This window comes from Bacteroidota bacterium (assembly GCA_021300195.1).
In the GTDB taxonomy this organism is placed as follows: domain Bacteria; phylum Bacteroidota; class Bacteroidia; order J057; family JAJTIE01; genus JAJTIE01.
The window spans coordinates 1-42,940 of the sequence record JAJTIE010000014.1 but is presented as its reverse complement, the minus strand read 5'-3'; the positions used below and the strand labels follow the sequence as shown (position 1 = coordinate 42,940).

Below are 42,940 nucleotides of genomic sequence, written 5' to 3'. Positions count from 1 at the left end.
GTCTGTGGCATTGGGGCAGCCGCCTGTGCCCACCACGGTGTAGCGGAAGGTGTAGGTGCCGGGCAGCGTCAGGTTCCCGGCGGTGTTGCCGCTCAGGCTGGCGCTCGCTCCCATCGGCTGGCTTACCACACTCCAGCTACCCCCTGCGGGGGTGGGGGCCAGTGTGGCCGTGGTGCCGCATACGGCAGTAGCGCCGCTCTGGTCGGGGCCAGCATTGGCCGTGGGAACAGCCGTCGTGGTAATGCTCAGTACATTGCTGAAGGCCTCGGCTACGGGGGCAGCAGCATCGCGCACGCGGCGGCGGTAGTAGGTGGTGCCTGCGGCGGCTATCACCCCGGGGTCGTAGGTTTGGGCTGTTGCGCCTGTAATGTCTGTCCAGGGGCCGGTGCTGCTGGGCCCACTCTGCCACTGGTAGGCATAGGGGGCAGTGCCATTGCTGGCGGCAGCCGTGCTGGTAAAGGCAGCGGGGTCGCTGCCCGCGCAGATGGCCTGATTGGCGGCGATGGTACCGCCCTGTAGCGACAAGCGATCTACAATGTTGTTATCTGGACAATCCTGTGCAGTAGGAAAGAAGGTAGCCCCCCCCGCGTAGGTAGAAACCACCAGATTAAAACCGGGAAAGGACGGAGCGCTACCAGGTGAAAAGGTTATTGTAAAATCGAAAGAAGTTGGATTCTCGCAGAATAGAGCAGTGTTCCTGAAGAAATAAGCATCGTACTGGTTTACGGAAGCCGCAGAGCAGCCTGGTCCAAAAGGGGGGCCAGTGGTAAGGGCTGCCGTCAGGCTGCTGGCATCCGGAGGGAGCGTGGGCACACCGGGTATGGTGGTGGCTACATTCGTAACGCTCCAGTCGCTGGGCATATCCACACCCACATACGCAAGAAAATCGGCCACACCGCAATCGAAGCCCGATTCGTCTTCAAAATCCACGCGCACAACCACATTGAAGGGTGTTCCAGCCGTGTAGGAGGAGGGTTCGGAGATGATCCGCTGGTTCGAAAACTGCGCCCTCGCCGAAAAGGCCCCTAGGAAGCAGGCAAGAAATAAGAACAGGAACAAGCGCCGAAAACGGAATGAATAAGGCTGCATGGCAGAAGTTAAAATACGATTTAAAACCTTCAGGCTTTGGCAAATTTCAAAATACGAGGCATCGGGAGCAACAATCTGTACAGCTGTGTGCTGTATGCAGGCTGCACTCCCACGCTCCAACGCCCAAAAATAGGAATACTTGCAAGGATTTTCGCTACCAGATGGCTGAATGGGAAAAAACAGTGCCTGAATCGTTCGAAAAACAAAAAAAAACTGCTTCCTCCGCCGGATGTGTGGCAGCATGGCGGGGCCGCGCACGCCAAGACTCTGTACCTTTGCGGCTATGATGTTTCGGGGATACGAGGCCGTTATCGGCCTGGAGATACACGCACAGCTCAGCACCGCGAGCAAGATTTTTTCGTCCGACGCGGTGGGCTTTGCCGGCGCACCCAATACGCGCATTAGCCCGCTCAGCCTGGGGCTACCGGGGGTGCTGCCGGTGCTGAACCAAAGAGCCGTGGAGCTGGCCATCCTGATGGGGCTGGCCACCCACTGCCAGATAGCCGAACACTGCCATTTTGCACGCAAAAACTACTTCTACCCCGACCTGCCCAAGGGCTACCAGATCAGCCAGGACAACACCCCCATCTGCCGGGGCGGCTACCTGGCCATCCGCACCGGCGAGCGGGGCGAGAAGCAGCACGTGGGCATTACCCGCATACACCTGGAAGAGGATGCCGGGAAAAGCCTGCACGACCAGGACCCCTTTGAGAGCCTGATAGACCTGAACCGCGCAGGCGTAGGCCTGATAGAAATAGTGAGCGAACCGGACATGCGCACGCCCGAGCAGGCCGCCGCCTATGTGGGCGAGGTGCGAAAGCTGGTGCGCTACCTGGGCGTGTGCGACGGAAACATGGAGGAGGGCAACCTGCGGGTGGATGTGAATGTGAGTGTGCGCAAGCCCGGAACCCCCCTGGGCACCCGCACGGAGACGAAGAACGTAAACTCCATAAGCAACGTAAGCAAAGCCATAGCCTACGAGATAGACCGGCAGATAAACCTGCTGGAAGCAGGCGAGGCCGTACAGCAGCAAACGCGCACCTGGGATGCCGTGGCGGGCAAAACTACCCTGCTGCGCGATAAGGAAACGGCGGACGACTATCGCTACTTTGCCGAGCCCGACCTGCAGCCCCTGCACATTGGCCCAGACCTGCTGGAGCGGCTACGCGCCCAGCTGCCCAGCCTGCCCGAGGCCCTGTACACACGCTATACGCAGGAGCTGGGACTAAGCGACTTCGACGCGGGCCTGCTGACGGAGGGCAAGACCTACAGCGACTACTACGAGGCTGTGCTGCAGCACACCGAGAACCCCCGGGCAGCAGCCAACTGGATGAACGGGCCGATAAAAAGTTACCTGAATGAATATGCCATCGAGCTGGAGGCCTTCCCCCTCTCCCCCGAAACCCTGGGGCAGCTGATACACCTGATAGATGCCGGAAAAATAAGCCACAGTGCCGCCAAAGACCAGCTGTGGCCCGCCCTACTGCAGCAGCCCAGCGCCGCGCCCGATGCCCTGGCCACCGAGATGGACCTGCTGCTGGAAACCAACACGGCACAACTAACGGTTATGATAGCCGAAGTGCTGACACAGAACCCGGATAAGGTAGCTGCCTATCGCAGTGGCAAAACGGGCCTGCTCGGTTTCTTTGTAGGCCAGATCATGCGGGCAAGCGGCGGCAAGGCAGACCCCAAGGTAATTAATGAACTAATCCTACAGTCCCTGGCCGAAGACCAGCCCGTATAGCCAGGCTATCTTGCCCACCGTATCCCCGCCTGTTTTCGTTTATTATACCAACCCATCATCTACCTTCCATTTATGTTACCCCTCCACTCCCTTGTCCTTCTTGTACTTGCGTTTCTATCCGCCTGCAGCCAGGCAGCACACAGCGCACACGGGGCCAAGGCACACCGGCTGCAGCTACAGGGCCAGATAACGAACTATAGCCAAGACAGTATCTTCCTCTACCAGGCCATAGGCAGCTACTACGAGCCGCTGGGTGCAGCTGCCATGCAGGCCGATGGCCGGTTTAGCCTACAGGCTAGCGTACCGCATGCGGGTGGGTACTTTTTGGGCACCCTGGCAGACCAGAACCAGCTACAGGGTACCCTGCTGCTCATCGATACACAAGGCCAAATTGAGCTTACTGCCGATGCCCGCACCTGGGCCACCACGTACAAAGACGATGCGCTAAACACGGCGGCCCAAGACTTTGTACGCCAAACCCAACTGTGGCAGCAGCAGCAGCAGCAGCTGGCACAGCAGTACATGCAGCTGGCGCAGCAGGACCCAAGCCGGGCGCAGGGCGCAAAGGCAAAGCTAGACTCGCTGGCACAGGTGCAGGTGCGCTACCACCAGGGCTACCTTGAGCGGAAAGACCTGCTGGGCACCCTGGCAGTGCTGTACTACTTTGCCCCCTACCAGGCCAAGGCTGGAGAGGAGAACAACCCAGAGGCCCAAACCGCCTATTTCAAATCCGAATTTTTGCGGCGGGTGCCCTTTCAGGCCGAAGAGCTGGGGTACATGCCCATGTTCTACCAGCGTGTACGCAGCTATGTAAGCAGCCTGATGGGCAGCTACGGCCAGCCAATAGACGAGGTGGAAAAAGCCCTGCAACCCTATGCGGAAAGCCTGAAGCCGGGAAGCCGGGCGCATGAGGTGTTTATGCTGGCAGCACTGGACGGCGCGGCAGACCCAAATGTACAGGATCAGCGCCCCGACTTTACCGAGCTGTACTACCGCCTGGGCAAGCAGTACCTGCAGGCCTACCCAAACACACACTTCTCGGCCAATGTGCAGAAGAACCTGACCTACATAGCGGGTATGGTGCGCGTAGGTGGGCAGGCCCCGGAGATAGAAGAAGTGAACCCGAATGGCAAAACCTACCGGCTGAGCGACCTGAAGGGGAAAGTAGTACTCATAGACTTCTGGGCCAGCTGGTGCGGCCCCTGCCGCCGCGAAAACCCCAGCGTAGTGGCCATGTACAGTCGGCTGAAAGATCAGGGCTTCGAGATCTTCAGCGTAAGCCTGGACAAGGAAAAGGACAACTGGGTAAAGGCCATTGAGCAAGACAAGCTGACATGGCCCTACCATGTGAGCGACCTGGGCTTCTGGCAGAGCAAGCACGCCCGCGCCTACCAGGTAAACTCCATCCCCAACACCTTCCTGCTAGACCGGCAGGGCAGGGTAGCCGCCATAGGCCTGCGGGGCGAGCAGCTGGAGGCCCGGATCCAGGAACTGCTGGCAGAAAAATCCAAATAAACTATTCGCCCTACCACGAGGACCCGTAGGAGTGGGCTAAGCCCATGCGGGCCCGCCGTGAAGTGGAGATATGGGCCTGGGCACTACCCTGAGCAATGTGATGTATAGATCCCTTCTAAAGCCGTTTTTTTTCGGGCTGGACGCAGAGCGCGCCCACCTGCTGGCGCTGCGGCTGGCAGGCAGCCCACTGGGCCGCCTGGTACCCGGCCAGGATGCCAGCCAGTACCCGGCGCTGGCCACTCAGGCCTTCGGACTTTCGTTTCCCAACCCCCTGGGGCTGGCGGCGGGCCTGGACAAGGACGCCCGCCTGCTGCCATTCTGGCAGCGCCTGGGCTTTGGCTTTGTGGAGGTGGGTACCGTAACCCCCAGGCCACAGGTAGGCAACCCCAGGCCGCGTCTGTTCCGGCTACCGAAGGACCAGGCTCTGCTAAACCGCATGGGCTTTAACAATGAGGGCGTGGAGGCCATGGCCAAGCGCCTGGAGCAGCGGCCCCAGGGGCTGATAGTGGGGGCAAACATCGGCAAGAACAAGGATACCCCCAATGAGGAGGCCGTGCAGGACTATGTACGCTGTTTCAGCCGGCTGCAGGCCCTGGCCGATTATTTCGTGGTGAATGTGAGTAGCCCGAACACCCCGGGCCTGCGCCAGCTGCAGGGCAGGGAGGCCCTGGTGCAGATACTGGGCAGCCTGCAGGCACTCAATAAGCTGGGCAAACCCATTCTGCTAAAAATTGCGCCAGACCTGACCGAGGAGCAGCTACAAGAGATCGGCGAAGTAGTACGCGATACCGGCACTGCGGGCCTGATTGCCGGAAACACTACCCTATCCCGCGCGGGCCTGCACACCGCTGCCAGCCAGGTAGAGGCACTGGGGGCGGGCGGCCTGAGTGGGGCACCCCTGTGTGCACGTGCCCAGCAGATAGCCGAGCACCTGGCCCCGCAGCAAGTTCCATTTGTGGGCGTAGGGGGCATACTGGATGGCCCCACGGCCCATGCGCGGCTACAGGCCGGTGCCAGCCTGATACAGGTATATACGGGCTTCATATATGCAGGCCCGGGCCTTGTGCCGCAGATACTGGCCTACCTGAATGCACGGCTACACGGCCCCAAGAGCTAGCCCAGCAGCGGGGTGGCCCAGTGCTCGGGCAGGTGGATGCTGCCCGAGCAGACAGCCACACGGGCACCGGTAACAGCGGGCAGCACGGTGGGCTGGCGCAGCAGGGCCCGCAGGCCCAGGAAGCCGAAGATGTAGGCTTCCTTGAAGTCGATAATGCGCGGAGAAGGGAGCGATGGTGTGATGCGCAGGGCGGCTAGCCGCTGGGCCAGGCACTGCAGCAGGAAGCTGTGATGCGCCCCACCCCCGGTTAGCAGGATGCTACTGTCGTGTATGCCATAGCGGTCCAGCTCTGCCACCAGGCGGCTGGCCACATGCTGGCACCAGGTGTGCAGCACATCTGCCACCTGCGCGCGGTAGGGCTCCAGCAGGGGTAGCACCTCGGCTAGCATAAACTCCCGGCCCAGGCTACGGGGTGGCGGCAGGTAGTAGAAGGGGAGCCGCTCCAGCTGCTCATACAGCAGCGGTAGTAGCTGGCCCTGCGCTGCCAGCTGGCCCCCTTCATCAAAAGGGAGGTCGGGCCTGGCCCAGTGCAGCACCTCGTTCAGCACCATATTGCAGGGTGCCAGGTCGTAGGCCACATAGGGTTTAGGGCCTTTTTGGGTAAACAGCTGCCAGCCTGCCCCCTGGGGTGCAAAAGCGCTCAGGTTGGCTATCCCGCCCAGGTTCAGGAACAGGGCATGCTCAAATAGCAGCTGCTCGCCCAGGGGTACCAGGGGGGCTCCCTCGCCTCCCTGGGCCACATCACGCGCCCGCAGGTTGGTCACCAGGGGGCAGTCCAGGTACGTTACCAGGGTTTCGCCATCGCCTATCTGTAGGCTAAAGTGCTGCGCCTTGGGCTGGTGAAACACGGTGTGCCCATGGGCACACGCCCACTGGGGCTTCAGCCGGTGCCGCACCACAAACTGGCGGAGCAGTAGGCCCTGCAGGTGGCCATAGTCCGTGTGCAGCTTGGCCAGCGCCTCGCCACCCAGCTGGGGTGCCGTCATCAGCCGGTGGTGCCAGTCGTCGGTGTAGGGCAGGGTTTCAGCCTCCAGTATCTCGCCCTGCCAGGCATCGCCCTGCTGCCGGTAGCGTGCATAGCACACATCCAGCCCGTCTCCGCTGGTGCCACTCATCAGGCCCAGGCCCTCGTATTCTTTCATGCCGTGTATTGAAACTCTTAGGTAGCGTCTGTAAGCACAGGCAAGCCCTCCAACTTGTGGCCCAAAGCGCAAAGGAGCCGGGAGCCCTAATAGGCGCGGGCAAACACCACGCGCTGCCTGCTGGGCTGGCCACTGTAGATGCAGGTGCCTGCCTCTGCCGGCTCATCCAGCGGTATACAGCGGATGGTTGCCTTGGTTTCGTCCTTTATCTTCTGCTCCGTCTCGGTAGTGCCGTCCCAGTGGGCGCGGATAAAGCCCCCGGCTTCCAGCTTCTGCTTGAAGTCTGCGTAACTGTCGGCAGTATACGTCTGTGCCTGCATACGGCTACGGGCTCTGTCCAGCAGGCTCTGCTGGATCTCCTCCAGCAGAGCTGCCAGCCGCTGGGCCAGGCCCGGCAGGGGCAGGCTTTCCTTGGTTAGCGTATCGCGGCGGAAGACCTCTGCCACGCCATTCTCCAGGTCGCGCATGCCTACGGCCAGGCGCAGGGGCACCCCCTTCAGCTCCCATTCGGCATACTTCCAGCCGGGGCGCTTGGTGTCGTCATCGTCCAGCTTTACGGTATAGCCGGCGGCGCGCAGCTCGGCTATCAGCGGGGCCAGCTGCTGGCCTATGTGGGCCAGGTCTTCCAGGCTCTTGTACACCGGCACCACCACCACGTGGATGGGTGCCAGGCGGGGGGGTAGCACCAGCCCGTGGTCGTCGCTGTGGGTCATCACCAGGGCACCCATCAGGCGGGTGCTTACGCCCCAGCTGGTGGCCCACACGTACTCGGGCTGCTGCTCGCGTGTCAGGTAGGTTACATCAAACGCCTTGGCAAAGTTCTGACCCAGGAAGTGGCTAGTGCCAGCCTGCAGGGCCTTGCCGTCCTGCATCAGGGCCTCTATGCAGTAGGTCTCTTCGGCACCGGCAAAGCGCTCATTCGCGGTCTTGATGCCCTGCAGCACGGGCATAGCCATGTACTGCTCGGCAAAATGGGCATACACCTTCAGCATCTGCTCCGCCTCGGCTATGGCCTCGGCGCGTGTGGCGTGGGCGGTGTGTCCCTCTTGCCACAGGAACTCGGAGGTGCGGAGGAAGAGGCGGGTGCGCATCTCCCAGCGCAGCACGTTGGCCCATTGATTGATCAGCAGGGGCAGGTCTCGGTAGCTCTGTATCCAGTTTTTGAAGGTACTCCAGATCACCGTCTCGCTGGTGGGGCGTATAATGAGCTCTTCCTCCAGCTTAGCCTCGGGGTCCACCACCACACTTTTGCCGTCCGGGCTGGTCTTCAGCCGGTAGTGGGTTACCACGGCACATTCTTTGGCAAATCCCTCTACGTGCGCCGCCTCCTTGCTCAGGTAGCTTTTGGGGATCAGTAGCGGGAAGTAGGCATTCTGGTGTCCGGTTGCCTTGAAGGCATCGTCCAGTATACGCTGCATCTTCTCCCATATCGCATAGCCATAGGGCTTGATCACCATGCTGCCCTTTATGCCGCTATGCTCGGCCAGATCGGCCTGTACCACCAGCTGGTTGTACCACTCGGCATAGTCCTCGGCACGTGTACTCAGGTTTTTTGCCATATCTTTGGTGTGTTCTATTGGGCAAATTTGCAACGAAAAGCACTGGAAAGAAACTATGGTATGGTTATTGCACGTATTTCATAGAGATGCCTGTGCATACATACGGGAACGCAAAGAAAAATACACCAAGAGATGAGAACGTACCTGATCATAAAAATATGTGCCCTGGGCCTGCTGGCAGCACCCCTGCTAGCCCCCCTGGCTGTGCGGGCGCAGGACGACGTATACGCCGCGCCCAGCGACCGAAAGGAAAAAGACAAGGGCAAAAGCAAGCGAACACAGAAACAGGAGGCCGAGGACCGCAAAGCCAAGGCCTATGGCGACATGGATGAAGACCTGAATGAGCTGGACGATGAGCTGAACGGCCGCGACAAGCAGGCCGAGCCTGCACCCGCCGAGGATAACCCGAACGGGACCGGGTACAAGGATGATGTGCAGGGCCAGCCGGACAGCCGAAACCATAACTATGAGGCCGAACAGCGCTATGAGGCCAACCAGGCCGACAAGTATGAAGGAGATAATGGCAACGGCGAGCGCTACTACAACGAAGAGGCCGAAGAAGACCTATACTATACCAACCAGATACGCCGCTGGGATAACCCCACGGTGGTATACGTAATGCCGGGGCCGGACCCCGTCTTCAACCCCTACTGGCACCACCCCTACTGGAATGACCCCTGGTATGGCTGGCGCAGGCCCTACTATGGCTCAGGTGTGTCCGTATCCATTGGCTACGGCTGGGGCTGGGGGGGTGTAGGCTACGGCACCGGCTGGGGATACCGGCCGTGGGGCTGGGGCAACCCCTACTACAGTGGCTGGTACGACCCCTGGTATGGCCCCGCCTATCATGGTGGCTACTACGGCGGCTACTACCACCGTGGCTACTATGGCTACACCACCAAGTATGCCAGCCCACGTGGGGCCGGCAGCCGCAACGTGTACCGCGGCAGCACCAACCCAAGCTACAACACAGGGGTGGGCAAAACAACCAGTGGCGGACGGGCCGTGCAGTACAACACGGGCGGGGGCAGTGGGGCCGAACGTGTGGGCACCAACAGCCGATCCAACTACAGCAGCCCGCAAAACCGCGCCAACCAGTACAAAACCACTACGCCCACACGCAGTGCCAGCCCAGGTGGGGGCACCGCGCCCAGCCGCAGTACCTATACGGTGCCGGGCCGTAGCAGTACGCCCAGCCGCACCTACAGCCCCAGCCGAAGCGTACCCAGCCGTAGCTACACGCCCAGCCAAAACAAAACGACCCCCACGCGCACCTATACACCGGCACCTAGCAGGCCTGCACCCGCCAACAATGCGCCTAGCCGCACCTATACACCCAGCAGGCCCTCGTACACGCCCAGCCGACAGGCACCAGCGCGCACCGCGCCTAGCCGCAGTAGTGGGGGTGGGGGCCGAGGCCGATAAGCCTGTGTGTATGCCCACCGCCGTGTACCGCACTACCCTACCTGTCCACACACCTTTTCTGCTTTTACCCGCTTGATATATGAAACGCATCCTCTGTATACTGGGCTGCCTGATGACCTATGCGCAAGCCCAAACCCTGCAAGACGCACACCGCTTCAACCAGATGAACCCTACCGGCACGGCCCGTAGCCTGGGCATGGCCGGTGCCTACACCGCTGTGGGGGCCGACTTTACCAGTGCCACCCTGAACCCGGCGGGCCTGGGCTTGTATCGGGGGTCCGACATCAGCATAAGTCCCTACCTGAATATCTCCAGCAGCAACACCGACTACCTGGATGTAAGCGGCAGTGATAGCCGCGCCCTGCCGGGCATCGGCAGCTTCGGCCTGGTGTTTACCAATACCGAACCTGCGGGGCAGCTCAAAAGCTGGAGCTTTGCTGTGGGCTACAACCAGCTGGGCAACTACCTGCGCCGCGCTACGGTAACGGGCTTCAACGTCTTCAGCAGCTTTAGCCACGACCTGGCAGAGCAGGCAAATGGAATACCCGAGGCGGACCTATTCAAAGACCCGGGCTATGTGTACGGCGCCACCGAGCTGGCAGACATGGCGTACAACACCGGCTTCGATGCCACGGTGAATGGCAACCAGCAGCAGTTTGTGTACCTCATCGGCCCCGCGCCCGATTATGATGAAAGTACTGGCAACTACGTGTATCAGGGGGCCTTTGACATTGCCCAGATCGAGCAGACGGTGGAGTACCGTGAGCGGGGCCGCCACAATGAATGGGCCTTTGCCTGGGGGGGGAATTATGACGACAAGTTCTACTTCGGGGCCAAACTGGGCATCAACGACCTGAGCTGGCGCCAAACCCGCACCTATACCGAGCGGGATGTAAACCGGGTGAACGAGCTGGACCCGGATGACCTGGCCATACTGCCCATAGACCAGCTGCAGTACGAGCAAGAGGTGCGCACCAGTGGGGTGGGCGTAAATGCCAGTGTGGGCTTTACTTACCAGCCCATACGCCAGCTGCGCATGGGCCTGGCCCTGCACAGCCCTAGCCTGCTAAGCATGCGAGACCGCTTCAGCACCAGCCTGAGCCTGCGCGACGACTTTGGCAACCAGGACACCAAGGCCAGTGCCGAAAACGAGTTCAACTACCGCATGGTACTGCCTTACCGCCTCAACTTTGGCACCATGTACCTGATCGATAAGATTGGCCTCCTGTCCGCCGATGTGGAGTTTACGGACTACCGGGTAACTAACCTGCGCAGCACCGAAGACCTGGACCCCAACCCGGGGGCCACCCGCGCTGTCTTCAGCGGGCTGAACCGGAGTATAGACAACTTCTTCGACTACGGCCTGAACTTTCGCATCGGGGCAGAGTTCCGCGTGGCCGAGCAGTTCTACATCCGGGGAGGCTATGCCTACTACGCCAGTGTGTACAATGAGAAGGGCCGCCGCTACCTGGATACCCAGGGAGACCTGCAGCACATGATGGACAGTCGGCAGTTTATAACCGGAGGCCTGGGCTACCGGGCCGAGAGTGGCGTGTACCTGAATGTGGCTGGCATGTACCGCATACAGGACGACCTGGCTACCACCTATGTATCCGATAATTTTGCCAACAATGCCTACATCCAGGAAAACCTCCTGACCATTATGACTACGGTGGGCATCTACTTCCGCTAGACCCGGATACCCATACGCACACACAGAAGACAGCCCTGTATGAAGAAACGGTGTAGAAAATTCATGTATGAATTGACCGTTTCGGCCTCCGAATCGTTAGCTTTTTTAGACCAATGCCCGTACCTTTATATTCGGCAATCTGAATAAACCCGAAAAGAGAACGCGTATGAAGCCTCTTTATGCACTTTTCCTATTCGCAGGCCTGCTAGCAGCTACATCGAGCGGCTGGGCTCAGCGCTTCGCTTATCCTGAATATGCGGGCTTAAGGGACGAGCCGCAGGTGCAGACAGGCACCGAGCTGGCATACGTGCTGAACCAGTCTGCCCCGCCCGCCACCCGGGCGACAGACCAGAGCCTGACCGGAGGGCTGGGCCAGCCCTACCCGAATCCGGCGAACCAGTTTGCCACCCTGCAGTACGAGCTGCAAAACGGTTTTTCGGCGGCCACCGTACGGGTGTATGACATGCTGGGCAAGGAGGTTGAGAAATTTGTACTAGAGCAGGCCAATGGTTCGTTGCGCCTAAGTGTAAAGAACTATCAGCCGGGCATCTACTTCTGTAGCCTGGAGGTGGCAGGTAAAATTGTACAGTCGCGCAAGCTCATTGTATCAAGATAAGCGCCGGGCTACGATCAGCACCCCCGGCCGGGCTGGCAGGCTGAAACTGAGGGTCTGGCTGTAGGGAGTTGTGGTGCCTCCTCTTCGGTAGTGCCGGGTGCGGGGCAGATGCAGGCAGCGGGGTGTAGCTTGTGCGCCCGTGTATCTGCCACACGCAACAAAAGCCGGGCCCAATGGGTGCAGGGAGAAAACCAGGATACCTAGCAGGAACAAGCCTACGCCCACTGGTGGCGGGCTTGGCAATGGGTATTTTTCTGGGCCTGGCACTGTGCCCCATGCGCCCTGTGCAGGCGCAGACCCTGAAAAACTGGGCACCCCTGCCAGATAGCCTGCCCGAGGCCCTGGCGAAGGCGGCAAGACGACAGAAGGGGAAACCCCTGGAGGGGCTGGCTGGCCGCCTGCTAGACAGCTGGCAGCAGCTAGGCTACCTGGAGGCACAGATAGATAGCCTGATGGTGCCCGACAGCACGGGCAGGCGGGTGATGCTGCTGGCCCGGCCCGGCCCCCGCTACTGGCTGGATAGCCTGGAGGTACTAGGGGCCGACCCCGGCCTTATCCGCGAAGCAGACCTGGACAAGCCCGGCCCCTACCGCCCACAGCTGCTGCAGCTGCGGCTAGATGCCCTGCTGGCGCTATACCAGCAGCTGGGCTACCCCTTTGCGCGGGTAGAACTACGAACGCTGCACTACCAGCCCACAGCACAGGGCCGCCAGCCGGGCTACAACGTGCGGCCGCAGTATGTGCTGCACCCGGGCAAGCGCTACTACATCAGCGAGATAGAGATTGTGGGAAACATACGCGAGCGGCCCCAGCTGGTGCACAACCTGATACGCCTGCGGCCGGGCGATGTGCTGGCACGCGACCGCGTGGAGCAGATCCCGATCCTGATGGACAACCGAATCTACTTCCAGAACACCCAGGCACCCCGCATTTTCTACAGCCCAGATAGCGCCCGGCTGCGGATAGAGACCACAGCCCGAAAGGCCAACCGCTTTGAGGCGGTAGTGGGCTTTCTGCCTCCCCGGGAAGAGGGCGAGCGCCTACAGTGGACAGGCTCGGGCAACTTCCGGCTGGTGAGCCCCTTCCGCGCGGGCGAGGTCATCAGCCTGAAGCTGGAACTACTGCCAGACCAGAGCCAGAACCTCGATTTTTCCTTTCGCTACCCCTACCTGCTGGGCACCCCCCTTAGCGGGGCCTTCGGCTTCAGCCTACTGCGGCGCGACACCACTTTTCTGAACCGTACCCTGAGCCTGGAGGGTTCGTATCAGTTTACCCCCTACCTCACCGGCCTGTTTACCTACCGGCGCTTTGTTTCACGCCTGCTCAGCACCACCGCCTTCCGCCGGGTGGTGTGGCCCCCCCCACCAAACCTGGACTCGGATAACACGCTGTACGGCGTGGGCTTCCGCTACACCCGGATAGACTACCTGCTAAACCCCCGAAAGGGCTATGAGCTGGGTTCGGACCTCGCCGTGGGCACCAAGGAGTTTGGCCGTCCCGCAGGCCTGGATAGCCTGGACGTAACCCGCCTGCTGGAGCGGCAGCCCCGGCAGGAGCTACGCCTGTTTGCCACTGCCTACCTGCCCATGCAGGCCTTTACCTGGGTACTGGGGGCACGCTACTTCTGGCTGGGCTTGGAGGAGTATTACCAGAATGACCTCAGCTTTATCGGCGGGGCTAGCTCCCTGCGCGGCTTCAACGAAAATCAGTTTCTGGTGAGCCAGTACCTGCTGGGCAATGTGGAGCTGCGCCTGCGCCTGAGCCGGGATGCCTACATGGGCCTATTTGCCGAAGGGGGCTATATGGAGCGCACGGTGCTGGATGATCGCACCCCCATCCAGCCCATTGCCACCGGCCTGGCCTTCAGCCTGCCCACCCCCGCCGGCCAGCTGCTACTGAGCTATGCTGTGGGCACACTGCCCGGCCTCCCCTTCGCTCCGGATCGGGGCCGGGTGCACCTGGGCCTGGCTGCCCAGTTCTAAGCCAAAAAAGCATTGCAACATTCACCTATTTTAGCCTAACTTGAACGTTGTTCTACCATGCTGGTATCTTTCTTGCAGATTCTGAACGGCGTTATGCGTGTGCTGGTGCTGGGGTTATTCCGGTTTTATCAGTATGCCCTTAGCCCACTATTCCCTGCGGCCTGCCGCTATACGCCCACCTGTAGCGAGTATGCCGTGCAGGCTGTGCGGGCACATGGCTGGGCGCGGGGCTGCTGGATGGGCATACGCCGGATAGCCCGCTGCCACCCCTGGGGTGGGCATGGCCATGATCCGATACCTGCACCCAAAAAATTGTCATGAAAAAGCTACGTACACCCCTCTTTATCGCACTGCTAGCCGGTGCGGCCCTGTGGCTGGCCTTCAGGCCAGGCGACCACTATTTCGAGATCAGCAAAAACATAGACATCTTTGGCAAGGTACTGCGCGAGGTAGACAACAACTATGTGGATGACATTGAGCCAAACGAGTTCATCCGCATCGGCCTGGACGCCATGCTATCCAGCCTGGACCCCTATACCACCTACATCAGCGCCAGCGAGATAGAGGACTACCAGTACCAAAGTACCGGGCAGTATGGCGGCATTGGGGCCATCATTACCAAGCGCAACCAGAAGATAATGGTGCGCGAGTGCTACCCAGACCGACCGGCGTACAAGGCGGGCCTGCGGGCAGGAGACGAGATCCTGCAGATAGATGGCCAGGCCGTAGACGGCACCACCCTGGGCACCCTGGATGTGCGGAACCTGCTGCGGGGCACCCCGGGCACCAGTGTAAAACTGCTGGTGAACCGCATACAGGAGGCCAAGCCCCTCGCGGTAGACATCACCCGCGAAACCATCAAGGTGAACAATGTGCCTTACTATGGCATGGTGAACGACGAGATTGGCTACATCAGCCTATCCGGCTTTACCAAAGATGCAGGCAGCGAAGTGGTGCAGGCCCTGACCGCCCTCAAAAAGAATGAGCGGCTAAAAGGCGTGATCCTGGACCTGCGCGGAAACCCGGGCGGACTGCTATTCGAGGCCATAAACGTAAGCAATGTGTTCATCCCCAAGGGCGAAAAGGTGGTGGAAACCCGAGGGAAGATGGAAGGTAGCTTCCGCCGTTTCTTGGCCGAGAATACAGCCATCGACACCCACATCCCGCTGGCTGTACTTATAGACGGGCATAGTGCCAGTGCCAGCGAAATTGTGAGCGGGGTAATGCAAGACCTGGACAGGGCCGTAATCATAGGCCGCCGCAGCTACGGAAAGGGCCTGGTGCAGACCACCCGCCCCCTTAGCTACCGCAGCCAGATAAAGATGACCACCAGCCGCTACTATACCCCCAGTGGCCGCTGCATACAGGCCATAGACTATAGCCACCGGGAAAAGGGGGGTAGCGTGGTAAAAATAGCCGACAGCCTGCGTAGCACCTACTATACCCGAAACAAACGGCCGGTAACCGATGCCGGCGGCATATTTCCAGACATCATCGTGCCCAGAACCCGGTACCACCAGATAACCCAGGAACTGGTGAGCAAGGACCTGATCTTCGACTTCGCTACACAGTATCACCGAAACCACCCGGAGATAGGCCCTGCACGAGACTTCCGGGTAACGGACGAACTGTATCAGGCGTTTGTAGCCTATGTAGCGGCCGCCCGCTTCGAGTACGAAAGCCGCTTTGCCCAAGAGCTGAAGAACCTGGAGAAGATGCTGGCTGAAGAAAAATACTATGCAGCTGTAAAACCCGCCTACGACCAGCTGGCACAAACCATTACATTGCAGAAGCAGCAAGACATTCAGGACTACAAGGAGGAAATCAAGCTCATCCTGCGCGAGGAGATCGCACGCCGCTACTACAACCAGGCGGGCTTTATTGAGGCCGGTTTTAGCGAGGACCCCTATATACAAAAGGCGGTGGAGGCACTAAGCATCTCCACCACCTATGCGCAGCTGCTGGATGGCAGCCTGCGGCTAAACCAGAACCTGGAAGAGGCGGTGGATGATGAGAAGCAATCTACCATGCGCGAATCCGATGAGTAGGCAGAAAAGGTTGGCCCCAGCCATAACCCCGGCCCGCACTACTCCGTAAGTAAGACAAACGGAAAGCTGATTTTGCAGCTGGCCGCTTTCTGCATTGCGTCCATACCTGGTCTACATAAACTACTGGTTGAAAATATGGCACTTGGCACATTACTAAAAACAACCACCAGAGGGCTACACGATACGCTTGTAAAAAGTGAGCTAGGCAGACTGATGGCCCAGAAGGAGCTAAGGGCGGAAGACCTGACAAAAACGCTGCTGAAGTACTATGGCATGCACCGGGTGCTGGAGGCACACATTGCCCAGTCGACAGACTGGCCCATCCTGCCCATGGACTATGCGCCCAGCAAGCGCGTGCACGACCTGGAGGCCGACCTGAAGCGAATAGGCAGCAGCCACGAAAAAGCACCCCTGCCCGACTGGGAACTCCCCCCCGAGCGCAAGCAGAAAGGCTGGGGCCTGGGGGCATTCTATGTACTGGAGGGGTCGCGCCTGGGTGGCATACACATACACAGGCAGCTGGCTAGCCGAACGCCACCCATTCAGCTTGACTACTTTGACCAACCACAGGAAGAGACAGACAGCCTGTGGCAGGCAATACAACAAAAACTGGCAGCAGCCGAAGACGATGGAAGTGCAGACCAGGTAGCCGCTGCCGCCACCTATACCTACCAGCTGCTGGCGGGCTGGCTATAGCCATAGCCCGCCAAAACCAGGCCAACCAACGACCAAACGAGATAGAACATGAGAGTAAAGCTACAACAACAGCAGCAACGGTACGACCTGCACAACTGCGAGAAGGAGCCGATCCACATTCCCGGCTTTATCCAGAGCCATGGTGTGCTGCTAGCCATGGAGGCCGATACGCTGGTGATAAACCAGGTGAGCGGAAACACCCGCAGCTATATCCACCTGGCCCCCGAAGACCTGCTGGGCCGCCCCCTCAGCAGCATCCTCTCCGAAGACCAGATAAACTTCCTGCACCGCACGCTGAATAGTGTACAGAAAGGAGCAGGGGGTACCCCCTATTATCTGTCGCATGTAGACTGGGGACGCTTTGGGCTATGGAACATCAACCTGTTCCAGCAGGATGGGCTAATTATCCTGGAGATGGAGCCCAGTGCCTACGATCCGGACGAAATGTTTGGCGGACAGTTCAGCCAGCTCAATGAGGCTTTTACAAACCTGCAAGACATAGAGGGCGAGCAGCACTTTTGCCAGGCCGTGGCAGATGAGATCCGATCCATCACCGGCTATGACCGGGTGATGATCTACAAGTTTGACCACGAATGGAATGGCGAGATCTATGCCGAGGCCAAACGGGCAGACCTACAGCCCTTTTTGGGCATTCACTATCCGCACACGGATATACCGGTCCAGGCACGCGAGCTGTATCGGCGCAACGTAATCCGCATGATACCGGACATACACTACGACCCCGTGCAGCTAGTGCCCATGCTAAACCCGGCCACCCAAAAGCCACTGGACCTGAGCCTGAGCACTCTGCGGGCTGTATCGCCCCTGCACATTGAGTACCTGGGCAATATGGGGGTAGTGGGCACACTGGTCATTAGCCTCTTCCTGAATGGCGAGCTGTGGGGCATGGTGGCCTGCCACCACTACAGCCCCTACTACCTGGGGGCGGTGGCCCGCCGGAAGGCGCTTCTCATTGGCCAGATCTTTAGCCTCATGCTGAAGGAAAAGCTGCTGGCAGCCCAGCAGAAGGCCGAGAGCCAGTCTAAAAGTATCCTGACTGGCATGCTGGAGCGCCTGCTGCGCACCGAAAATTACTGGACGTCCATCTCTGCCGAGCTGGACAAGCTAATGGGGCTGATGGAAGCACATGGCTGCATACTGGTGCACGGAGACCGCCAGGCGCATGAGGGCAGCGTACCCAGGCTAGAGCAGCTGAGTGCCCTGATGGAGCGGGTACCCGAGCTGGTGAAGTCGACAAACTTCTTCGCCACCTACAGCGGCCAGCATATACCCCAGCTAAGAACACGAGAGGATGTTTTGCTGCCTGGCTTCATGGCCCTCCCACTCAGCAGCTTCGATCATTCTTACTTGCTGTTCTTCCGCAAGGAGCAATCACAGATCGTATACTGGGGCGGAGACCCACAGCATGCAAAGGTGGAAGAAAAAACGGGTGAGGATGAGCCGGGCATTCGGCTGTCTCCCCGCAAGTCTTTTGCGAAGTGGAAGGAAGAGGTGAAGGGACAATCCAAACCCTGGACTGACTGGGAAGCAACCCTGGCCCAGGAGGCCCGAAACCTGCTGCTAACGCTGTTGGCCCACCACGCCCAGCGGCTGGAGAACAAGCGTATGCAGCTGGAAGAGAAAACCGCCCAGCTGGAGTTTATGCACGAGGAGGCACGTGCCTTTGCCGAAAGCATAGGCAATGATCTAAAAGAGCCCCTGCAGGCCATAAGGGGCCTTGCCGAACAGCTGGAGAATGGACTGGCAGCCCCCCCACCCGCCAATGATGCCCTGCAAAACGTGCGGGCCGAGCAGGAGCTGATTGGAAACATAAAAAACCGGGCTGGCCAGCTGAGTGATATGCTGGAGCACCTGCTCAGGCTATCGAGCCTAAATGTGCAGCAAATGCAGGTGCAACCCGTAAACCTGGGACAGGTAATGCGTACGCTAATCATGGATGCGCAGCGCCTGTATCCGCAGCGAAAGATCAACTGGCATATGGAAGAGAACCTCCATACCATTGGAGACCCCATCCTGCTGAAAATGCTCATGCAGAACCTGCTGAGCAATGCCCTGAAGTTTACCCAAGAGCGCGAAGTGGCCGAGATATCCTGTGGTAAGCTGGAGCACAACGGGCGTACCGTGTTTTATCTAAAAGACAACGGCATTGGTTTCTCTGACCACCGGATGCAGGAGCTGTTTGTACCGTTTCGACAGCTGCATGACGATAGTAAGTATCCCGGCCATGGCATTGGGCTAGCTACTGCCTACCGCATTGTGCACCGCCACAAGGGGCGGATATGGGCCGAGAGCAAACCCCACATGGGAGCCACCTTCTACTTTAGCCTGTGGGAACGGCCACCGGAGGCGTAGACAGGCTGGCAGCAGTGTACTGACTGCAACGACAAGTGGACAAAAAACGCGGGCTGCCTATGTGTATGAACAGGCAGCCCGCGCGTTTGTATCAGAACTGGATGGATACCCCTTATCCGATGTACTTCTTTATATCCGAGCGCCAGTCCCACTCATTCAGGAAGTTTGTACTGAACTTACCCTCCTGAAACTGCTTGTTGTGCATCAGCGCCTTGTGGAAAGGAACGGTAGTTTTGATGCCCTCTATCACGAGTTCATCCAGCGCGCGGGTCATTTTTTCTATCACTTCCGCGCGGCTGAAGGCCGATACGATCAGCTTGCCGATCATGGAATCGTAATAGGGCGGTATGGTGTAGCCCGCGTACACATGGCTATCAAAGCGTACGCCATGGCCTCCGGGGTTGAACATATTGGTGATTCGGCCGGGGCTAGGGCGGAAGTCATTCATGGGGTCTTCTGCGTTTATCCGTACCTCCATGGCAAAGCGGTCGGTGGGTAGGTAGTGCCTACCAGACACTTTTTCGCCTGCGGCTACCTTTATCTGCTCCTTGATGAGGTCGTAGAAGAAGATTTCCTCCGTTACCGGGTGCTCTACCTGGATGCGGGTATTCATCTCCATGAAGTAGAATTTTCCGAATTTATCCACGAGGAATTCCACGGTGCCCGCACCTTCGTACTTCACACTTTTTGCGGCAGCCACAGCAGCCTCACCCATCCGTTTCCGCAGGCGTGCATCCACCACGGGGCTGGGGCTTTCCTCCACCAGCTTCTGGTGTCGGCGCTGCACGCTACAGTCGCGCTCGCTCAGGTGGCTTACGTTGCCATACTGGTCGCCCATCACCTGGATCTCCACGTGCCTCGGTTCCTCTATGTACTTCTCCATGTACATACCATCGTTGCCAAAGGCAGCTTTGGCCTCCTGGCGGGCACTATCCCAGTTTTTTTCCAGCTCGTCATCCTTCCAGATGATGCGCATACCGCGCCCACCACCACCAGCAGTGGCCTTGATGATGACCGGGAAGCCAATCTCGGCAGCTACCTTCCGGGCTTTAGCCAGGCTATCCAGCAGCCCGTCCGAACCGGGCACTACCGGTACTCCCGCCTTCTTCATCGTAGCCTTGGCCGTGGCCTTGTCTCCCATGGTGTTGATGATCTCGGGCGGACTGCCTATAAACTTGATACCATACTCGCGGCACACCTCGCTAAACTTGGCATTCTCGCTCAGGAAGCCATAACCGGGATGAATGGCATCTACACCAGTCAGCTCAGCAGCACTAATCAGGTTGGGAATGCAAAGGTAGCTATCCTTGCTGGCGGGCGGGCCTATACATACGGCCTCGTCGGCAAAGCGAACGGGCAGGCTGTCTTTATCGGCCGTAGAGTATACCGCTACGGTAGATATCCCCATCTCCTTGCAGGTGCGGATGATGCGTAGCGCTATCTCGCCCCTGTTGGCGATCAATATTTTCTTAAACATAGGCGCTTAGGCAAGTTCTACTTCAAACAGCGGCTGGTCGTACTCCACGGGGCTGGAGTCTTCTACCAGTATCTTCACGATCTTGCCACTTACCTCGCTCTCTATTTCGTTGAAAAGCTTCATTGCTTCCACGATACACAGCACCTGTCCCTGGCCTATGCTGTCGCCCACTTTTACAAAGGTAGGCTTGTCTGGAGAGGGTTTGGTGTAGAAGGTACCAATCATGGGGCTCTTGATCACATGTGCCCGGGCACTACCGCCGGATGCTGCCTTGGGCGCATCCTCGGCAGGGGTGGCGGCAGCTGCCGAGCTGCCGGCTACCTGGGGTGCTACTACGGGCTGTGCCGCTAGCAGCTGGGGCATATCGGCACTGTGTAGCACGTGTGCAACCGGGCCCTGGCCACCACGTTTCACCACGAGCTTGAAACCTTTATCTTCGATTTCTACCTCGGTAAGGTCCGACTTGTTTACAAGCCGGAGGATTTCTTGAATTGATTTGATATCCATGCCCGAATTTTTTGGAATAGGGTTAGGGGGAATACTATGCTTTTACACGCTCCATGTACGCCTTGGTGCGGGTATCGATCTTGATCTTATCGCCAATGTCTACAAACAGAGGTACGCGCACCTCGGCACCGCTCTCTACGGTAGCGGGCTTCAGGGTGTTGGTGGCGGTATCGCCCTTTATACCTGGCTCCGTGTAGGTTACCTCCATGGTTACAAAGTTGGGAATCTCCACCGTCAGCAGCTGTTCGTCGTCTACATTTACCATTACCTCGCATTCAGCACCCTCTTGCAGGAATTCTGCCGCCTCTATCAGGTGTGACGGAACGGGTATCTGCTCAAAGCTTTCGCTGTTCATAAACTGGAACTCATCTCCATCCTGATACAAGAACTGGTACTTGCGGCGCTCTACCCGCACGTCTTCCAGTTTTGCGCCACTGGGAAAAGTGTTCTCCAGCACGCGGCCGGTAGTAAGGCTGCGTAGCTTGGTACGCACAAAAGCAGCCCCCTTTCCGGGCTTTACGTGTAAAAATTCAACGACCGAATAGAGGTCGTTGTTAAAGCGGATCACCAGTCCGTTGCGGATATCTGCCGTAGAAGCCATAAGTGAATGATACGTTTGGGCTGTGAAATTAAGACTTTTTCTGAAGCGGCTAGTAGTTGTAGTAGTGTATAGCCTTCAGGATGTGGCCGGGTGCAGGGGCTGCACTCAGGTAACGGCTCGCTTTCAGGTCGTACAACTTTAGCGAGTCTCGGGCGGTGTACACCAGCCTGCTACCCCAGCTATCCAGCGCCAGGCTGTATACGCTGTCGGGAATACTAAGCGGCACTTGGTCCTGGCGCAGCCGGCCATTTACCACAAACAGATCGGCCAGAAATGCGGTCTCGTAGGGATCCTTCAGCAGGCTGCTGAGGGCAAAGTGCTGGTAGTCCACAGCCACCGGTGCAGATAGCTCTCGGCTATTGGCGCTCATCTCCTGCCGCAGGTAGCGGTCGGGCGCCTGCTGCAGTACCGTGGGGTTAAAAGCGCGGCTCAGCTGAATATCCACAGGAAAATTGGCCAGCAGGGGGCTGCGTTCTTCGGTCAGGGCCTTTTCGTTTACCACAGCCAGGTGCCAGCCATCGGCCTGCTCATTCAGCACGTAAAAGCGCTGGGCGGCATAAATACCCTTCTGGTAACGTCCGACCGTAAGGCCGATGTTTGTCTGCCTGTCTCGGCGGTACTCGATAAACTGTGCGCCACCTGCCCCGGCTGCCAGCACGCCCTTCTCGCCATCTGTTACCGAGGTGGCGTAGAGCGAATAGCGGGCCGTCTCACGCTGCTCTTTCAGGTTGATCCTGCGTACCAGGCGCTGGTTGGGCACGGCCAGGTATAGGTAGTCTTCGTGCCAGGCCAGGTCTGTTATGCTATCTGCCAGGGGGGGCTGGCCGTAGTCGTACGGGAATATGCCCGACTCGGATGCCTGGTAGAGTATTGTTTTTCCGTCGGCCTGCTGCACCAGTACGAGGCTGAAGCGGTACTTGGGCACAAATTTTTCATCGTTATCAAAGCCATTGCAGGCCAGCAATAGCATGGAGCCTACCAGTGCCACCAGGCGCGTCAGGGCAGGGCGTCCCACAGGCCATCCTGAGAACTGAACTGCCGAGCAGCAGCCTGCCCGCTCCCCACCTGGGCGCATGGGGCTAGCCGCCATAGGCCCACTTGAGGTACACCCCCCCCCAGGTGAAGCCACCCCCAAAAGAGACCAGCAGGATATTATCTCCGCGCCTAAGCTGCGACTCATAGTCCCACAGGCACAGGGGCAGGGTTGCATCGGTGGTGTTGCCATAGCGGGTAATGTTCACCATCACGCGCTCCATGGGCATCTCCATGCGCTGGGCTACGCCCTCTATAATGCGCATGTTTGCCTGGTGGGGTACCAGCCAGGCTATGTCCTCCTTGCGCAGGCTATTGCGCTGCAGCAGGGCCTCGGCAGCATCTATCATACCTGGTATGGCTCGCTTGAACACGGCACGCCCTTCCTGATAGATGTAGTGTTCCTTGGCGTTCACGCTTTCCATGCTGGGCGGCTTCACACTGCCGCCTGCCTTCATATGCAGGTACTTGAAGCCACTGCCGTCGCTAAAGTTTGCAAAATCCAGGATGCCTACGCCCGATTCATCCGGCTCCAGCAGCAGGGCTCCGGCCCCGTCGCCAAAGATGATACAGGTATTGCGGTCTTGGTAGTCCACAATCGAGCTCATCTTGTCTACGCCCACAATGACCACTTTTTTGTATCGACCAGACTCAATGAACTGCGTGGCTGTGGAAAGCCCGAATAAGAAGCCGCTACAGGCTGCCTCCACATCATAGCCCCAGGCTCTGGTGGCACCTACACCCTCGGCTATAATAGATGCAGTAGAAGGAAAGACATGGTCCTTCGTTACGGTACTGCAGATAATCAGGTCTATCTCCGTAGGGTCCAGGGCGGTTTTCTCCAGCAAATTCTGTACTGCACGTATGCCCATGTAGCTGCTACCCAGGCCCTCGCCCTTCAGGATGCGGCGCTCCACGATTCCGGTTCGCTCGCGTATCCACGCATCGGTGGTGTCTACCATGGTTTCCAGCTCCGCATTGTTCAGCACATAGTCAGGCACGTATCCACCCACTCCTGTTATACTTGCGCGTATTGGCATTTTCCTGATATCTAGATCTGAATGAAGTGTGCCAAGCTACGGTATACCCCTGTGATATGCAAGGGGCCGAGGCCGGAGCCCTGGGGCACGGATTATTTCTCGGTTCGAAGAAAAAACATTGGGTCTAGCTGGTAGCACGGCTCGCCAGCCCCTCCAGCAAGGAGGGCATGCGGGTGAGCAGCTCGCTGCTGGATAACTCGGCAGCGCGATACACCATGTTCTCGAAGGCAAGAGCTGTGCTGCTGCCGTGCCCGATAAGCACATTACCCCGAACCCCAAGTAGGGGCAAGCCCCCTATGTACTCAAAGTTTATCTTCTCTAGCTGCTGATTATCTGGGGCATATTGCTTCAGATAGGGATAGAAACTCTCCAGTAGCTTGGTAATCACATTGCCAGTAAAGCCGTCGCATACGTATACGTCGGCAGTATTGCGGTTCAAGTCCCAGCCCTCTACGTTTCCGATAAAATTGAGGGTATCTGTGTGCTGAGCCAGCAGGGCGTGCGCCTGCTTTACGATTTGGTTTCCTTTGCTGGGCTCGTGGCCTACGCTGATGAGCGCCACACGCGGCCGCGCTATGTGGTACACCTCGCGCATATAGGCGCTGCCCAGGTAGGCAAACTCCAGCAGATAGTCTGGCTTTACGTCGGTATTGGCACCACAGTCCAGCAGCAGGCTATACCCATCGTTGGTGGGATAAAAACCCGCAATGCATGGCCGATGAATGCCTGGATAGAGCTCTAGTAGATATACACTGCCTACTGTAAGGGCACCGGTATTACCTGCACTGATAAACGCGTCGAGCTTGCCTGCCTTCAGGTGCTGTAGGCCTACGGAGATGCTACTATGCGGCTGCAGGCGCATGGCCTGGGCCGGGTGGGCATCCATGGCTATCATATCCGGACAGTGAACCAGGCCAAGATTGGCCGGCGGCCGGCCACTGAGGGCTGCGAGCAGGGGCTCTACTTCCGCCTCGGGTCCATACAGAATCAGCTCAATATCCGGGCGGGCAGCGCACGCGGCAACCGCACCATCAAAGGCAGCTGTGGGTGCCAGATCACCCCCTACTACATCCAGGCCAATACGCATAAGAGAGCGCGAACGGAGGGGCTTATTCGTCCTCGCCCTTCATCATCTGGCGCCCGCGGTAGTAGCCGCTCTCCAGATTTACACGGTGGTATAGCGTAGCCTCGCCACTCACGTTGTCGATGTAAAAAGGCTTAGGCGTGATTTTATCGTGCGTACGGCGCTTGTCTCTACGGGTACGGCTTATTTTACGTTTGGGATGTGCCATGGTGCAAAGTTAAGATTTATCGCGCTATTCTTCTTCGGTATCTCGTAGTTTTTTGAGTGCCTCCCAGCGGGGGTCGGTTTTGGGCACGGTTTCGTCCTGGGGTTCTATGGCTGCCTCTGCTACTTCCTGGGCCTCGGCCAGCAGTGCTTTTACCTTGTCGTCTGCCAGGCAGCCAAAGCCCGGCTGCTCACACGGAGCCTTTCTATACGGCACCTGCAGGCTCACCAGGTCGTAAAAATCCTGCGACAGGTCCAGGTAGTGCATGTTACGGGTAACGAACACGATCTCTGCATCCTCCAGATCCTTCAGCCCCTCGTCAAAGGTGTATACAATGCGATGCGAAAGCGAGAGCGATTGTGCATAGGGCTGCAGGCAGCGGTCGCAACCCAGCGTGAGCAAACCCTGAAAATCAAAGCGGGCATCCAGCAGGCGGTCTGTTTTTTCCAGCAGCACACGCACCTTCACTGTGGCCCCGGCAATGGCATCCGAATCCTCAAAAAAGGCTGTATCCAGCTCAAAATCAAAGGCATTAGGGCCCAGCTTGAGCTTGGGTAGTTCGATTTGGAAAGATGCCGACAAAACGAATTTTGAAAAACAGGGCTACAAAACTAGGAAAAAACCAATCACCCCAGCACTGGAAAACACGAGGGCACGCCATTGCAAAAAAATGTGCAACTTTGGCTCCGGCCTAGCCTTAGCCACTCGTTTTAGCCCTTGGCCCCCTATCACCACCGTATGGTCCCCTACCTGTCAGCGCCCAGCCGAAAGCTACTACATGATGGTGAGCAGATCAATAGCTTTGTGCAGGCTGATGGTTCACACATTGATTCCAAAACCATATCGGCCTTCGGAGAGGAATGGACAAAATTCAATCGTTTTTCTGAACAAGAGATTCAAAAGATTGGGTTAGAGTACTTCGATATCATACAGGCAGTGCATTGCTCGCCCGACTCCGTAGTGCTAGACCTAGGGTGTGGCAGCGGCAGATGGTCTCGCTATCTTGCGCCACATGTCCGGTTTATTGAGGCCATCGATCCCAGCAAGGCTGTCATTTCGGCTACACAGCTTAATAAAGACTTACCCAATGTTCGGGTAACACAGGCAGGCATCGACTACATTCCATTTTCGGATGAAAGCTTTGACTTTATCATGTGCCTGGGCGTGCTCCATCACGTGCCCGACACGGCAGAAGCATTAAAAAAGGCAGCAAGAAAGCTCAAAAAAAACGGGCATTTTCTGCTTTACATCTACTACAAGCTAGAAAACAGAGGAAAAATCTATCGTGCACTTTTCTACCTGACGAACATACTAAGAAAGGGCATTTCAAAGCTACCCAGGGTGGCCAAGCATTTTGTTTGCGACGCATTCGCTGTTACCGTATACCTGCCACTTATATTGCTCTCTCGCGTAGTTTCCGCCGTGGCAGGCAAGGCAGTGGGTTCAAAATTTCCACTTAGCTATTATCAGGATAAAAGCTGGCATGTTATCCGAAATGATGCATTGGACCGCATGGGCACACCGCTAGAGCAACGCTTTACAAAGGCAGAGATTTATGATATGATGAAGCAATCTGGCCTCGAAGACATTGTCTTCTCAGAGAACGCTCCATTCTGGCATGCAGTTGGGAAAAAGACCGGGGCATGAAGAGCGTGTTATTGGTACTTTCTCACTACCACGGACGCTCTCCTGGACAACGATATCGAATAGAACAATATATATACTTTCTGGCTGAGGCTGGCTTTGAATGTCAATCGAGTGTTCTGATTACACCCAGACAAGATGTGTTCTTTTATCGCCCAGGACACCATGTCGCCAAACTGGGTGCTCTACTCAGTCACTATTGGCAACGCCGTTCGGAGCTTAGAGAGATAAAAACCTATGATCTTGTCTTTATATTCAGAGAGGCCCTACTCACCCGCCACACCTTCTTTGAGCGGGGTGTGGCGCGGGCAGGGGTGCCTATTCTTTTCGATCTGGACGATGCCATCTGGCTGCCCAACGTAAGCCAGGCCAACCGCCGCTTCGGCTTCCTGAAGGACCCAGAAAAAACCCATCGTATACTACCCCTTGCAAGCTTGGTCTTTGCCGGAAATTCGTATCTGGCAGACCATGTACGTGCCTACAACCCCAACGTGTGGATCGTGCCCACCACCATTGATACCGATCTGCACAAACCTGGCCGAAGCGAGAATAATGCCGCCGATGCGCCCATCGTAATTGGCTGGAGCGGCAGCCACACCACTCTCCCCCACTTCCGCCTGGTAGAGCCTGCACTGGCTCATATCAAGCAGCAGTATGGCAGTAGAGTACGGTTTGTGGTAATGGGAGATGCTGGCTACCAAAACGAGGAGCTAGGTATACAGGGGTTGGCATGGAGTGAGAAGGCAGAGGTACCTACGCTCAATTCCTTTGATATTGGCATCATGCCCCTGCCTGACGATGAATGGAGCAAAGGTAAGTGTGGACTTAAGGCCCTGGCCTATATGGCCATGGAGACGGCCACCGTTGCCTCGCCCGTGGGGGTAAATACCGAGATCATTCAACATGGGCAAAATGGCCTGCTGGCTAGTAGCCAGGCGGACTGGGTACACCAGCTGAGCCGCCTGATAGAGGATGCCGAGCTGCGCAAACGCCTGGGCCGGGCAGCACGCCAGACGGTGATTGAGCGATATTCGGTACATTCACAGCGTGATCGTTACCTGCAGGCCTTTCGGCAACTAACGGAAAAGAAAACACTGGCCCCAACCTAATCTCCCACCCAACCATGTGTGGCATAGCCGGATGGTTTGCCTTTAAGCCCGAGGCCCCCGGCCTCCCTACGGCCGCCCAGCTCGGGCAGGCAGTGCTGCGCCTGCGCCACCGGGGGCCCGACCATCAAAATCAACTGGTAGCGGGCCGTGTAGGCCTGGGTCACGCCCGCCTGAGCATCCTGGACCTCAGCACCGGGGCCCACCAGCCCATGCTAAGCCCTGATGGCCGCTATGCCATTGTCTTCAACGGCGAGGTCTTTAACCATCAGGCACTGGCAGAGATGCTACAAAGGCGGGGGGTGCACCTGCACACTCGGTCGGACACAGAGGTTTTGCTCCAGCTATTCATACAGGAGGGGAGAAACTGCCTGCCAATGCTGAATGGCTTTTTTGCGTTCGCCATCTATGACCGCGAGGAGCAAAGCCTCTTTCTGGCACGAGATCGCTATGGCATTAAGCCCCTATACCTGCACCAGGATGCGGTAGCCCTACGCTTTGGTAGCGAGCTGGGTGCCCTGGCAGCCCTGGGCATGCCCTACCAGATAGACCAGGCTGCGCTTGCCTGCTATTTCCGCCTAAACTACTTGCCCCCACACAGTAGCCTAGTCCGGCAGGTGCAGCAGCTACCCCCGGGGCACTTTGCCTACCTGCAGCACAATACCATGCTGGTAGAGCAGTGGTACCGGCTGCCCCTGGCACCCACACAGCCAGAACCTGGCTATACCCAAGCCCAGGAAAAGCTGCTGCTGCTGCTAGAGGATGCAGTGAAACAGCGCCTGGTGGCGGATGTACCGGTGGGCGTATTCTTGAGCGGGGGTATAGACAGCAGCAGCATCACGGCCCTGGCCGCCCGGCATACATCACATCTGCACACCTTCTCCATCGGGTTTGAGGACAAGCTGTACGACGAAACCCCCTATGCGCAGGCCGTGGCACGCATGTACCGCACCGAGCATACGGTCTTTACCCTTGGCGCAGAGGACTTGTATGCCGAGCTGGACGACATGCTGAACAGCCTGCAAGAACCCTTTGCCGATGCTAGCGCACTGAACCTATATCTGCTAAGCCGCCGTACCAAGGAGCACGTAACCGTAGCCCTGAGTGGCGACGGGGCGGATGAACTGTTTGGCGGCTACAGCAAGCACTTGGGCGAGGTGTACAGCCGGCAGGGCAGCCTGAGGAACAAGCTGCTGCGCAGCCTGAGCCCGGTGCTGCAGCGGCTGCCTGCCCATCGCCACAGCGCGCGGGGCCGTAGGCTATACCAGCTGCAGCGCTATGCTGCCGGGCTGCGCAGGCCACCCGCCGAGCGCTACCTGGCCTGGGCCGCCGTGGCCGAAAAAGATTGGGTGGCGAAGCTGCTGGTCCAGCCGGCCGATGAGGCAGAACTGCTGGCACCCTATGTAGCACACTTCAGTCCGGCGGGAGACCTGAACGAAGTGCTGGGGGCAGACATGCAGCTGGTGCTGGGGGGAGACATGCTGGTAAAGACCGACCGCATGAGCATGGCGCACGGCCTGGAGGTACGCGTACCGTTTCTGGACTATCGGGTAGTGGACTATGTAATGGGCCTACCCGTGCACTACAAGGTGCTGGGGCAGCAGCGCAAGCGCCTGCTGCAAGATGCCATGCGCCCCCTGCTACCGCCCCAGCTGTACAACCGGCCCAAGCAGGGCTTTGAGGTGCCCCTACGCAGCTGGTACCTGGGGCCCATGCGCAGCTATATAGAGCAGAAACTGCTGGACGAGGAAGCCCTGCGGGCGCAGGGGCTCTTCCACATAGCACCACTGCGGCAGCTGTGGCAGCGCATCGTGCACGGACAATCTACCCGAGAGGAGTGGACACTCTGGGCATTTATTGTGTTTCAGCACTGGCACCGGCGTACATTGGCCACCCAGGCTTAGGCTGCACAGTTTGCGCCTTCAGGTTCACGTTTCCATTGATGAATCCTGGATAAGCTGGCTCATCAGGCGGTACAGCTCAGCCAGCTCCGGGGCCAGCAGGCGGAGCCGGGCATCGTGTTGTGCCAGGGTATGGGCATCGCCCCGGCTTGCTGGCCCCGTCTGCGCCTGCTTCGGGCTTAGGCTATGCAGTTTGGCCACCACCTCCTCCACCAGGGGCAGGTATAGTCTGTGCGGCTGATCGCCCAGCCCGATGGGGGCCGCTATGCGTGCCGCCTGGGCAATTAGGGCATTCACAAAATTGGCGGCAAAAACAGCTCCCAGGTGCAGCTGGGCACGCTGCTCGCTGTCTATCCAGTGGCAGGCAGCAGGGCGCAGGCCCGTGGCCAGCTGCCGGAGCAGGTCTGCGCCGCCGGCATTAGCCTCCAGAAAGAGTGGAATCGGATCCCAGTCTACCGCACGGCCTCGGCTGAAAGTTTGCAGGGGGTACAGTACCCCCACCGGCCCCGGATAGGCTGCCGCCAGTGCCGATAGTGGCACGGAACCGGCGCAGTGCAGCAGCAGGGGTGGCCCAGGCATGGCTTGCAGCTGTGGGGCCAGGGCATGGGCCAGGGTGACGATTTGGCCATCTGGCACGCAGAGCAGGACCGCCTGCACCCCTGTGTGCACGGCCTGCCGCATGTCTCCGGCGCGGGCGGCGGGTAGCTGCCGTACCAGCAGCTCGGCCGTGGTGCCTGTTCGGCTCAGCACCTGCACTACCTGATGAGGGCTACGCTGCACAAAGGCGTGAGCCAGGCTATGGGCCAGGCCACCCGCCCCGATGAGCGTGAGCCGGTGGCCGCCCATCATGCAGGCCGGGGGGTAGCCGGGCGGGGTTCTGGCTCGCGCTCGGTGGGGGGTTGTGCAGGCCCTTTGTCCCGGGGGTGCAGTTCGCCCAGCCTGCGCCAGATGGCCAGCAGGAAGCCCAGGGTCATCACCACCGTACCCAGCCACAGCAGGTTTACCCAGGGCTTGCTACGCGCATTCAGGATGACGTAGTCTTGCTGGGGTTTGCGCTCCGCCACGGCTATGCGGTACTGGTCGGCCTCGGTGGCCACGCCAGAGAAGCGCACGCGCCAGTCCAGCTGTGGCAGCCAGGCATCCACCATGGTTACGATACCCGTTTGCTTATTGATCATCAGCTTGGGGTACACCGTCCAGCTGCTGTCTTCCGTACGGGCTGTTACGGGCAGGTGGGTCAGTAGCTCATGGGGGCCAAAGTTGTCGGGTGTGGGTAGGCGCTCCGGCCTACCTACCTGTAGGCGGATGCCATCCACCACCACCCCACTGTCGGCAGACAGGGCCACCTCCGGCTGCACCAGTTCCCACTCCAGCTTGCTATCCGCCTCGCCCGGGCGGCCCGTTACGTGGGTATAGATGTCCTTATCGATAAATATGGCCCTGTCTGGGTGGGCTATGATGCCGTCCTCGCCCTGCGGCTCAGCCTCGGGGAAAAGCCGGAATGCACGGCCGTACTGCACCTCCACCGCGCCACTGGGGCCATAGTCCAGCGGGTAGAAGTCTACGGTATACAGCTTGCGCCCATTCAGCATCTCCAGCGGCAGCATGGGAGCCTGATTGCTCACATAGTAGGCAATCTTGTCAAAGTTCAGATAACTCTCCAGCGCATGCGCGTCTCCGGCACCGTTTGCCCGCTCTTTCAGGAAATAGGGTACGGGTAGCGACACGCCAAAGTCCTCGCCCGTAGCGTCCGTAAAACCAATGCGGGCAATGTCATCTGCTGCCGTAATGAGTCGATAGTTTGAGAATGGGGGCTGCGCCGTGCGTACCCCCCGGTACACCAGCCTGTAGCCCCGGATGTCTACGGGTTTCTCCCGTGCCAGCACCACGTTGGTACGTGCCTGGTCTGCCCCCATGCCTGCCTCCAGCTGGGCCGGGTTCAGGTTGATGGAGAGCATCTGCTCATAACCACTGCTGAAGAGGATACCCAGCAGCATCAGGCCAAAGCCGATGTGTGCCAGGCTACCCCCTGTGTGGCGCAGGTTTCGGCGGCTGCGGCGCAGCAGGCGCAGGATGATGGTGCCATTGGCCAGCAGGGTAAAGAGCGCGGCAAAGAGCAGCAAGTCATCCGCAAAAACAAGTATGGCCGTATTCAGGTAGGCGCGAACCTGGGCCCACAGACCCTGATCTCGGGCAGCAGCCAGGGCAGCACGGTACTTTTCCTGAAAGGCAAACTCCCAGCCGCCCTGCCAGATAAGCACCATAACCAGTACCGTGCACAGGGCCGCGAGCAAGAAGGGCCGGAAAAGCGCCTTTTGCAGGGTTGCCTTCTCGATTTTGGTCCAGTAGAAAAATTGACCTATGGCCGAAAGCAGGGCTATGAGCAGGCCAAACCACACATTCCAGCGATAGTAGAAGTACTGCACCTCGCCGGGAGGGGCCATCCGGGTGCCAAAGATGGCGTTTAGCACCGGTATGCTGGTAACCAGCAGGATCTCGATGGCGGTGAAGCTGAGCACAATGGCCGCCAGGAAGAGGAAGAACTCGCGGCTGTATACGCTGGTGGAGCGTGGCCCGGTGGGGATGTGGCGCCAGTGCTGCACAAACAGCAGGATAACCCCGCTAAAGTATACCCCCAGCAGCAGCAGCAGCTGGCCACTGAGGCCCAGGTCGGTAAAACTGTGCACGCTGGTTTCGCCCAATATGCCCGAGCGCGTAAGGAAAGTACTGTAAAGTACCAGCACAAAGGTGGCACTCATCAGGATCATGGCCATCCGCAGGTTGCGCTTGCTCTTGCGGTAGCTGAGCATGGCATGCAGGCCACCCACGCCCACCAGCCAGGGTACCAGGCTGCTGTTTTCCACGGGGTCCCAGTTCCAGTAGCCGCCAAAGTTCAGCGTCTCATAAGCCCAGTAGCCACCCATGATGATGCCTACCCCCAGGATCATGACCGAGAAGAGGGCCCAGGGGCTGGCCGGGGCTATCCACTCGGCATACCTGCGCTGCCACAGGCCTGTAAGTACGTAGGCAAAGGCCACTACCGTGCTGGCAAAGCCCAGGAAGAGGGTAGGCGGATGGATGACCATCCAGTAGTTTTGTAGCAGGGCATTCAGGCCCTCGCCGTCTGGTGGCACAAAGCCGGGCTGCCGCTGTAGCATCTCATTGGCCGGAAAGGCCTGGGCAAGGGTAAGAAAGGGACTGCTCCCAACCTTGAAGGCGCCGGGCTGCACATGCCCCAGCACATAGCTGAGCGCTGCAAGTGCCAGCCCCGAGGCCAGGATGTGCATGGAAAGCTGGCCCCGCCTATAGCCCAGTATCAGTAGCCCGAGCAGGGCAAGCAGGAGGAGGAGCTGAAGCAGGTGAGCGGGGCTACCCTGTAGTGCCAGGCTCCACCACGCCGTCTGACCCCGGAATAGTGCCACGAGCAAAAGTGTGCACACCACCCCGGCAGCCACCGGCACCACACTGAAATAGTCGATGCCCTGCGTACTGCGCGGCATACGCAGCGGCCAGCTGCGATAGGGCCACAGCAAGAGGCCAAGCAGAAAAAGTGCCAGCAGGGCCAGGCCCCACTGCGCCAGGGCTGGGCCTACACTTACGCCCAGTATCATGCTGGCCAGCACAGCCTGCACGCTGCTGATGACAGCCAGCACCCCGGGCCGCCAGCGCCCGGCCCGCCACATGAGCAGGAGGCCAAGTAGGGCATGCCAGAACATCCAGAGCAGGAAGCTGCCCTCCTGCCCCTCCCACAGGCTAGCCACTATGTACTGCGGGGGCAGGCTATTGCTGCTGTGGTCATACACGTAGGCATACTGGTACTGCCGGCTAAAAATCATGCCCCAGAGCAGGGCCAGGATGCCGATAACCGAGAGCGCATGCAGCCCAAAGCTGACATGGCCAAAGCGCTGCCAGGATGCCTGTGCGGCAGGCCGTGTGCAGGCCAGGCCATAGGCCACGGCTGCCAGCACAGCCGATACAAAGGCGAGGTCGCTGAGCAGGAAACCCCAGGTGCCGGCGGTCATTCGGTGCGGCTGGGGTTAGGGCCCTGTACGGTGGTTTCTGGCCCGGCATTGTTGTACTTGCTGGGGCACTTCAGGTGGATCTTGCTGGCCACAAAGGCATTGCCCTCCCACTTGCCCACCACATCCATGCGCTCAGCCTGGCTCATATCTCCCAGGGTGCCCTTGCGGTACACCACCTGTGCCTGCTGGCCCAGGGTATCTTGCATATAGAAGCTGTAGTAGTTGTCTTCCGGGCGAAAGTCCTTCTCGGTCCGGCGCACCCAGGTGCCAATAACGTGAACCTCGGCCTGCTGGCCGCGTGCCGACTCAAAGTCGCTATAGCGGCTGGCAGAGCTTAGCAGGTCCGTCAGTAGCCAGGCAAAGGCCACCGCGATCAGCACCAGCAGAAAAATATTGCGCGTTTTCATAACGGTTGCAAGTTCTGAAAACGATGGCAAAAAAGCACGGGTTCCCCCATTGGGTGTAGTATTTTGGGATATTTGAGGATGGAAAGCCCCCTAGCCCCCCGCATCCTGTACGAAGATAATCACCTGCTGGCCGTGTGCAAGCCAGGGGGCATGCTGAGCCAGGGGGACGAGAGCGGAGACAAAAGCGTGTTTGACTGGGCGCGGGACTACCTGAAAACAACCTACCACAAGCCCGGGGAGGTGTACCTAGCACTGCTGCACCGGCTGGACCGGCCGGTGGGGGGTGTGCAGCTGCTGGCCAAGACGGGCAAGGCTGCTGCCCGGCTGAGCAAGGACTGGCAGGCCCACCAGGTGCAGAAGACCTACTGGGCGGTGGTGCATGGTGTGCCGCCCGAAACCACCGGCACCCTGACGCACTGGCTACGCAAACTACCCGACAAGAACATTGTACGGGCCTACAAGAACCCGGGCCAGGGGGCCAAAGAGGCCGTGCTGAACTACCGGCTGCTGGCACGCGTAGGAGACCATAGCCTGCTGGAGGTGGTGCCACGCACCGGCCGCCAGCACCAGATACGCGTGCAGCTGGCAGCCATGGGTTGCCCCATTGTGGGGGACGTAAAGTATGGTAAGTCGGACTTCCTGCCCGATCGATCCATTGCCCTGTGGAGCCGGCAGCTCCGCATTACCCACCCTACGCTGAAGGAGGTGCGCACCTTTACGGCCGAGCCGCCTGCCCTGGCGGTGTGGAGACCCTTTGCAAGCCAGGGCAAAGGCAGCTAGGCAGCCGCTGCTAACCCCATGCAGGGCGTGAACAGAAGCTGCACCTGATGGCCGTGTATGGGCCTAGCGCGTTAGGGTAAACAGCGTATCGGCATGCAGAATGGTCATGCTCTTCTCATCGATGGTTTCTAAGAAGGGCTTGGGCACGTCCGACTCCATGGCACGCTGGAAGATTGCCTGTGCCTTCTCTACCGACTCCCATTGTATTACATCCACCCACTGGCCCTCGCGGGTTTTGCCAAACGTGCGGCGGATAAAGCCATCCTGACTGCGGATAAATTCGTTCACCGAACGTGCTTTCTCTATCGCCTCGGCATCGGCAATACCCGGTTTGGTCTTGTAGATTACTACTTCCACCGCGCCGCCATTCGGCACGGGTACCGGTCGGTCGCTTGTCTTTGTCTCGGCGGAGGTTTTCGCTTTTGGGGAATTGCAGGCTACCAGTCCTAGCAGGGCCGTTGCAAAAAGTATGGATTTCATCATGCCCCTTGGACGCATGGGCGGCGGGGCTGTGACAGTTCTGCACGCTATGTGCAGGAAAAAAATCCAAAATCCAGACCTCTTCTGGTCGGGGGTCTATTTTTTCAGCAAGATGTAGAACCCCATCACAATCATCAGCAAGGCAAACAGCCGCCTGGATGGGGAGCTAATGACCAGCTGACCCAGCTGTAGCTGGGCAGGCAGGGCGGTGGCCAGCCTGCTGGAAACAAACACGCCCAGCATAAAGCCTACGGCCATGATGAGGGCTGAGCGGGGCTGGGCATAGCCCGCCCGGTAATACTGGTAGGCACCTACGAAGGCCACAGGCAGGGTGAGCAGGGCCAGGCTGGTGCCCTGTGCTTCCTTCTGCCCATAGTGCAAAAAAAACACCATGAGGGGCACCATTACCAGCCCGCCGCCTATGCCGAACAGGCCGCTGAGCAGGCCACCTGCCAGGCCAATAAGGATCAGTATCAGGTACTCCATTTGCTTTACGTGCTTGTAAGATAAGTGCTGCCGCCATCCGGCGCAGGCACCACTTGGGCTTCTTGCGCACACCAGCCGGAAGGCAGGCTCCCCATTCGTGGTGCCGCTTTTCACATTCGCCCACTCCTTACCTCACTCCCTGCGCCCCTGTGGGGTCGGCTAGGGGCGGTTGCGTACGGAGTGGTGGTTGTTTTCGTGCTGGTGTGCATACACCTCGCCGTAGTTGGGATTACGCTTTTTGCGTAGCCAGTCCAGGCGGGGCTGTAGTTTTTCCTTGCTTACCAGCAGCTTGGCTTTGTCCATAATGGCGCTGTCGCGGGTGTGGAAAACGAGGTCGTACTCCTCGCTCATCACAATAGCCTCCTCGGGGCACACTTCTTCGCACAGGCCGCAGTAGATGCAGCGGAGCATGTCTATCTCAAAGCGGGCAGGGTAGCGTTCCTTAATGTCCTGGGTTTCGGCTGCCTGCATGCTGATAGCCAGAGGGGGGCAGGCGCGGGCGCACAGGCCGCAGGCCACGCAGCGTTCCTGGTTGTGCTCCTCCACCAGCACCGGGCGCCCGCGAAACTCGGGGCCCAGCTGCGGCTTCACCTCGGGGTACTGCATGGTTACCTGCTTGCGAAACATGTGCTTGAAGGAGAACCACATGCCCTTAAAGATCTCCGGAAAATACAGTTGCTGCCACCAGTTCAGGCGGCGCTCATCAGCCGGTGCGGTCTTTATGTGTGTTGCCATAGGTATGCGTGTATAGGAGGGGGGGGGGAATATAGACTACGGTACACAAATGTACAGGGAGTTGTGCACCGCTCCCAAACTTTTTGCACAAAAATTGGGGGTGCTGCCCGCAGCTCCTCACTTAATAACGGGGGCCAGGGTAAAGCGGAAGGTAGTGCCTACGTCCAGTGTGCTCTCCACTTCTATTTCTTCCCCGTGTGCCTCCAGCAGGTATTTCACAATACTGAGGCCCAGGCCCGTGCCGCCCATCTCTCGGCTTCGGCTTTTGTCTATGCGATAGAAGCGCTCGAATATGTGCTCCAGGTGCTCCTCGGCTATGCCCTTGCCATTGTCTCGCACCTCTATCACCATCTTGCGCTTACCGTTGGCACCCCGCATGGCCAGCACCACTTCCACCCAGGCATCCTCATCCCGGCCATACTGGATGGCATTGTTTACCAGGTTTTCAACAACCTGGCTGATGCGGGCGCGGTCGCCCCTTACGTATTGATTCTCCAGGTTATTGGTGCGGAGGCGTAGCTCGGCCTTTTGGCCCTCCTTTTTGCGCTTGTAGGTGGTGGTTTCAAACACGTCTAGCACCAGGTCGTAGGGCTTGAACTCCGTCATCTCCATACGCAGTTCGCCCGTCTCCAGCTGGCTGATGGTCAGCAGGTCCTGCACCAGTGCCTCCAGGCGAAACACATTGCGTAGTGCCTTGCGCAGAAACTTGCGGTTTACCTTTTTGTCTTCCAGTGCGCCATCCAGCAGGGTTTCGATAAAGCCCTGGATGGCAAAGATGGGTGTCTTTAGCTCGTGGCTCACGTCGCCCAGAAACTCTCGGCGAAACATCTCGATCTTGCGCAGCTCGGCATACTCGCGCCGCATGGCCCCGGTGGCCTTCAGAATGGTGCCATACAGGGCGGTGATGGGGTTCCCCCGGGGCTGTGCCAGGTGCAGCCGTGGGCCATCGCCGTCATTGCGGCCCAGGGCAGTACGCAGGCGGCGGTGCATACGGCGGGCCGGACCATACAGCAGCACCTCCAGCGCTAGGCCGATGACCAGCAATACCAGGCCGGAGGACGCCACAGCCAGCTGCCAAGGAAGCTGTCCGCTGTATAAATAGATCAAACAAGCCAGCCCGGCAGATAGCAACAGGCTAAGCAGAAAGGTAGTAAGTGTCTGGTGCCTAAGTGGCCTCATCCGGCAAACTTGTAGCCAACGCCCTTGATCGTCTGGATATACTGCTCACCCAGCTTTTCGCGCAGTTTGCGGATGTGCACGTCTATGGTACGGGGTACTACATACACGTCGTTCCCCCATATTTTTTCGAGCAGGGTTTCGCGGCTAAACACCTTGCCAGGCTTACTGGCCAAGAAGTACAGCAGCTCAAACTCCTTCTTGGGCAGATTGATGGGGCTATCGCCCCGGTATACAATAAACTCATCCCGTACAATGCGCAGGCCGGCTACCTCCAGGGTTCCGGCCTCCTGGACTGCATCCTCCTCGGTTCCCCGGCGAAAGAGGGCCTTCAGCCTGCTGGTAAGTACGCGGGGGCGAACGGGTTTGGTGATGTAGTCGTCCGCACCGGCATCAAAGCCAGCCAACTCGCTGTACTCTTCTGCCCGTGCAGTGAGGAAGACAATGTAGGCATGACGGGCCTCGGGCAGCTCACGCAGGCGGCGGCAGGCCTCCACACCATCCATCTTGGGCATCATAATGTCCAGCAGCACCAGGTCGGGCTTGGCTACCTTGGCCACCTCCAGAGCCTGCAGGCCATCGTGGGCGGTATACACCTCGTAGCCCTCCCCCTTCAGGTTGTACTCGATAAACTCCACGATGTCTGGCTCATCGTCTACAACCAGGATTCTCTTTTTCGACAGCTTGGATGCCATAACACAAAAATAGCGGGAAAATTAGCCTTTTTCTCCCCCAAGCCGCAAAGCACGCCTATGCACATAAGCTGCACGCTGGGCATACGTTAAGGATGTGTTAAAAAGAAAACCTGGCTAAAAAGGAGACGCGGAAAAGAGAGAGCAGGGGTGTGGGGTGCTAGCTGCTATAGAGCTCTTCCAGGCGCTTTACCATAATGTCTATACCATAGGGGGCAACATCCTTTTTTCCTTGATTCACCAGCCTATTCCGGAGGTCTGTATCCAGCAGTAATTTCAAGCCTGTGTAGATCGCTGCGCTGTCCTCGAAAGGTACAACCCAGGCATTCTCTTTGTGGCGCATAATCTCCGGTGCAATACCAGACAGGGTAACGATACTGGGCACTCCAGCAGCCAGTGCTTCAATATAGATCTGGCCAAAGGCTTCGCGCTCAGGACCGATGGGTACATGTACAAAGAGATCAAACGTCTTATACAAGGCATAAGAATTCGGCTCGAAACCTACTACTGTGTAGCTGCCTTGCGGTAGAGAGGAGAGCAACTGCTCTACTGCCGCTCTATACACCCCGTTGTTCCCGGCTATTACCAGATGTACCTCGGGGTGCTCCGCATAGAGCCGCTGAAAGGCAGGAATGATGTACTGATAACCCTTCCAAACTACAAATCTGGACACAACACCAATCACTACACGATCTGAGGGGATGGCATGTTTGGCCCGTATACCAGAAACCTGAGCGGCATCTACCTTTGAGAATAGATCCAGGTTGAATCCATGTGGCAATAGATACACCTTATCCGCCGAAAGGTGTTCCTTTTCAACCAGGATACGCCCGACCATGGGCGAGATGGCAATCGCCTTGGTAGCAAGTGAATTACAAATGCGGTCGGCCCATACGGCCTTCTTGCTCACCAGATGATGCTCAATGGAGTGATGCCGGGTGTAGTATCGTCGTTTTACAAGTGCTATACGGGCAGCAAGCAAGCCCAAGTAGTTCGCAATTAGTAAATGGGTGTGAACCACATGAGGTCGGTATCTTATCAGCTCTATAAAAATCCGGATAAAGGCCCAGGGATATCGACTGCCTCTATCGCAGCGTATAGTTAGGTAAGGAATACCCGCAGTATCCAGGAAAGACTCGAAGTCAGACTTCCGGGCGTGGAGCTTCAGGAAGAGATACTTCTGCGAAAAGAGGTCAGGATTCAGCCTGCAGGCAACCTCCTCAAACTGAACAGATTTATCGAGCCCGTAACAAATGATGGCAATCTTGCGCCGCCCTGTCTTTCTCTTCATACAGCATCCGGCTACACATCCAGTTTGGCATACTTGGCATTCAGCTCGATAAATTCGCGGCGGGGTGCCACCTCATCGCCCATCAGCATGCTGAACAGGTGGTCTGCCTCGGCGGCGTTTTCCACACTCACCTTCTGCATGGTGCGGGTTTCGGGGTCCATGGTGGTGCTCCACAGCTGCTCCGGGTTCATTTCGCCCAAGCCTTTGTAGCGCTGCACGGTTACCTTGCCTTCGTCGCCTCCGCCCAGCCGCTGTATGGCGCTCCGGCGGTCCTCTTCGGTCCAGCAGTACTGCTCCTCGCGCCCCTTTCGCACCAGGTAGAGCGGGGGCTGGGCTATATACAGGTAGCCCTCCTCGATAACGGGCGTAAGGTAGCGGTAGAAAAAGGTGAGTAGCAGGGTGCGGATGTGGCTGCCGTCCACATCGGCATCGGTCATAATAACGAGTTTGTGGTAGCGGAGCCGTTCCAGGTTTAGTTCATCCTGGCCCACCCCGGTTATGCCCATGGCGGTGATGATGTTCTTGATCTCCTCGTTTTCGTAGATACGTACGGGGTGGGCTTTTTCCACATTCAGGATTTTGCCCCGCAGGGGGAGGATGGCCTGGAACTTTCGGTTCCGGCCCTGCTTGGCACTGCCACCTGCGCTATCGCCCTCCACCAGGTACAGCTCGCAGAGCGAGGGGTCGTTGCTGCTACAGTCTGCCAGCTTACCCGGCAGGCCACCGCCCATGCCTACCGTCTTGCGCTGCACCATCTCGCGGGCCTTTTTGGCCGCGTAGCGTGCCTCGGCGGCCAGCAGCACCTTCTTCACGATGCCCTTGGCTACATTGGGGTTCTCCTCCAGGTAGTAGGCCAGCTGCTTGTTCACAATGCTCTCCACCACACCGGCCACGTCGCTGTTTCCGAGCTTGGTTTTCGTCTGGCCCTCAAACTGGGGCTCGGGCACCTTGATAGACAAAATGGCCGTAAGGCCTTCGCGGAAGTCCTCGCCAGAGATTTCGAACTTGATCTTGTTCAGTAAGCCCGAGCTCTCGGCATATTTCTTCAGGGTACGCGTCAGTGCGCTTTTGAAGCCGCTTATGTGCGTGCCGCCCTCGTGTGTGTTGATGTTGTTTACGTAGGAGTGGATGTTCTCCTTATAGCCGGTGTTGTACTGCATGGCTAGCTCTACGGGGTATAGGCCGGCGTCGTCCTGCCCCTCTATGTAGATAGCCTCTTTCATTAGCGGCTCGCGCCCCTGGTCCAGGTAGCGCACAAATTCCTTCAGGCCGCCTTCGCTGTAAAAGGTCTTGCTCAGGTAGCGTGTTTTACCTGTCTGTTCATCCTTTATTTCCTCCCGCTCGTCGGTCAGGGTAATCTTGATGCCCCGGTTCAGGTACGCCAGCTCGCGCATGCGGCTCGCCAGGATCTCGAACTTGTACTCGGTGTGGGTAAAGATGGTATCGTCGGGCCGAAAGTGTGTTTCGGTGCCCCGCTCTTCGGGTGTCGAGTCGCCGATCACCTTTACGGCCTCTACCGGCACCCCAATGCGGTATTCCTGGAAGTATACTTTTCCGTCCCGGTATACGTGCACGGTTGTTTCGGTACTCAGGGCGTTTACGCAGCTTACCCCCACACCGTGCAGGCCGCCCGATACTTTGTACGAGTCCTTGTCAAACTTTCCGCCGGCGTGCAGCACGGTCATCACCACCTCCAGGGCACTGCGCTTTTCCTTGGCGTGCATATCGGTGGGGATGCCCCGCCCGTTGTCGCGCACGGTAATGGAGTTATCCGTGTGGATGGTAACCCGGATGAAAGAGGCATGGCCGGCCATAGCCTCATCTATGCTGTTGTCCACCACCTCGTACACCAGGTGGTGCAGCCCGCGGACGCCTACATCGCCAATGTACATGGCCGGGCGCTTGCGCACGGCCTCCAGTCCCTCCAGCACCTGGATGTTGGAGGCGGTATAGTCTTGTTTATTCTCACTCATACAGGCTGACGTTAGGGTACATGCGGGGCCAAAAATAGCCAAAAAATGGATCTGAAGCAGTGTGGCACCAGGCATAGCCCAGCGGATGTGGACAAAAACGGCCGCGGGGCCGGTATTTTCCCGCAGGGGTGTTGGTTGTGCCGTTTGGGTGGTGGGTGCCCACTCAGGGCTTGGCCTCAGGCTTCAGCAGCTGGGTAACGTTGCCTATCTGGGTCTTGTTTCCCAGTATCACGATCTTGCTGTCGGGCCGGATCACTTCGTTGGCATCGGGGTTGATGATATACCTACCCCCTGGTAGTCCAAAGCCGATTACGCTGGCGCCGGTCAGGTTTCGCAGGTCCAGCTCGCGCAGGGTTTGGCCCACACAGTCGCGGTCAAACTGGCTCACGTCTATTTCCTCAAAGAACACATCGCTATCTCGGCTGGTAACCATGCTGAGGAAGCTGTGGGTGTGCGGGCGTGTAACGATGCCGGCCATTACGTTTCCGCCTATCAGTTCGGGCATCACCACGTGGTCGGCACCGGCCTGTTTCAGCTTGCTGGCGCTGCCCGTCAGGCTCGCGCGGCTTACGATGCTCAGGTCGGGCCGGCGCTGGCGTGCGGCCAGTACTACAAACACATTGGCGGCATCGTCGGGCATGGTGCATATCAGGGCCCCGGCCTGCTCTATGCCTGCCTGGGTCATTACCTCATCCTCTATGGCATTGCCCTCTACAAACAGCAGGCGCTCATCGGCCCGGTGGCGCTCTACCTGCTCTTTGCGCTGTTCCACAATCACAAACTCGGCACCCTGGGCCATCAGTTCGTCCACCACCTTCTGGCCTATGCGGCCGTAGCCGCACACCACCACATGGCCCTTCAGCCGGGCTATCTTCTGGTTCATTGCATGGTCTCTTAGCATATCGCGGATGCCCCCGTCCATAAAGAAGGCGGTTATGTTCGACACCGCGTAGGCAAAAATACCAATGTTTGTGAGGATCACCCCACTGATGAAGAGCTTGCCTGGGGTATCCAGGGGCTGCACCTCGTGGAAGCCTACGGTGCTAACGGTAATGATGGTCATGTACAGGGCATCCACCAGGCCAAAGTCTTCCAGCAGCATCAGGCCCAGCACGCCCACCGCCATTACGCCCAGGATGAGGGCAATGGCCAGGCCCATCTGCCGCAGCAGGCGCAGCAGCAGCGTGGCACGCACAAAAATTCGGTATGGCATGGGGCCAAATTACGCACAAATGGGCACTACCCCCGCACCACCACCTCGGTATCGCCCGCGCGGAGGGCGCGCATATAGGCCAGGATGAG

37 protein-coding genes are annotated in these 42,940 nt (G+C 58.5%); 15 read left to right on the top strand and 22 right to left on the bottom strand.

The features are described from left to right. Window positions 1-936 (bottom strand): hypothetical protein (locus tag LW884_03880; protein ID MCE3007472.1); only part of this gene is annotated, 936 nt, incomplete at its 3' end. Window positions 937-1,372: 436 nt separating this feature from the next. On the opposite strand from LW884_03880, the gene gatB reads away from it, so the two are divergent. The 3 genes from gatB (at window position 1,373) to LW884_03865 (ending at window position 5,465) form a co-directional block, all read left to right on the top strand. Further along, entirely contained in the window at window positions 1,373-2,833 is a 1,461-nt protein-coding gene (gene gatB, locus LW884_03875; GenBank protein ID MCE3007471.1) for an Asp-tRNA(Asn)/Glu-tRNA(Gln) amidotransferase subunit GatB, read from the top strand. 72 nt (window positions 2,834-2,905) lie between these two features. Beyond that, the gene (locus LW884_03870; GenBank protein ID MCE3007470.1) at window positions 2,906-4,348 is read left to right on the top strand and encodes a redoxin domain-containing protein; all 1,443 of its coding nucleotides are present in this window, start codon (window positions 2,906-2,908) and stop codon (window positions 4,346-4,348) included. 100 nt (window positions 4,349-4,448) lie between these two features. Continuing rightward, entirely contained in the window at window positions 4,449-5,465 is a 1,017-nt protein-coding gene (locus LW884_03865; protein ID MCE3007469.1) for a quinone-dependent dihydroorotate dehydrogenase, read from the top strand. On the opposite strand, the gene LW884_03860 is transcribed toward LW884_03865, so the two are convergent. Both LW884_03860 and proS read right to left on the bottom strand, forming a co-directional pair. Next, entirely contained in the window at window positions 5,462-6,607 is a 1,146-nt protein-coding gene (locus LW884_03860; protein ID MCE3007468.1) for an anhydro-N-acetylmuramic acid kinase, read from the bottom strand. The genes LW884_03865 and LW884_03860 overlap by 4 nt on opposite strands. Before the next feature lie 86 nt (window positions 6,608-6,693). Further along, the gene (proS, locus tag LW884_03855) at window positions 6,694-8,166 is read right to left on the bottom strand and encodes a proline--tRNA ligase (GenBank protein MCE3007467.1); all 1,473 of its coding nucleotides are present in this window, start codon (window positions 8,164-8,166) and stop codon (window positions 6,694-6,696) included. Between the two features lie 132 nt (window positions 8,167-8,298). On the opposite strand from proS, the gene LW884_03850 reads away from it, so the two are divergent. From LW884_03850 to LW884_03815, 8 genes are all read left to right on the top strand, one after another. Continuing rightward, a complete protein-coding gene (locus LW884_03850) occupies window positions 8,299-9,591 on the top strand; it encodes a hypothetical protein (protein MCE3007466.1) in 1,293 nt (430 codons plus the stop codon). A 79-nt stretch (window positions 9,592-9,670) separates the two neighbouring features. Beyond that, window positions 9,671-11,284 (top strand): hypothetical protein, encoded by a 1,614-nt coding sequence (locus LW884_03845; protein MCE3007465.1) that lies wholly within the window; start codon window positions 9,671-9,673, stop codon window positions 11,282-11,284. A 166-nt stretch (window positions 11,285-11,450) separates the two neighbouring features. Continuing rightward, a complete protein-coding gene (locus LW884_03840) occupies window positions 11,451-11,900 on the top strand; it encodes a T9SS type A sorting domain-containing protein (protein MCE3007464.1) in 450 nt (149 codons plus the stop codon). A 236-nt stretch (window positions 11,901-12,136) separates the two neighbouring features. Further along, window positions 12,137-13,882, top strand: coding sequence for a hypothetical protein (locus LW884_03835; protein ID MCE3007463.1), 1,746 nt, complete (start codon window positions 12,137-12,139; stop codon window positions 13,880-13,882). Window positions 13,883-13,963: 81 nt separating this feature from the next. Next, window positions 13,964-14,203 (top strand): membrane protein insertion efficiency factor YidD, encoded by a 240-nt coding sequence (gene yidD / locus LW884_03830; protein ID MCE3007462.1) that lies wholly within the window; start codon window positions 13,964-13,966, stop codon window positions 14,201-14,203. Next, on the top strand, window positions 14,200-15,930 hold the full coding sequence (locus LW884_03825) for a S41 family peptidase (GenBank protein ID MCE3007461.1): 1,731 nt from the start codon (window positions 14,200-14,202) through the stop codon (window positions 15,928-15,930). The genes yidD and LW884_03825 overlap by 4 nt, the downstream gene beginning before the upstream one ends. Window positions 15,931-16,065: 135 nt before the next feature. Then, window positions 16,066-16,626, top strand: coding sequence for a biliverdin-producing heme oxygenase (locus tag LW884_03820; protein MCE3007460.1), 561 nt, complete (start codon window positions 16,066-16,068; stop codon window positions 16,624-16,626). Between the two features lie 48 nt (window positions 16,627-16,674). Continuing rightward, on the top strand, window positions 16,675-18,999 hold the full coding sequence (locus tag LW884_03815) for an ATP-binding protein (protein ID MCE3007459.1): 2,325 nt from the start codon (window positions 16,675-16,677) through the stop codon (window positions 18,997-18,999). A gap of 112 nt (window positions 19,000-19,111) precedes the next feature. Here LW884_03815 and accC read toward each other — a convergent pair whose 3' ends face one another. The 8 genes from accC to LW884_03775 form a co-directional block, all read right to left on the bottom strand. Beyond that, window positions 19,112-20,476 (bottom strand): acetyl-CoA carboxylase biotin carboxylase subunit, encoded by a 1,365-nt coding sequence (accC, locus tag LW884_03810; GenBank protein ID MCE3007458.1) that lies wholly within the window; start codon window positions 20,474-20,476, stop codon window positions 19,112-19,114. A 6-nt stretch (window positions 20,477-20,482) separates the two neighbouring features. Continuing rightward, on the bottom strand, window positions 20,483-20,983 hold the full coding sequence (gene accB / locus LW884_03805; protein ID MCE3007457.1) for an acetyl-CoA carboxylase biotin carboxyl carrier protein: 501 nt from the start codon (window positions 20,981-20,983) through the stop codon (window positions 20,483-20,485). Between the two features lie 34 nt (window positions 20,984-21,017). Then, a complete protein-coding gene (efp, locus tag LW884_03800; GenBank protein MCE3007456.1) occupies window positions 21,018-21,584 on the bottom strand; it encodes an elongation factor P in 567 nt (188 codons plus the stop codon). A 49-nt stretch (window positions 21,585-21,633) separates the two neighbouring features. Then, window positions 21,634-22,599, bottom strand: coding sequence for a hypothetical protein (locus LW884_03795; GenBank protein ID MCE3007455.1), 966 nt, complete (start codon window positions 22,597-22,599; stop codon window positions 21,634-21,636). Window positions 22,600-22,663: 64 nt separating this feature from the next. After that, entirely contained in the window at window positions 22,664-23,656 is a 993-nt protein-coding gene (locus tag LW884_03790) for a ketoacyl-ACP synthase III (GenBank protein ID MCE3007454.1), read from the bottom strand. Between the two features lie 124 nt (window positions 23,657-23,780). After that, window positions 23,781-24,743: a phosphate acyltransferase gene (locus LW884_03785; protein MCE3007453.1), complete on the bottom strand. Its 963-nt coding sequence runs from the start codon at window positions 24,741-24,743 to the stop codon at window positions 23,781-23,783. 22 nt (window positions 24,744-24,765) lie between these two features. After that, complete coding sequence (gene rpmF / locus LW884_03780) at window positions 24,766-24,948, bottom strand: 50S ribosomal protein L32 (protein ID MCE3007452.1); 183 nt, start codon at window positions 24,946-24,948, stop codon at window positions 24,766-24,768. Window positions 24,949-24,972: 24 nt separating this feature from the next. Then, the gene (locus LW884_03775; protein ID MCE3007451.1) at window positions 24,973-25,527 is read right to left on the bottom strand and encodes a DUF177 domain-containing protein; all 555 of its coding nucleotides are present in this window, start codon (window positions 25,525-25,527) and stop codon (window positions 24,973-24,975) included. A 156-nt stretch (window positions 25,528-25,683) separates the two neighbouring features. On the opposite strand from LW884_03775, the gene LW884_03770 reads away from it, so the two are divergent. The 3 genes from LW884_03770 to asnB all read left to right on the top strand — a co-directional run bounded on the left by LW884_03770 (window position 25,684) and on the right by asnB (window position 29,599). Next, window positions 25,684-26,592, top strand: coding sequence for a class I SAM-dependent methyltransferase (locus tag LW884_03770; protein ID MCE3007450.1), 909 nt, complete (start codon window positions 25,684-25,686; stop codon window positions 26,590-26,592). Window positions 26,593-26,729: 137 nt separating this feature from the next. Next, window positions 26,730-27,698 (top strand): glycosyltransferase family 4 protein, encoded by a 969-nt coding sequence (locus LW884_03765; protein MCE3007449.1) that lies wholly within the window; start codon window positions 26,730-26,732, stop codon window positions 27,696-27,698. A 14-nt stretch (window positions 27,699-27,712) separates the two neighbouring features. Next, on the top strand, window positions 27,713-29,599 hold the full coding sequence (asnB, locus tag LW884_03760) for an asparagine synthase (glutamine-hydrolyzing) (protein ID MCE3007448.1): 1,887 nt from the start codon (window positions 27,713-27,715) through the stop codon (window positions 29,597-29,599). Window positions 29,600-29,623: 24 nt separating this feature from the next. Here the strand turns inward: asnB and LW884_03755 are convergent, their stop codons facing one another. From LW884_03755 to LW884_03745, 3 genes are read right to left on the bottom strand one after another with little or no spacing between them, the layout of a single operon-like run. Beyond that, on the bottom strand, window positions 29,624-30,445 hold the full coding sequence (locus tag LW884_03755; GenBank protein MCE3007447.1) for a DUF2520 domain-containing protein: 822 nt from the start codon (window positions 30,443-30,445) through the stop codon (window positions 29,624-29,626). Further along, window positions 30,442-33,618, bottom strand: coding sequence for a cytochrome c biogenesis protein CcsA (gene ccsA, locus LW884_03750; protein ID MCE3007446.1), 3,177 nt, complete (start codon window positions 33,616-33,618; stop codon window positions 30,442-30,444). Before ccsA ends, LW884_03755 begins: the two co-directional genes overlap by 4 nt. After that, window positions 33,615-34,025 carry a cytochrome c maturation protein CcmE gene (locus tag LW884_03745; GenBank protein ID MCE3007445.1) on the bottom strand — a complete coding sequence of 137 codons (411 nt, stop codon included), beginning with the start codon at window positions 34,023-34,025 and terminating at the stop codon, window positions 33,615-33,617. The genes ccsA and LW884_03745 overlap by 4 nt, the downstream gene beginning before the upstream one ends. 78 nt (window positions 34,026-34,103) lie before the next feature. Here LW884_03745 and LW884_03740 point away from each other — a divergent pair, with 78 nt between their 5' ends. After that, complete coding sequence (locus tag LW884_03740; protein MCE3007444.1) at window positions 34,104-34,805, top strand: RluA family pseudouridine synthase; 702 nt, start codon at window positions 34,104-34,106, stop codon at window positions 34,803-34,805. Window positions 34,806-34,868: 63 nt separating this feature from the next. Here LW884_03740 and LW884_03735 read toward each other — a convergent pair whose 3' ends face one another. The 8 genes from LW884_03735 to LW884_03700 all read right to left on the bottom strand — a co-directional run bounded on the left by LW884_03735 (window position 34,869) and on the right by LW884_03700 (window position 42,851). Further along, window positions 34,869-35,288: a hypothetical protein gene (locus LW884_03735; protein ID MCE3007443.1), complete on the bottom strand. Its 420-nt coding sequence runs from the start codon at window positions 35,286-35,288 to the stop codon at window positions 34,869-34,871. A 93-nt stretch (window positions 35,289-35,381) separates the two neighbouring features. Beyond that, window positions 35,382-35,771, bottom strand: a complete 390-nt coding sequence (locus LW884_03730) for a sulfite exporter TauE/SafE family protein (GenBank protein MCE3007442.1) — start codon at window positions 35,769-35,771, stop codon at window positions 35,382-35,384. Between the two features lie 159 nt (window positions 35,772-35,930). Further along, window positions 35,931-36,506, bottom strand: coding sequence for an NADH-quinone oxidoreductase subunit I (locus LW884_03725; protein MCE3007441.1), 576 nt, complete (start codon window positions 36,504-36,506; stop codon window positions 35,931-35,933). Window positions 36,507-36,623: 117 nt separating this feature from the next. After that, window positions 36,624-37,685, bottom strand: coding sequence for a cell wall metabolism sensor histidine kinase WalK (locus LW884_03720; GenBank protein ID MCE3007440.1), 1,062 nt, complete (start codon window positions 37,683-37,685; stop codon window positions 36,624-36,626). Continuing rightward, window positions 37,682-38,377: a response regulator transcription factor gene (locus tag LW884_03715; GenBank protein MCE3007439.1), complete on the bottom strand. Its 696-nt coding sequence runs from the start codon at window positions 38,375-38,377 to the stop codon at window positions 37,682-37,684. Before LW884_03715 ends, LW884_03720 begins: the two co-directional genes overlap by 4 nt. Before the next feature lie 157 nt (window positions 38,378-38,534). Next, window positions 38,535-39,665 carry a glycosyltransferase family 4 protein gene (locus LW884_03710; GenBank protein MCE3007438.1) on the bottom strand — a complete coding sequence of 377 codons (1,131 nt, stop codon included), beginning with the start codon at window positions 39,663-39,665 and terminating at the stop codon, window positions 38,535-38,537. A gap of 11 nt (window positions 39,666-39,676) precedes the next feature. Beyond that, a complete protein-coding gene (gene gyrB / locus LW884_03705; protein ID MCE3007437.1) occupies window positions 39,677-41,638 on the bottom strand; it encodes a DNA topoisomerase (ATP-hydrolyzing) subunit B in 1,962 nt (653 codons plus the stop codon). A 163-nt stretch (window positions 41,639-41,801) separates the two neighbouring features. Beyond that, a complete protein-coding gene (locus LW884_03700; protein ID MCE3007436.1) occupies window positions 41,802-42,851 on the bottom strand; it encodes a potassium channel protein in 1,050 nt (349 codons plus the stop codon). Window positions 42,852-42,940: the final 89 nt, after the last annotated feature.

Bases quoted from the DNA above. Each gene is read 5' to 3' on its own strand.
- gatB (MCE3007471.1), top strand. From the start codon at position 1,373: ATGATGTTTCGGGGATACGAGGCCGTTATCGGCCTGGAGATACACGCA.
- LW884_03870 (MCE3007470.1), top strand. From the start codon at position 2,906: ATGTTACCCCTCCACTCCCTTGTCCTTCTTGTACTTGCGTTTCTATCC.
- LW884_03865 (MCE3007469.1), top strand. From the start codon at position 4,449: ATGTATAGATCCCTTCTAAAGCCGTTTTTTTTCGGGCTGGACGCAGAG.
- LW884_03860 (MCE3007468.1), bottom strand. From the start codon at position 6,607: ATGAAAGAATACGAGGGCCTGGGCCTGATGAGTGGCACCAGCGGAGAC.
- proS (MCE3007467.1), bottom strand. From the start codon at position 8,166: ATGGCAAAAAACCTGAGTACACGTGCCGAGGACTATGCCGAGTGGTAC.
- LW884_03850 (MCE3007466.1), top strand. From the start codon at position 8,299: ATGAGAACGTACCTGATCATAAAAATATGTGCCCTGGGCCTGCTGGCA.
- LW884_03845 (MCE3007465.1), top strand. From the start codon at position 9,671: ATGAAACGCATCCTCTGTATACTGGGCTGCCTGATGACCTATGCGCAA.
- LW884_03840 (MCE3007464.1), top strand. From the start codon at position 11,451: ATGAAGCCTCTTTATGCACTTTTCCTATTCGCAGGCCTGCTAGCAGCT.
- LW884_03825 (MCE3007461.1), top strand. From the start codon at position 14,200: ATGAAAAAGCTACGTACACCCCTCTTTATCGCACTGCTAGCCGGTGCG.
- LW884_03820 (MCE3007460.1), top strand. From the start codon at position 16,066: ATGGCACTTGGCACATTACTAAAAACAACCACCAGAGGGCTACACGAT.
- LW884_03815 (MCE3007459.1), top strand. From the start codon at position 16,675: ATGAGAGTAAAGCTACAACAACAGCAGCAACGGTACGACCTGCACAAC.
- accC (MCE3007458.1), bottom strand. From the start codon at position 20,476: ATGTTTAAGAAAATATTGATCGCCAACAGGGGCGAGATAGCGCTACGC.
- accB (MCE3007457.1), bottom strand. From the start codon at position 20,983: ATGGATATCAAATCAATTCAAGAAATCCTCCGGCTTGTAAACAAGTCG.
- efp (MCE3007456.1), bottom strand. From the start codon at position 21,584: ATGGCTTCTACGGCAGATATCCGCAACGGACTGGTGATCCGCTTTAAC.
- LW884_03790 (MCE3007454.1), bottom strand. From the start codon at position 23,656: ATGCCAATACGCGCAAGTATAACAGGAGTGGGTGGATACGTGCCTGAC.
- LW884_03785 (MCE3007453.1), bottom strand. From the start codon at position 24,743: ATGCGTATTGGCCTGGATGTAGTAGGGGGTGATCTGGCACCCACAGCT.
- rpmF (MCE3007452.1), bottom strand. From the start codon at position 24,948: ATGGCACATCCCAAACGTAAAATAAGCCGTACCCGTAGAGACAAGCGC.
- LW884_03770 (MCE3007450.1), top strand. From the start codon at position 25,684: ATGGTCCCCTACCTGTCAGCGCCCAGCCGAAAGCTACTACATGATGGT.
- asnB (MCE3007448.1), top strand. From the start codon at position 27,713: ATGTGTGGCATAGCCGGATGGTTTGCCTTTAAGCCCGAGGCCCCCGGC.
- LW884_03755 (MCE3007447.1), bottom strand. From the start codon at position 30,445: ATGATGGGCGGCCACCGGCTCACGCTCATCGGGGCGGGTGGCCTGGCC.
- ccsA (MCE3007446.1), bottom strand. From the start codon at position 33,618: ATGACCGCCGGCACCTGGGGTTTCCTGCTCAGCGACCTCGCCTTTGTA.
- LW884_03745 (MCE3007445.1), bottom strand. From the start codon at position 34,025: ATGAAAACGCGCAATATTTTTCTGCTGGTGCTGATCGCGGTGGCCTTT.
- LW884_03740 (MCE3007444.1), top strand. From the start codon at position 34,104: ATGGAAAGCCCCCTAGCCCCCCGCATCCTGTACGAAGATAATCACCTG.
- LW884_03735 (MCE3007443.1), bottom strand. From the start codon at position 35,288: ATGATGAAATCCATACTTTTTGCAACGGCCCTGCTAGGACTGGTAGCC.
- LW884_03730 (MCE3007442.1), bottom strand. From the start codon at position 35,771: ATGGAGTACCTGATACTGATCCTTATTGGCCTGGCAGGTGGCCTGCTC.
- LW884_03725 (MCE3007441.1), bottom strand. From the start codon at position 36,506: ATGGCAACACACATAAAGACCGCACCGGCTGATGAGCGCCGCCTGAAC.
- LW884_03720 (MCE3007440.1), bottom strand. From the start codon at position 37,685: ATGAGGCCACTTAGGCACCAGACACTTACTACCTTTCTGCTTAGCCTG.
- LW884_03715 (MCE3007439.1), bottom strand. From the start codon at position 38,377: ATGGCATCCAAGCTGTCGAAAAAGAGAATCCTGGTTGTAGACGATGAG.
- LW884_03710 (MCE3007438.1), bottom strand. From the start codon at position 39,665: ATGAAGAGAAAGACAGGGCGGCGCAAGATTGCCATCATTTGTTACGGG.
- gyrB (MCE3007437.1), bottom strand. From the start codon at position 41,638: ATGAGTGAGAATAAACAAGACTATACCGCCTCCAACATCCAGGTGCTG.
- LW884_03700 (MCE3007436.1), bottom strand. From the start codon at position 42,851: ATGCCATACCGAATTTTTGTGCGTGCCACGCTGCTGCTGCGCCTGCTG.